Source organism: Curtobacterium sp. MMLR14_010 (genome assembly GCF_001865015.1).
In the GTDB taxonomy this organism is placed as follows: Bacteria; Actinomycetota; Actinomycetes; order Actinomycetales; family Microbacteriaceae; genus Curtobacterium.
In genome coordinates this window covers 190,494-245,591 of record NZ_MJGV01000002.1, presented here as the reverse complement: position 1 = coordinate 245,591, position 55,098 = coordinate 190,494, and the positions used below count along the sequence as shown (strand labels likewise).

Annotated in this window: 53 protein-coding genes, 1 tRNA gene, 2 pseudogenes and 1 riboswitch (1 of these 57 cut by a window edge); of the genes and pseudogenes, 18 read left to right on the top strand and 38 right to left on the bottom strand. The window is 72.0% G+C overall.

Features of this window, described 5'->3' with window-relative positions:
- From BIU98_RS19935 to BIU98_RS01285, 3 genes are all read right to left on the bottom strand, one after another.
- Nucleotides 1-764 carry the 5' portion of a M23 family metallopeptidase gene (locus BIU98_RS19935; protein ID WP_083392858.1) on the bottom strand. 424 nt of this gene lie to the left of the window's left edge, so the window shows 764 of its 1,188 coding nt (coding positions 1-764); the start codon lies at nucleotides 762-764; its stop codon lies off the left edge, out of view.
- 169 nt (nucleotides 765-933) lie between these two features.
- Nucleotides 934-1,755 carry an inositol monophosphatase family protein gene (locus BIU98_RS01290; protein WP_071270160.1) on the bottom strand — a complete coding sequence of 274 codons (822 nt, stop codon included), beginning with the start codon at nucleotides 1,753-1,755 and terminating at the stop codon, nucleotides 934-936.
- A 265-nt stretch (nucleotides 1,756-2,020) separates the two neighbouring features.
- Nucleotides 2,021-2,102 (bottom strand) — tRNA-Tyr (locus tag BIU98_RS01285).
- A gap of 113 nt (nucleotides 2,103-2,215) precedes the next feature.
- On the opposite strand from BIU98_RS01285, the gene BIU98_RS01280 reads away from it, so the two are divergent.
- Together BIU98_RS01280 and cls are read left to right on the top strand one after the other, a co-directional pair.
- Entirely contained in the window at nucleotides 2,216-2,704 is a 489-nt protein-coding gene (locus tag BIU98_RS01280; protein ID WP_071270556.1) for a YajQ family cyclic di-GMP-binding protein, read from the top strand.
- 41 nt (nucleotides 2,705-2,745) lie between these two features.
- Nucleotides 2,746-4,206: a cardiolipin synthase gene (gene cls, locus BIU98_RS01275; RefSeq protein WP_071270157.1), complete on the top strand. Its 1,461-nt coding sequence runs from the start codon at nucleotides 2,746-2,748 to the stop codon at nucleotides 4,204-4,206.
- A 152-nt stretch (nucleotides 4,207-4,358) separates the two neighbouring features.
- Here cls and BIU98_RS01270 read toward each other — a convergent pair whose 3' ends face one another.
- The 4 genes from BIU98_RS01270 to BIU98_RS01255 form a co-directional block, all read right to left on the bottom strand.
- Complete coding sequence (locus BIU98_RS01270; protein ID WP_071270154.1) at nucleotides 4,359-5,516, bottom strand: heparan-alpha-glucosaminide N-acetyltransferase domain-containing protein; 1,158 nt, start codon at nucleotides 5,514-5,516, stop codon at nucleotides 4,359-4,361.
- A 3-nt stretch (nucleotides 5,517-5,519) separates the two neighbouring features.
- Complete coding sequence (locus tag BIU98_RS01265) at nucleotides 5,520-6,905, bottom strand: FAD-dependent oxidoreductase (RefSeq protein ID WP_071270151.1); 1,386 nt, start codon at nucleotides 6,903-6,905, stop codon at nucleotides 5,520-5,522.
- 79 nt (nucleotides 6,906-6,984) lie between these two features.
- Nucleotides 6,985-8,061, bottom strand: coding sequence for a polyprenyl synthetase family protein (locus tag BIU98_RS01260; RefSeq protein WP_071270148.1), 1,077 nt, complete (start codon nucleotides 8,059-8,061; stop codon nucleotides 6,985-6,987).
- A gap of 47 nt (nucleotides 8,062-8,108) precedes the next feature.
- Complete coding sequence (locus BIU98_RS01255) at nucleotides 8,109-9,005, bottom strand: demethylmenaquinone methyltransferase (protein ID WP_083392857.1); 897 nt, start codon at nucleotides 9,003-9,005, stop codon at nucleotides 8,109-8,111.
- Nucleotides 9,006-9,091: 86 nt separating this feature from the next.
- On the opposite strand from BIU98_RS01255, the gene BIU98_RS01250 reads away from it, so the two are divergent.
- Complete coding sequence (locus BIU98_RS01250) at nucleotides 9,092-10,351, top strand: isochorismate synthase MenF (protein ID WP_071270145.1); 1,260 nt, start codon at nucleotides 9,092-9,094, stop codon at nucleotides 10,349-10,351.
- 309 nt (nucleotides 10,352-10,660) lie between these two features.
- Here the strand turns inward: BIU98_RS01250 and menD are convergent, their stop codons facing one another.
- On the bottom strand, nucleotides 10,661-12,331 hold the full coding sequence (menD, locus tag BIU98_RS01245) for a 2-succinyl-5-enolpyruvyl-6-hydroxy-3-cyclohexene-1-carboxylic-acid synthase (protein ID WP_083392856.1): 1,671 nt from the start codon (nucleotides 12,329-12,331) through the stop codon (nucleotides 10,661-10,663).
- Between the two features lie 61 nt (nucleotides 12,332-12,392).
- Nucleotides 12,393-12,746 (bottom strand): PLD nuclease N-terminal domain-containing protein, encoded by a 354-nt coding sequence (locus tag BIU98_RS01240; protein WP_071270142.1) that lies wholly within the window; start codon nucleotides 12,744-12,746, stop codon nucleotides 12,393-12,395.
- A gap of 63 nt (nucleotides 12,747-12,809) precedes the next feature.
- Between BIU98_RS01240 and BIU98_RS01235 the strand changes: the two genes are divergently transcribed.
- Nucleotides 12,810-13,136: a DUF4229 domain-containing protein gene (locus tag BIU98_RS01235; protein WP_071270139.1), complete on the top strand. Its 327-nt coding sequence runs from the start codon at nucleotides 12,810-12,812 to the stop codon at nucleotides 13,134-13,136.
- Nucleotides 13,137-13,152: 16 nt separating this feature from the next.
- Here the strand turns inward: BIU98_RS01235 and BIU98_RS01230 are convergent, their stop codons facing one another.
- From BIU98_RS01230 to BIU98_RS01215, 4 genes are read right to left on the bottom strand one after another with little or no spacing between them, the layout of a single operon-like run.
- Nucleotides 13,153-14,148: a 1,4-dihydroxy-2-naphthoate polyprenyltransferase gene (locus BIU98_RS01230; protein WP_254787752.1), complete on the bottom strand. Its 996-nt coding sequence runs from the start codon at nucleotides 14,146-14,148 to the stop codon at nucleotides 13,153-13,155.
- Between the two features lie 20 nt (nucleotides 14,149-14,168).
- Nucleotides 14,169-15,305 carry an AMP-binding protein gene (locus BIU98_RS01225; protein WP_071270133.1) on the bottom strand — a complete coding sequence of 379 codons (1,137 nt, stop codon included), beginning with the start codon at nucleotides 15,303-15,305 and terminating at the stop codon, nucleotides 14,169-14,171.
- Complete coding sequence (locus tag BIU98_RS01220; protein WP_071270130.1) at nucleotides 15,305-16,234, bottom strand: 1,4-dihydroxy-2-naphthoyl-CoA synthase; 930 nt, start codon at nucleotides 16,232-16,234, stop codon at nucleotides 15,305-15,307. Before BIU98_RS01220 ends, BIU98_RS01225 begins: the two co-directional genes overlap by 1 nt.
- Nucleotides 16,235-16,265: 31 nt before the next feature.
- The gene (locus tag BIU98_RS01215) at nucleotides 16,266-16,772 is read right to left on the bottom strand and encodes a hypothetical protein (RefSeq protein WP_139200501.1); all 507 of its coding nucleotides are present in this window, start codon (nucleotides 16,770-16,772) and stop codon (nucleotides 16,266-16,268) included.
- Nucleotides 16,773-16,959: 187 nt separating this feature from the next.
- On the opposite strand from BIU98_RS01215, the gene BIU98_RS01210 reads away from it, so the two are divergent.
- Nucleotides 16,960-17,949: an o-succinylbenzoate synthase gene (locus tag BIU98_RS01210; RefSeq protein ID WP_254787751.1), complete on the top strand. Its 990-nt coding sequence runs from the start codon at nucleotides 16,960-16,962 to the stop codon at nucleotides 17,947-17,949.
- 327 nt (nucleotides 17,950-18,276) lie between these two features.
- Here BIU98_RS01210 and ccsB read toward each other — a convergent pair whose 3' ends face one another.
- The 6 genes from ccsB to BIU98_RS01180 all read right to left on the bottom strand — a co-directional run bounded on the left by ccsB (nucleotide 18,277) and on the right by BIU98_RS01180 (nucleotide 24,586).
- Nucleotides 18,277-19,290, bottom strand: coding sequence for a c-type cytochrome biogenesis protein CcsB (gene ccsB / locus BIU98_RS01205; RefSeq protein ID WP_071270124.1), 1,014 nt, complete (start codon nucleotides 19,288-19,290; stop codon nucleotides 18,277-18,279).
- Between the two features lie 5 nt (nucleotides 19,291-19,295).
- Nucleotides 19,296-21,038, bottom strand: coding sequence for a cytochrome c biogenesis protein ResB (locus BIU98_RS01200; RefSeq protein ID WP_083392855.1), 1,743 nt, complete (start codon nucleotides 21,036-21,038; stop codon nucleotides 19,296-19,298).
- Nucleotides 21,022-21,765: a cytochrome c biogenesis CcdA family protein gene (locus BIU98_RS01195; RefSeq protein ID WP_071270121.1), complete on the bottom strand. Its 744-nt coding sequence runs from the start codon at nucleotides 21,763-21,765 to the stop codon at nucleotides 21,022-21,024. Before BIU98_RS01195 ends, BIU98_RS01200 begins: the two co-directional genes overlap by 17 nt.
- A 4-nt stretch (nucleotides 21,766-21,769) precedes the next feature.
- Complete coding sequence (locus tag BIU98_RS01190) at nucleotides 21,770-22,384, bottom strand: TlpA disulfide reductase family protein (protein WP_254787750.1); 615 nt, start codon at nucleotides 22,382-22,384, stop codon at nucleotides 21,770-21,772.
- Nucleotides 22,381-23,037, bottom strand: a complete 657-nt coding sequence (locus BIU98_RS01185; protein ID WP_071270118.1) for a histidine phosphatase family protein — start codon at nucleotides 23,035-23,037, stop codon at nucleotides 22,381-22,383. The genes BIU98_RS01190 and BIU98_RS01185 overlap by 4 nt, the downstream gene beginning before the upstream one ends.
- A 67-nt stretch (nucleotides 23,038-23,104) precedes the next feature.
- Nucleotides 23,105-24,586, bottom strand: coding sequence for a SulP family inorganic anion transporter (locus tag BIU98_RS01180; protein WP_071270115.1), 1,482 nt, complete (start codon nucleotides 24,584-24,586; stop codon nucleotides 23,105-23,107).
- Nucleotides 24,587-24,671: 85 nt separating this feature from the next.
- Here BIU98_RS01180 and BIU98_RS01175 point away from each other — a divergent pair, with 85 nt between their 5' ends.
- Nucleotides 24,672-25,067 carry a MerR family transcriptional regulator gene (locus BIU98_RS01175; protein WP_071270112.1) on the top strand — a complete coding sequence of 132 codons (396 nt, stop codon included), beginning with the start codon at nucleotides 24,672-24,674 and terminating at the stop codon, nucleotides 25,065-25,067.
- 179 nt (nucleotides 25,068-25,246) lie between these two features.
- Here BIU98_RS01175 and BIU98_RS01170 read toward each other — a convergent pair whose 3' ends face one another.
- Nucleotides 25,247-25,579, bottom strand: a complete 333-nt coding sequence (locus BIU98_RS01170) for a hypothetical protein (protein ID WP_175481254.1) — start codon at nucleotides 25,577-25,579, stop codon at nucleotides 25,247-25,249.
- 190 nt (nucleotides 25,580-25,769) lie between these two features.
- On the opposite strand from BIU98_RS01170, the gene aspS reads away from it, so the two are divergent.
- The gene (aspS, locus tag BIU98_RS01165; RefSeq protein WP_071270106.1) at nucleotides 25,770-27,110 is read left to right on the top strand and encodes an aspartate--tRNA(Asn) ligase; all 1,341 of its coding nucleotides are present in this window, start codon (nucleotides 25,770-25,772) and stop codon (nucleotides 27,108-27,110) included.
- 125 nt (nucleotides 27,111-27,235) lie between these two features.
- Here aspS and BIU98_RS01160 read toward each other — a convergent pair whose 3' ends face one another.
- The 4 genes from BIU98_RS01160 to BIU98_RS01150 all read right to left on the bottom strand — a co-directional run bounded on the left by BIU98_RS01160 (nucleotide 27,236) and on the right by BIU98_RS01150 (nucleotide 28,612).
- Nucleotides 27,236-27,490, bottom strand: coding sequence for a glutaredoxin family protein (locus BIU98_RS01160; RefSeq protein WP_071270104.1), 255 nt, complete (start codon nucleotides 27,488-27,490; stop codon nucleotides 27,236-27,238).
- A gap of 72 nt (nucleotides 27,491-27,562) precedes the next feature.
- Nucleotides 27,563-27,661 carry an AURKAIP1/COX24 domain-containing protein gene (locus tag BIU98_RS18325; RefSeq protein WP_003792170.1) on the bottom strand — a complete coding sequence of 33 codons (99 nt, stop codon included), beginning with the start codon at nucleotides 27,659-27,661 and terminating at the stop codon, nucleotides 27,563-27,565.
- A gap of 130 nt (nucleotides 27,662-27,791) precedes the next feature.
- Nucleotides 27,792-27,986 carry a helix-turn-helix domain-containing protein gene (locus BIU98_RS01155; RefSeq protein ID WP_071270101.1) on the bottom strand — a complete coding sequence of 65 codons (195 nt, stop codon included), beginning with the start codon at nucleotides 27,984-27,986 and terminating at the stop codon, nucleotides 27,792-27,794.
- Between the two features lie 110 nt (nucleotides 27,987-28,096).
- Nucleotides 28,097-28,612, bottom strand: a complete 516-nt coding sequence (locus BIU98_RS01150; RefSeq protein WP_071270098.1) for a helix-turn-helix transcriptional regulator — start codon at nucleotides 28,610-28,612, stop codon at nucleotides 28,097-28,099.
- Nucleotides 28,613-28,683: 71 nt separating this feature from the next.
- On the opposite strand from BIU98_RS01150, the gene BIU98_RS01145 reads away from it, so the two are divergent.
- Together BIU98_RS01145 and BIU98_RS01140 are read left to right on the top strand one after the other, a co-directional pair.
- A complete protein-coding gene (locus BIU98_RS01145) occupies nucleotides 28,684-30,117 on the top strand; it encodes a TrkH family potassium uptake protein (RefSeq protein WP_071270095.1) in 1,434 nt (477 codons plus the stop codon).
- Nucleotides 30,110-30,805 carry a TrkA family potassium uptake protein gene (locus BIU98_RS01140; RefSeq protein WP_071270072.1) on the top strand — a complete coding sequence of 232 codons (696 nt, stop codon included), beginning with the start codon at nucleotides 30,110-30,112 and terminating at the stop codon, nucleotides 30,803-30,805. Before BIU98_RS01145 ends, BIU98_RS01140 begins: the two co-directional genes overlap by 8 nt.
- A gap of 126 nt (nucleotides 30,806-30,931) precedes the next feature.
- Here the strand turns inward: BIU98_RS01140 and proC are convergent, their stop codons facing one another.
- Nucleotides 30,932-31,762 (bottom strand): pyrroline-5-carboxylate reductase, encoded by an 831-nt coding sequence (gene proC / locus BIU98_RS01135; protein WP_071270069.1) that lies wholly within the window; start codon nucleotides 31,760-31,762, stop codon nucleotides 30,932-30,934.
- Between the two features lie 63 nt (nucleotides 31,763-31,825).
- On the opposite strand from proC, the gene BIU98_RS01130 reads away from it, so the two are divergent.
- On the top strand, nucleotides 31,826-32,782 hold the full coding sequence (locus BIU98_RS01130) for a cation diffusion facilitator family transporter (RefSeq protein ID WP_071270066.1): 957 nt from the start codon (nucleotides 31,826-31,828) through the stop codon (nucleotides 32,780-32,782).
- Nucleotides 32,783-32,794: 12 nt separating this feature from the next.
- Here the strand turns inward: BIU98_RS01130 and BIU98_RS01125 are convergent, their stop codons facing one another.
- Nucleotides 32,795-33,226 carry a nucleoside deaminase gene (locus BIU98_RS01125; RefSeq protein ID WP_071270541.1) on the bottom strand — a complete coding sequence of 144 codons (432 nt, stop codon included), beginning with the start codon at nucleotides 33,224-33,226 and terminating at the stop codon, nucleotides 32,795-32,797.
- A 106-nt stretch (nucleotides 33,227-33,332) separates the two neighbouring features.
- Here BIU98_RS01125 and upp point away from each other — a divergent pair, with 106 nt between their 5' ends.
- The 5 genes from upp (at nucleotide 33,333) to BIU98_RS01100 (ending at nucleotide 38,932) form a co-directional block, all read left to right on the top strand.
- Complete coding sequence (gene upp, locus BIU98_RS01120; protein WP_071270063.1) at nucleotides 33,333-33,968, top strand: uracil phosphoribosyltransferase; 636 nt, start codon at nucleotides 33,333-33,335, stop codon at nucleotides 33,966-33,968.
- Nucleotides 33,969-34,409: 441 nt separating this feature from the next.
- On the top strand, nucleotides 34,410-35,177 hold the full coding sequence (locus BIU98_RS01115) for a winged helix-turn-helix domain-containing protein (protein WP_071270060.1): 768 nt from the start codon (nucleotides 34,410-34,412) through the stop codon (nucleotides 35,175-35,177).
- Nucleotides 35,178-35,490: 313 nt separating this feature from the next.
- A complete protein-coding gene (locus BIU98_RS01110) occupies nucleotides 35,491-36,063 on the top strand; it encodes a MarR family winged helix-turn-helix transcriptional regulator (RefSeq protein ID WP_368073032.1) in 573 nt (190 codons plus the stop codon).
- Complete coding sequence (locus tag BIU98_RS01105; RefSeq protein WP_071270013.1) at nucleotides 36,060-37,409, top strand: deoxyribodipyrimidine photo-lyase; 1,350 nt, start codon at nucleotides 36,060-36,062, stop codon at nucleotides 37,407-37,409. The genes BIU98_RS01110 and BIU98_RS01105 overlap by 4 nt, the downstream gene beginning before the upstream one ends.
- Nucleotides 37,406-38,932, top strand: a complete 1,527-nt coding sequence (locus tag BIU98_RS01100; protein ID WP_071270010.1) for a serine hydrolase — start codon at nucleotides 37,406-37,408, stop codon at nucleotides 38,930-38,932. Before BIU98_RS01105 ends, BIU98_RS01100 begins: the two co-directional genes overlap by 4 nt.
- A 26-nt stretch (nucleotides 38,933-38,958) precedes the next feature.
- Here BIU98_RS01100 and BIU98_RS01095 read toward each other — a convergent pair whose 3' ends face one another.
- The gene (locus BIU98_RS01095) at nucleotides 38,959-39,933 is read right to left on the bottom strand and encodes a carbohydrate kinase family protein (RefSeq protein ID WP_175481253.1); all 975 of its coding nucleotides are present in this window, start codon (nucleotides 39,931-39,933) and stop codon (nucleotides 38,959-38,961) included.
- Nucleotides 39,934-40,114: 181 nt separating this feature from the next.
- Here BIU98_RS01095 and BIU98_RS01090 point away from each other — a divergent pair, with 181 nt between their 5' ends.
- Nucleotides 40,115-40,690 (top strand): TetR/AcrR family transcriptional regulator, encoded by a 576-nt coding sequence (locus BIU98_RS01090; RefSeq protein ID WP_139200500.1) that lies wholly within the window; start codon nucleotides 40,115-40,117, stop codon nucleotides 40,688-40,690.
- Between the two features lie 104 nt (nucleotides 40,691-40,794).
- Here the strand turns inward: BIU98_RS01090 and BIU98_RS01085 are convergent, their stop codons facing one another.
- The 5 genes from BIU98_RS01085 to BIU98_RS01065 all read right to left on the bottom strand — a co-directional run bounded on the left by BIU98_RS01085 (nucleotide 40,795) and on the right by BIU98_RS01065 (nucleotide 47,047).
- The gene (locus tag BIU98_RS01085) at nucleotides 40,795-41,409 is read right to left on the bottom strand and encodes a superoxide dismutase (RefSeq protein WP_071270004.1); all 615 of its coding nucleotides are present in this window, start codon (nucleotides 41,407-41,409) and stop codon (nucleotides 40,795-40,797) included.
- Nucleotides 41,410-41,453: 44 nt separating this feature from the next.
- A complete protein-coding gene (locus tag BIU98_RS01080; RefSeq protein WP_071270001.1) occupies nucleotides 41,454-41,978 on the bottom strand; it encodes a flavin reductase family protein in 525 nt (174 codons plus the stop codon).
- A 286-nt stretch (nucleotides 41,979-42,264) separates the two neighbouring features.
- Nucleotides 42,265-43,788 carry an MFS transporter gene (locus BIU98_RS01075; RefSeq protein WP_071269998.1) on the bottom strand — a complete coding sequence of 508 codons (1,524 nt, stop codon included), beginning with the start codon at nucleotides 43,786-43,788 and terminating at the stop codon, nucleotides 42,265-42,267.
- 194 nt (nucleotides 43,789-43,982) lie between these two features.
- Complete coding sequence (locus BIU98_RS01070) at nucleotides 43,983-45,014, bottom strand: LacI family DNA-binding transcriptional regulator (RefSeq protein WP_071269995.1); 1,032 nt, start codon at nucleotides 45,012-45,014, stop codon at nucleotides 43,983-43,985.
- Nucleotides 44,993-47,047 carry an aldo/keto reductase gene (locus BIU98_RS01065; RefSeq protein WP_071269992.1) on the bottom strand — a complete coding sequence of 685 codons (2,055 nt, stop codon included), beginning with the start codon at nucleotides 47,045-47,047 and terminating at the stop codon, nucleotides 44,993-44,995. The genes BIU98_RS01070 and BIU98_RS01065 overlap by 22 nt, the downstream gene beginning before the upstream one ends.
- A gap of 136 nt (nucleotides 47,048-47,183) precedes the next feature.
- Here BIU98_RS01065 and BIU98_RS01060 point away from each other — a divergent pair, with 136 nt between their 5' ends.
- Together BIU98_RS01060 and BIU98_RS19220 are read left to right on the top strand one after the other, a co-directional pair.
- Nucleotides 47,184-47,732 carry a TetR/AcrR family transcriptional regulator gene (locus BIU98_RS01060; RefSeq protein WP_071269989.1) on the top strand — a complete coding sequence of 183 codons (549 nt, stop codon included), beginning with the start codon at nucleotides 47,184-47,186 and terminating at the stop codon, nucleotides 47,730-47,732.
- Between the two features lie 66 nt (nucleotides 47,733-47,798).
- Nucleotides 47,799-47,969 (top strand): hypothetical protein, encoded by a 171-nt coding sequence (locus BIU98_RS19220; protein WP_175481252.1) that lies wholly within the window; start codon nucleotides 47,799-47,801, stop codon nucleotides 47,967-47,969.
- Between the two features lie 206 nt (nucleotides 47,970-48,175).
- Here the strand turns inward: BIU98_RS19220 and ribH are convergent, their stop codons facing one another.
- From ribH to BIU98_RS01030, 6 genes and pseudogenes are all read right to left on the bottom strand, one after another.
- Nucleotides 48,176-48,655, bottom strand: coding sequence for a 6,7-dimethyl-8-ribityllumazine synthase (gene ribH, locus BIU98_RS01055; RefSeq protein WP_071269986.1), 480 nt, complete (start codon nucleotides 48,653-48,655; stop codon nucleotides 48,176-48,178).
- A 50-nt stretch (nucleotides 48,656-48,705) separates the two neighbouring features.
- A pseudogene (gene ribB / locus BIU98_RS01050) lies at nucleotides 48,706-49,308 on the bottom strand (3,4-dihydroxy-2-butanone-4-phosphate synthase); the annotation flags it as partial.
- Between the two features lie 83 nt (nucleotides 49,309-49,391).
- On the bottom strand, nucleotides 49,392-50,075 hold the full coding sequence (locus tag BIU98_RS01045; RefSeq protein ID WP_071269983.1) for a riboflavin synthase: 684 nt from the start codon (nucleotides 50,073-50,075) through the stop codon (nucleotides 49,392-49,394).
- A gap of 93 nt (nucleotides 50,076-50,168) precedes the next feature.
- Nucleotides 50,169-50,303: riboswitch (FMN riboswitch) on the bottom strand.
- A 58-nt stretch (nucleotides 50,304-50,361) separates the two neighbouring features.
- Nucleotides 50,362-52,857 (bottom strand): bifunctional lysylphosphatidylglycerol flippase/synthetase MprF, encoded by a 2,496-nt coding sequence (locus BIU98_RS01040; RefSeq protein ID WP_139200499.1) that lies wholly within the window; start codon nucleotides 52,855-52,857, stop codon nucleotides 50,362-50,364.
- Between the two features lie 83 nt (nucleotides 52,858-52,940).
- Nucleotides 52,941-54,299, bottom strand: a complete 1,359-nt coding sequence (locus tag BIU98_RS01035) for an esterase family protein (protein ID WP_139200498.1) — start codon at nucleotides 54,297-54,299, stop codon at nucleotides 52,941-52,943.
- 156 nt (nucleotides 54,300-54,455) lie between these two features.
- A pseudogene (locus BIU98_RS01030) lies at nucleotides 54,456-55,098 on the bottom strand (hypothetical protein); the annotation flags it as partial.

Here is a 55,098-nt window from a genome sequence, read left to right as displayed (position 1 = left end):
GCGGGGTCGTTCGTGAAGGACGAGGGGTCCGTGACCTTCGGCTGCGCAGCGGCGGCCGTCACCGTGTAGGCGTCGCGGTCGATCGAGCCCGTGGTGGTGTCACCGGAGCGGAAGTCCTGGGCGTCACCGGCGGCGGCGGCCTGGGCGACGGGAGAACCGGGCTCCGCGGTGTACAGCGCCTGCGCGGGCAGGGAGGTCGACACGACCAGGCCGGCGGCGAAGAGCAGGGCGCCGACGGCGGTGACGCGGGAGGCGTTGCGGCGGAAGGCCGCTTCCCCGCGCTGGGTCGTCGCCGCGGGCCGGGCGACGGCTCCGAGGTGGCGGGTCGCACGGTCGACGCGGACGGCCGGTGCCTTCGCCGCAGACGCGGTGGACGCGGGCTTGGCAGCGGAGGGCGCAGTACGACGACGCGTGCCGGCACGCTTCGTGGTCGGTGCGACGACGGGCGAGCTCGGTGCGGGCGGCGTCACGGGACCGAAGGCGGAGTCCGGCAGGACCGGGGACGCGGGAGCCGGCGGCGTCACGGGCATCGCGGCGGCGGACCCGGCAGCGACGGGCGTGACCGGGGCGGCGGCGACCGGGGCGGGCAGCACGGGGGTGTCCGACGACGACATGCGCTGGACGCCCTGCTTCACTGCCGCGCGTTCCGCCTCGATGCGGGCTCGGCGGGTCAGGTGCGCGACCGGGGCCGGTTGCGGGGACTGCGCCGTTGCGTCGGTGGTGGTTCGTCCGGGGACGACGGGCGAGAGCGGAGTCTGGGGCATACGTGCGGTGATGATCCTGATCGAGGCAGATGCGCTCGTTGGTAACGAGCAGATAACGGGACTCGACGACGCTACCAGGGGTCTCGGCTTCCCGCCAGTCGTGGGCATGCCCACAGCCGAGCCCAGAGCGAGGGCCACAACGACTCGCGCACCGCGGGCAGACGGACGTTCAGTCGGCGAGGACGTCGGCTTCGGCGCGGCGCACCAGGGCCTCGAGCTGGTCGGCGACCGAGGGCGCTGCGAACAGGAAGGACCGGGTGCCGCCGGCCTCCCACGTGCGGGAGACGGCGCCGGCGCACACGGCGACGATCGACCCGGCGGCCATGTCCCACGGGTTGATGCCCCGTTCGTAGTAGGCGTCGACCGTGCCGGCCCCGACGGCGCAGCAGTCGAGCGCGGCGGATCCTCCGCGGCGGATGTCCCGGACGTCGCCGAGGAGTCCGGCGAGCACCGCCACCTGCTCCCGGCGCCGTTCGACGGTGTAGCCGAAGCCGGTGGCCACGAGGGTCTCGGCGAGCGACGTCGGCTCCGACACGCTCAGGCGTGAGCCGTTGAGCGTCGCCGGCTCCCCCGCGACGGCTCGGAAGACGTCCCCGGTCGCCGGTGCGATGACGACGCCGGCGACGGGTTCCCACCGGGCGGGGTCGGGTTCGCCGCGGACGACGCCGATGCTCACGGCGTAGGCGGGGCTGCCGTAGAGGTAGTTGACGGTGCCGTCGATCGGGTCGACCACCCAGGTGATGCCGGTGCTGCCGGTGCTCGCGCCGGTCTCCTCGCCGAAGAACGCGTCGTCGGGGCGCGCGGCGGCGATGCGGGAGCGGATGAGGTCCTCGACCTCCTGGTCCGCGGCGGTGACCACGTCGGCGATGCTCGACTTCCGGTCGGCGACCTCGACGCCTTCGGCTCGACGTCGGGCGGCGAGGGCCGCGGCTTCGGTCGCGATGGACTCGGCGAGGTCGGCGAGTTCGGTCGGGTTCGGCGCAGCACTCATGGGCTGATCCTCCCAGGAGGCCGGCGCCCGGTGCTCAGGTCAGGACCACCGGACGGGAGGCTCGGTGCCAGCCGCCACCGAGCCTCCCGTCCGGAATGCGAACGCCCGGTACCAACCGCACCAACGAGAACGGGCCCCGTCGGAACGGGGCCCAACGAGAAAGGGCCCCGTACGAGACGGGGCCAATGAGAAAGGGCCCCGTCTGGAACGGGGCCCTGCTCGTTGTCGTCACCATGCGCAGAGAGTTCTTCAGCACATGGGCACGTGGCGAGTGAGGGATTCGAACCCCCGAAGGCTACGCCGGCTGATTTACAGTCAGATCCCTTTGGCCGCTTGGGTAACTCGCCATGTGCGCACCCAGCCCGTGTGATCACCAACCGGAGGCGCCAGAACAGCATACCGGACAGCCGAGCGTGGTCGTGACCAACCGAGGTCGGCGTCGCCGGATAGGGTGGTCGGCATGGCAGACAGCTCCTTCGACGTGGTCAGCAAGGTCGACAAGATGGAGGCGGACAACGCCCTCAACCAGGCCGCGAAGGAGATCGAGCAGCGCTACGACTTCAAGGGTGTCGGTGCCTCGATCGCGTTCAGCGGTGAGGACGTCCTCATCAAGGCGAACACCGCGGAGCGCGCCACGGCCGTCCTCGACGTGTTCGAGTCGAAGGCGATCAAGCGCGGCATCAGCCTGAAGAGCATCGACGCCGGCGAGCCCTACGCCTCGGGCAAGGAGTTCCGCATCGAGGTCAAGTTCAAGAACGGCATCGAGCAGGACGTGGCGAAGAAGATCGGCGCGTTCCTCCGGGCGCAGGCCCCGAAGACCGTGAAGAGCCAGATCCAGGGCGACGAGCTCCGGGTGTCCTCGAAGAGCCGCGACGACCTGCAGAACACGATCCAGCTGCTCAAGGGCGAAGAGTTCGACGTCCCGCTCCAGTTCATCAACTTCCGCTGACGCGCCCGCCCGCGCCGACCCGCTGACGACACGACGCCCCCGTGGAGCACTGGCTCACCGTCACCCTGACCGTCCTGCTCGTCCTGTTGGACCTGGCGATCCGTGTGTTCGCGATCATCTACGTGCCGATCAACCGGAAGCCGCAGACGGCGACCGGGTGGCTGTTGGCGATCTTCCTCATCCCCTACATCGGGTTCATCGTCTTCCTCATCATCGGGTCGACGAAGCTGCCGAAGGCGCGGCGTGAGAAGCAGACCGAGATCAACGCGTACATCCTCGAGCAGACCGAGGGCATCGAGCGCGTGCGGCGTGACCACCCGTGGCCGCCGTGGTTCGAGAGCATCACGGAGCTGAACCGGAAGCTCGGCGCGATGCCGTTGGTGGGTGGCAACTCGGCGGAGCTCTACCCCGACTCCGAGGACGCGATCCTCGAGATGGCCCGTGCGATCGACGGTTCGCGGCGCTTCGTGCACGTCGAGTTCTACATCGCGACGCTCGACGACACCACGCGGCCGTTCTTCGACGCCCTCGCCCGGGCGCAGGCGCGCGGTGTCCGGGTCCGTTTCCTCATGGACCACTGGGCGAGCCGCGGGTACCCGGCGTTCAAGGACACCCTCGCGTTCCTCGACGACGCCGGCATCGAGTGGCACCTGATGCTCCCGCTGCAGCCGCTGCAGGGGAAGTTCCAGCGCCCGGACCTGCGGAACCACCGGAAGATCATGGTGATCGACGGCTCCATCGCCTTCACGGGGTCGCAGAACCTCATCGACAAGTCGTACGACCTCAAGGGCAACATCGCGCGGGGCCTGGCCTACAAGGACCTGTTCGCCCGCTTCGAGGGGCCGGTCGTCGCGGGGATCAACGCCCTGTTCGTCACCGACTGGTACAGCGAGACCGACGAGCTCCTGCTCCGCGAGAGCGACCCCGTGCACCGTGCCGACCGCGGCGACGCGCTGGACTGCCAGGTCGTCCCCTCGGGGCCGGGCTTCGACGGTGAGAACAACCTGCGCCTGTTCAACGCGCTGCTGTACTCGGCGCAGAAGCGGGTGTCGATCACCTCGCCGTACTTCGTCCCCGACGACTCGATGCTCTACGCGATCACGACGACGGCGCAGCGCGGGGTCGAGGTCGAGCTCTTCGTGGGCGAGATCGGCGACCACGCGATGACGTGGCACGCGCAGCGGTCGTACTACGAGGGGCTGCTCCGCGCGGGCGTGAAGATCTGGCTGTACAAGGCCCCGACGGTCCTGCACGCCAAGCACTTCACGATCGACGACGACGTCGCGGTCATCGGGTCGAGCAACATGGACATGCGCTCGTTCAGCCTGAACCTCGAGATCTCGGTGCTCGTGCGCGGTGAGCGGTTCGTCGACGCCCTCCGCGGCGTGCAGGACGCCTACCGCTCGCAGAGCCGTGAGCTCGACCTGGACGAGTGGCTCGGTCGGACGCGTCGGTCGCAGGTGCTCGACAACGTCGCGCGGCTCACCGCGGCCCTGCAGTAGCCGCCGGCCGGGAGGCTCCCCCCGGCTGGCGTGCGCCGGCTGCGGCCTTCCTCCGCGCCGTGCGAGGTTGCGCACGTGGTGCGGCGCTCCGAGTTCGCACGGGGTGTGCAGCCTCGCACCGGACGGAGGGACTCGCACCGTGCGCGTGCCGGTCAGCGGCGGACGGTGTCCGCGATGTGGGCGACCAGGCGTTCGAGCGGCCCCCGCCCGAGGAACCGCTGCCAGAGCATCGCGAACAGGGCCGCACCGACGGCGAACCACCACCACGTGGCCAGGCCGTCCGGCAGCTCGGGCACGGCGGCGATCACGATGAGGTGCAGCGCGTAGATCGACAGCGGCATCGACCCGATCGCGACGAGCGGGAACGCGATGCGCTGGACGGTGCGCCCGCGGCCGTCCACCACGAGCGAGCACAACCCTATGACGGCGATCGCCACCCCGGCCGTGCCCAGGACGTCGACGATCGAGGACGAGTGGTCACGCGGCGAGAGGAACACCTGCGCCATGGCCTGTCCGGCCGTCGACCCCTCGGACACGAACGGCACCCCGGGGAACGCCTTCCCTGCATCGGCCGGGATCGGCGCGAGCAGGGTCCCGACGACGTAGGCGGTGGTGGCGGCCACGACGCCGGACGCGAGGAGCGCGACCTGGGTGCCCCGACCCTCTCCCCACCAGCACGGCCCGGACGCCGCTGGCGCGTCGCCCGGGAACCGGTGGCGTGGGCCCAGACCGCTCCGGGCGACCCCGAGCCCGACCAGGACGTACGCCAGGAAGGTGACCACGGGGTAGACCAGGCCGAGCTGCTGCTCGAAGGACCCGGTGTCGGCGTACAGGGGGACGATCGCGATCGCGAACGGCGCGGACAGCAGCGCGCAGGCGCCCGCCGCGGTGAACACCGCCCACCGGCGCCAGCGGAGCGCGGGCAGGACGAGCAGGAAGAGGGCGCCGTAGGTCGGCAGGATGACGTAGACCGGCGTGCCGAGCAGCATCAACCCCACCCCGATCACGACGATCAGGACGGCGCGGACCGCGAGCCGTGCGCGGACGCGACCGATCTCCGGCGGACCGGGCGGGGTGGTGCGCCCGCTGACCAGGCCGACCGAGACGCCCGCGAGGACGGCGAAGAGCGACGACGACCGGCCGTTGACGACGGCGGACCACGACGACGGGTCGGACCAGTCGAGCTGATCGGCGACGCCACCGACGTGGGCGGCCATCATGCCGAGCAACGCGACCGCGCGGGACACGTCGACCCCGGACAGGCGAGCACCCCGCACCCGGGTGACCGGGGCGGGGCGCACGGTGGTCATGCGTCAGACCTGGTCGGCGGGACGCGCGGCGTCGATGCGACCGAGTGACGCGTCGATCATCTCGTCGCGCGGGACGACCTTGACGCGGGCACGGCCGTGGGGCGCACCGAGGGCAATCTCGTGCTCGTCCAGGCGGTGCCAGCCGTCGAGGTCGGTGTACTCCACCCCGCGCTCGCGGAGCAGGGCCGGGACGGCCTCGTCGGAGGGGTCCTCCGGCGTCCACCACTGGGCCTGGTCGTTGACGATGTGCTGAACGGTCTCCATCGCGTCGGACTTCGTGTGGCCGATGAGGCCCACCGGCCCGCGCTTGATCCACCCCGTCGCGTAGACGCCCGGCATCTGCTGGTTGTCGTCGTCGAGGACCTGGCCCTCGTGGTTCGGGATGACGCCGCGACGCTCGTCGAAGGGCAGCCCGGGCAGTGGCGACCCGAAGTAGCCGACGGCGCGGTAGGCCGCCTGGATCGGGATCTCGCGGACCTCACCGGTGCCCTCGACGCCGCCCTGCCCGTTCGGACGCGTGCGCTCGTACCGGATCGCGGCGACGCGGCCCTGGTCGTCGCCGACGAACTCGAGCGGCTTCGCGTAGAAGTGCAGGTGCAGGCGGCGACTGGCGGTGCCGACCTCGCGATTGCGCCACTGCTGCAGCACGCGGTCGATGACCATGACCTGCTTGTTCGTCTGGATCGCCGTGAGCGACGCCTCGTCGTGGTCGAAGTCCTCGTCGTACACGACGACGTCGACGTCCGGGACCTCGCCGAGCTCGCGGAGCTCGAGCGGGGTGAACTTCACCTGCGCCGGACCGCGGCGGCCGAAGACGTGGACGTCCGTGACCGGGGAGGCCTTGAGCCCCTGGTAGACGTTGTCCGGCACCTCGGTCGGGAGCAGGTCGTCGGCGTGCTTGGCGAGGATGCGGGAGACGTCCAGCGCCACGTTGCCGTTGCCGATGACCGCGACGCTCTCGGCGGTGAGCGGCCAGGTGCGCGGGACGTCGGGGTGCCCGTCGAACCAGCTGACGAACTCCGCGGCGCCGTACGAGCCCTCGAGCTCGACCCCCGGCACGTCGAGGTCGGCGTCCTTCACCGCACCGGTCGAGAAGACGACCGCGTTGTAGTGCTTCTTGAGGTCGTCGAGGGTGATGTCCTTGCCGTACTCGACGTTGCCGAAGATCCGGATGTGCCCGCGGTCGAGCACGTCGCGGAGGGCGTTGATGATGCCCTTGATGCGGGGGTGGTCCGGGGCGACGCCGTAGCGGACCAGGCCGTACGGCGCCGGGAGCTGCTCGAAGAGGTCGATGGACACGTCGTACGCGTGTGCTTCCCGCAGGAGGATGTCCGCGGCGTAGATGCCGGCGGGACCGGCGCCGACGATGGCGAGGCGGAGGGTGGGCACGTGGGTCTCCAGTTCGTTCGAGCGGTGTGCTCCGGGGACGGGCGGTGTCGCCGTCGTCCGTGTGGCAGTGGTGCCGACGTCAGCGGCTGCGCTCCACGACGGACTCCGCGAAGCGGGTGAGGGCGCGCTTGACCACGCCGTCGGGCAGGGGTTCGAGTGCGACGACGGCGTCGCCGGCCCACTGCGCCGCGAGCGCACGGGTGGCCGCGGTGGCCTCGTGGTCACGCAGGGCAGCGACGGCGGACAGGTACACGTCGGTGGTGACGGCGTCGTCGGGGGCGCCGGTGACGTCGCGCTCGATGCGCTCCACCAGTGCTGCTGCGCCGGACTCGGTCGCCGCACGACGACGGAGCTGGAGCAGCGGCAGGGTGTCGACGCCCGCGCGCAGGTCGTTGCCGGCGATCTTGCCGGTCTTGTCCTTCGCCGGGGCGAGGTCGATGACGTCGTCGACGAGCTGGAAGGCGACGCCGACCTTCTCGCCGAACGTGCCGACGGCCTCGAGGTAGGCGCGGTCCGCCCCGGAGAACAGCACCCCGGCGCGGGCCGCGGTCGCGATGAGGGAACCGGTCTTGTCGCTGAGCACCTGGATGTAGTGCTCGACGGGGTCGTCCTCGGGCTGCGGGCCCGTCGTCTCGTGCAGCTGCCCCATGCAGAGGCGCTGGAAGGTCTCGGCCTGCATCCGGATGCCCTCGGGCCCAAGGTCGGCGGTGATGAGGCTCGCGCGCGCGAAGAGCAGGTCCCCGGTGAGGATCGCGACGTTGTTGCCGTAGGTCACGTGCGCTGCCGGAACCCCACGGCGCACGGGCGCCTCGTCCATGACGTCGTCGTGGTAGAGCGACGCCAAGTGGGTCGTCTCGACGCTGACCGCGGCCTTGACGACGTGGTCGGTCACGCCGTTGCCGAGCTGCGCGATGAGCAGAGTCAGGGTCGGACGGATCCGCTTGCCACCCGCGGAGAGCAGGTAGCGGCTGGTGGTGTCGGCCAGGGTGTCAGCGGAGCGCATGGCGTCCTCGAGCCCCTGCTCGACGAGTTCGAGTCCGTCGTCCACGGCGCTGATGAACCGGCGCTCAGCGGGGCTGGCGAACAACCGCTCGCCGATGCCGAGCGACGCTCGGAGACTCGGTGCGCGGCGTGCGACCGGGACGCTCGGGTTCAAGTGGTGCTCCGTGTTCGGGGGAAGTCCGTGTGCGGGGGAGGGACCGGTCAGCTGCCGGCCGACTCGGCACCAGGCCGGTCGGCACCGTGCTGGTCGGCGCTGGGCTGCTCGGCACCGTGCTGGTCGGCGCTGGGCTGACCCGTACCGTGCTGCTCGGCACTGGCGTGGTCGACCGTCGGCTGCTCGCCGGTGGCGTGGTGGTCGCGGCGCGCCTTGGCCCGGCGGGCCGCGGACTCGCGCACCGTGCCGGCGACGGGCTTGCGGCCGCGGTGCAGCGCGACGATCCCAGCCGTCAGGTTGCGGTGGGCGACCATCGTGAAGCCGACGCCGCGCAGCCACTGGCTGAGCACCTGCTGCTCGGGCCAGGCCTCGATGGACTCGGCCAGGTAGCGGTAGGCGGCGGGGTTGCTGCTCGACAGGCGGGCGATGCCCGGCAGGACGCGCTTGAGGTACGAGAAGTACCCGAACCGCAGTGCGGCGAGCGGGGGCGTGGAGAACTCGCAGATGACGACACGGCCACCGGGCTTGAGGACCCGGAGCATCTCGCCGAGGGCCTGCATCGGGTCGTTCACGTTGCGCAGCCCGAAGGAGATCGTGACGGCGTCGAAGGTGTCGTCCTCGAAGGGCAGGTGTTCGGCGTCGCCCTCGACGAAGATGATCTCGGGGTGGCGCTGCCGTCCGACCGCGATCATGCCGGCGGAGAGGTCGAGCGCCGTGACCTCGGCGCCCTTCTTGGCGAGCACCGCGGCACTCGTGCCGGTGCCCGCGGCGATGTCGAGGACGCGTTCGCCCGGCTGGGGGTCGACGGCGCGTACGGTCGCGACCCGCCACAGCGGGGCGTTGCCGGCGGAGAGGATGTCGTTCGTCAGGTCGTACTTCTCCGCGACGTCGTCGAACATGGCCGCCACCTCGTCCGGCCGCTTCTGCATGTCCGCTCTGCTCACGGGACCAATCCTAGAGGGCCGTGCCGTGCGTTCCCGGGACGTGCGGCGAGTCGGCCCAGGGCCTGCCCGGCGCGTACGATCAGAGCGTGTCCCGATCCGCCACGGCGGCCCCGCCGCTCACGGTCTCGACCCGGATCCTCGACGACCCGGGCGCCGTGCTCCGCCACACGCTCCCCGACCAGCCGCTCGCGTTCGTGCGCAACGGGGACGGCATCGTCGGCATCGGCGAAGCAGCGCGGTACGAGTTCTCCGGTCCCGAGCGGATGCGCGACGCCGCCCGCGTCTGGCGCTCGATCGTCGCGACCGCGGTGGTCGACGACCCCGTGCAGCTCCGCGGCTCCGGGCTCGTCGCGTTCGGCTCGTTCGCCTTCGCCGACGACTCCGCCGCAACGAGCGTGCTCATCGTCCCGCGGGTCGTCGTCGGACGTCGGCGCGGCAAGGCCTGGCTGACCGCGGTCGACACCACCGTCGACCCGGAGCCGCTCGCCTTCACCAGGACGTCCGTCCCGGTCCCCCAGGTCGGCGGTCACCTCTCCGTCGCGCTCGGCCCCGGCCGCATCGACGAGGACGCCTACGCCGCCTCGGTCGCCGAGGCCGTCCGACGCATCACCGCCGGCGACGCCCGCAAGGTCGTCCTGGCCCGCGACCTCGTGGGGACGCTGCCCGCCGGAGCCGATCGCCGCGCCCTCCTGCTCGACCTCGCCGCGACGTACCCGCAGTGCGTGACGTTCGCCGTCGACGGACTCGTCGGCGCGACCCCGGAGACCCTCGCCCGCACCGACGGCACCCGGCTGACCGCACGGGTGCTCGCCGGCAGTGCCGCACGGGGCAGCGACCCGGTGTCCGACCGTGCGGCGGCCGAGGCCCTGGCCGCCAGCGCGAAGGACGTCCAGGAGCACGCCTTCGCCATCGCGAGCCTCGTCGACGCCCTGCGGCCCCTCGCCGCCGACCTCCGCGTGGACCCCGAGCCCTTCCGCCTGCAGCTGCCGAACCTCTGGCACCTCGCCAGCGACGTCCAGGCGACGCTGCCGGTCGGCACCACCTCGCTCGACGTCGCCGACGCGCTGCACCCGACAGCCGCCGTGGCCGGCACCCCGACGGACGTCGCCGTCCGGCTCGTCGCCGAGCTCGAGGGCGGAGACCGCGGTCGCTACGCCGGTCCGGTCGGCTGGTTCGGCGCGTCCGGGGACGGCGAGTGGATGCTCGCGCTCCGCAGTGCCCAAATCGACGAGGACGGCACCGTCACCGCGTGGGCGGGCGCCGGCATCGTCGCGGGGTCCGACCCGGAGCGCGAGGTCGCCGAGACGGCGCTGAAGTTCCGCCCCATCCGCGACGCGCTCGCGTAGCGGCGGGGCGCGCCAGCCGCCTCGCACCGTGCCCGGTTCCTCGGCTCGTGCGAGCTCGGTCACCCCGTGCGGGCCGACAGGCGCGCACGGGGTGGGCACCCTCGCACCACGCGCGGACGCACGCACCACCGGACGGGAGGCTCGGTTCCGGACCGGCACCGAGCCTCCCGTCCGCAGCGGCGCAAGCCGCGCCGCACCGTGCGCGGTCCGCCGGTCGGTGCGAGGTCCCGCACCCCGTGCGAGCACACGGGCGCGCACCGAGTGGCCAACCTCGCACCACGAGCCCCGCCACGAGCGTCAGCCCGCGCGTCAGTCGGCCAGCGGCACCTCGATGACCACGCGCTCGGCGGGGTCGGTGAGGACGCGCTCGAGGTCGCCCCACGTCGCGGCCCGGCGGTACTCCCACCCGAGTCCCGTGACGACACGCTCGACGTCGACGTGCTGCGGCGTCGTCATCATGCGGGCCATGTCCTCGGGCGGGGTCGTCTCGGCGACCTCGAGCCCGCGGAAGATCGCGCCGCCGTCGTCGTTGCCGACGATCACCTGGACGCGGTGGGTGGGCTCGTGGGTGCCGGTGACGAACGCGCCCACGTCGTGTAGCAGGGTCAGGTCGCCGAGCAGGACACGCGTCGTGCCGACCGCCGCGGACGTGCTCTCGAGCGCCGCAGCGATGCCGAGCGCCGTCGAGACGGTGCCGTCGATGCCGGCGAGCCCACGGTTGGCGTGCACGCTGATCTTCTTGCCCAGCACCTGGGCGTCGGCGACCCGGATGATCTGCGAGGCGCCGAGGACGAGCCGGTCGTGCGGCCACGTCACACCCCAGACGGCCTCGGCGAGCATGTCGCGGTCGACGGGCCGGCGGCGCAGCGCGACCTCGTCCTTGAGGAACCGGTTGCGCTCGGCGCGGTCCTCGGACCGCTTGGCGTCGAGGTCGGGACCGGCGTCGCCGTCCCCGAGCACGGTCCGGCTGGCGGCGACCCAGCGACCGACCCACGCGCGGTGCGTCGGCGCGGTCCGGCCCGTCACGCGGACGTCGGCGACCAGCCGGGAGGCTCGGCTCGGGTCGAACGGGTCGGCTCCCGCCCCGCGGACCGTCACCACCTCGACGTCGGCGCGCTGCAGGAGCGCAGGCACTTCCCTGGAGAGCGTCGGGTGGCCGAGCACGACGGCGCGGCGGACGCGTCCGCCGAAGTCGGGGTCGCGGAGGAGCTCGCGGTAGGCGACGACGAGGTTCCGCCCGAAGCGCGCCCCGCTCGACACCTCGGCGAGCAGCGGCGCACCGAGCTCCCACGCGATCCGTTCGGCGTCCTCGCCGGCGTCGTGCCCGGCGATCACCACGGTGGCGGGGTCGTCGTCCGGCGTGAGCTCCGCGACGGGCAGCCCGGTGTGGACACGGCGTCGGGCGAAGTCGAGGTCGATCTCCTCGTCCGGCACGCCCTCGACGTCGGTCAGCGTCGCCGACAGCGGTTCGCGGAAGGCGACGTCGAGCTGCGCCGGACCCGGCTGCCCGGTGTGTCCGGCAGCGGCGGCCACGGTCTGGCGGACGAGTTCGCGCAGGGTCTGGCGGGTGGAGGCGTCGACGCCGTGGGCGGTGGGGGCCTCGACCTCGCGCACGAAGGACACTGCCGACGCGAAGATCCCCGGCTGCACGGTGGTCTGGTTGCTGCCGATGCCGCGGAGCTCCCCGGGCCGGTCGGCGGACAGGACGATCATCGGCACACCGGAGTGGTGGGCCTCGAGGACGGCGGGGTGCAGGTTCGCGACCGCCGTGCCCGAGGTCGTCACGATGGCCGCGGGACGACCGCTCTCGACGGCGAGCCCGAGCGCGAAGAACCCGGCCGTCCGCTCGTCGAGCCGCACGTGCACGGTGATGCCGCCGGCGCGCTCGAGGGCGACCGCGGCGAGGGCGAGGGCCTGCGACCGGGACCCGGGGCTGACCACCACGTCGGTGACCCCGGCGCGTGCGAACTCCTGCAGCATCGCGAGGGCGAAGTCCGACGCCGGACTGCCCGAGCCCGTGCCCGTTGCGGGCCCGGGACCGTCAGCGATCGGAGCGGCCGTCGTCGTCGGTGTCGTGGAACTGGTCTTCGAGATCTCGGAGGGTGACGTCGTCCTGGTCCTTGTCCATGCGGGGCCGCTCGGGAGCCTGCTCGCCGAGGAAGTCCGGGTCGTCTTCGGGACCACGGTACCGGGCGACGCGCTCGGGGGCGGCGGGCGCACGACCGAGCAGGAACCAGAGGACCGCGCCGAGCACCGGCAGGATGACGATCAGCAGGATCCACAGTCCGCGTCGCAGGGACCGGATGCGCGGCCGCGGCATGGTCGCGCAGTCGATGACCGCGTAGACCGTGAACGCCACGGCGGCGACGACGACGACGAGCCAGAGACGGACCATGCGGGGAGTCTAGGTCGGGATTCTGTGACCCGACTCATGGTCGGGCGTCCGTAGACTTGCCGCGTGAAAGCGTGGCTCGTGTACACCCTCGCCCGGCTCGGCATCTTCGCGGCGGCGCTCGTCGTCCTGTTCGTGGTGGGGCTGCCCTGGTACTGGGCGACCATCGGCGCGGCCCTCATCGGACTGCTCGTGTCCTACATCGCGCTGCCCCGGCTCCGACACCAGGTGACCACGAGCCTGGCCACACGTCGGGTGCGCCCGGAGCACGATGCCGACGCGGACTTCGAGGACGACTTCGTCGACGCCGAGGACACCGACGCCCCCGTGGTGCGGCCCGTGTCGGACGCCGAACGGCACGCCGAGCGCCGGGACCACCCCGCGGCCGACTGAGCGCCGGCCCGGGTCGCTACGGCTGAACGGCCAGGGTGATCGCGAGCACGACGCCGTACGCCAGCGCCGAGAACGACGACAGCTGCAGCGCGGTGATGAGCTCGCGCGGCTTCCTCGACGTCACGCCGATGAGCAGCGCCGGCAGCGCGAGCAGCAGCGTGAAGTACGTGAACCCGGACCGGAAGTACAGCAGCACGAACCAGAGCAGCACGACGTACGGCAGCAGCAGGAAGACGCCGTACAGCGTGCGGGCGATGGGGCGTCCGAGCAGGACGGCCAGGGTGCGCTTGCCGGCGAGCCGGTCCTCGTCGATGTCGCGGATGTTGTTTACCATGAGCACCGCGCAGGCGAAGAAGCCCGCTGCGACGGCAGCTGCCCAGCCGCTGGTCGTGACCTCGCGGATCAGGACGTACTCCGTGCCGAGCACCGCGACCAGGCCGAAGAAGACGAACACGAAGACCTCGCCGAGGGCGTTGTACCCGTACGGCTTCTTGCCGCCCGTGTAGAACCACGCGGCGACGATCGCGGCCGCGCCGACGATCAGGAGCCACCACAGCTGCGTGATCACCACGATGACGATGCCGGCGACCGCTGCCAGCCCGAAGAACGTCAGCGCGACGGTGAGCACCGTCCGCGGGGCGGCGAGTCCGGCTCCGGTGAGACGAGCGGGTCCGACACGGAACTCGTCGGTGCCCCGGACGCCGTCCGAGTAGTCGTTGCTGTAGTTCACGCCGATCTGCAGGAACAGCGCGACGAGCAGCGCCAGGATCGCCAGCGTGAGGTGGCCGTCCCGCTGCAGCCAGGAGCCGAAGTCCCCGGTCGTGCCGCTGTCCACGAAGCCGACGGCGGTGCCGAGGACCACCGGGACGACGCCGAGCGTCAGGGTGCGGAGGCGGGCACCCCCGATCCAGTCGCTCGCGGTCGCGCGTCGCTTCGTCCGTGCCGGTCCCGCGGCCTTCGCCGGGTTGCCGGAGCGGCCCTTCTTCTGGGTCGTGTTCTTCGCTCGTGCCACGACCGTCAATCGTACCGGCGTCAGACGTCCGGATCGGCGACGGCGCGGACGGCCCGACGGTCGGGTTTGCCGGACGCGAGCATCGGCACCGCGTCGACGAGCACCACGGCCGCGGGTCGTGCGGCTCGACCGAGGGCGTTCCCGACGTGTTCGCGGACCAGCTCGAGGTCGATCGGCTCAGCCGTCACGACGACGGGGACCTCGCCCCACTCCCCCGACGATCGTCGTGTCACGACCGCGCCGTCCTGGCCCGGGAGCTCCCGGACGAGTCGTTCGACGGCCCCGAGCGGGACCTTCTCCCCGCCGGTGATCACGACGTCGTCGAGCCGACCGAGCACCCGGACGCGGTTGTCCTCGACCTCGGCCGCGTCCCCCGTGCGGTACCACCGCAGGCCGTCGCGTACGACGAAGGTCGACGCGGTCCGGTCGTCGTCCCCGAGGTAGCCCTCGGCGAGCATCGGGCCGGCGAGCTGCAGTTCGCCGTCGACCACCTCGGCCCGGACGGTCCCGAACGGCACGCCGTCGTAGACGCAGCCACCGCTCGTCTCGCTGGCGCCGTACGTGGTGACGATCCGGACGCCGGCCGCGACCGCTCGGGCCCGGAGCGGCGCCGGGGTCGACTGCCCACCGACGAGGACCGCGTCGAAGCCGGCGAGTGCGCGTGCGGCCCGCGGGTCGTCGAGCACCCGGGCGAGCTGCACCGGGACGAGCGACGTGTACCGCCGCGGTGCCGCCGGCCCGGTGACGAGCCGCTCGGCCGCGTCCACGAACGCTGCCGCCGCGAAGTGCCCCGGCGCCACGACGCTGGGGGCCGTGCCCGCCGTGATCGACCGCGTCAGGACGTTGAGGCCCGCGATGTAGTGCGTCGGCAGCGCGAGCACCCACCCGCCCGGTCCGCCGAGCGCCGCGTCGGCGGCGGCGGCTCCGGCGAGGAGCGCCTCCGAGGAGAGCGCCACCCGCTTGCCGGTGCCGGTGGACCCGCTCGTGGTGACGACGAGGGCGACCCGCTGCTGCACGTCGGCCGGTGGCGGTGTCGGCAGCGCCGGGGCCTCCTGGTCGACGGGGAGCAGGGCGGGGCCGCCGGCGAGTGCAGCCTCCAGGCCGCGCAGCACGGCCAGCGGGTCGGACGCGTCCAGCGCGACCAGCGGACGGGGCATCAGTAATGCCAGGGGAAGGACGTCCACTCGGGGGCGCGCTTCTCGAGGAAGGAGTCGCGGCCCTCGACGGCCTCGTCCGTGCCGTACGCCAGGCGGGTGGCCTCACCGGCGAAGACCTGCTGGCCGACCAGCCCGTCGTCGACCGCGTTGAAGGCGTACTTGAGCATCCGGATCGCGGTCGGGGACTTGCCGAGGATGGTCTCGCCCCAGCGGATCGCCTCGCGCTCGAGGTCGGCGTGCGGCACCACCTTGTTCACGGCGCCCATCTCGTACGCGCGCCGGGCCGAGTACTCCTCGGCGAGGAAGAAGACCTCGCGCGCGAGCTTCTGGCCGATCTGCTTGGCGTAGTAGGCGCTGCCGTACCCGCCGTCGAACGAGCCCACGTCGGCGTCGGTCTGCTTGAACCTCCCGTGCTCGGCGCTCGCGATCGTGAGGTCGCAGATCGCGTGCAGGGAGTGCCCGCCACCGGCTGCCCAGCCCGGCACCACGGCGACGACGACCTTCGGCATCATCCGGATGAGGCGCTGGACCTCGAGGATGTGCAGGCGGCCCATCGAGGCCTGGGCGGCCGCGGGGTCGACGCCCTCCGGCGGTGCGCCCTCGTCGCCGACGTACTGGTAGCCGCTCCGGCCACGGATGCGCTGGTCGCCGCCGGAGCAGAACGCCCAGCCGCCGTCCTTCGGGCTCGGGCCGTTGCCGGTGAGCAGGACGACGCCGACGCGGGGGTCCTGGCGCGCGTCGTCGAGGGCCCGGTACAGCTCGTCCACGGTGCGCGGACGGAAGGCGTTGCGGACTTCGGGCCGGTCGAAGGCCACTCGGACGATGCCGCGGTCGACGTGCTTGTGGTAGGTGATGTCCGTGAACGAGGCGGCCACGGGGGCCTCGGTCCAGACGTCGGGGTCGAACAGGTCGGAGACGGGAGCGGGCATGCTCCCAACGTACTGCTGCGGTGCTGCGGCGCTACGCGCTCATGTCGGTCAGGAGCTCCGGGGCGACCATGACGACGAGCACGATGAGGATCACCGGGTTGGCGAAGAACGCCAGGACGACACCGATCGCGCCGTACCAGCGGCCGAGTCCCCCGACGGCGGCGATGAACCCGAGGATCGCGGCGATCAGCGTCAGGAACACGACGACGAAGCAGATGCCGAACGCGAACGTGGTGTCGCCGCCCATGTAGACCGCGAACGCGCTGGCGTCCACCGCCGCTGAGACGACCGCGAGCCCGAGGGCGAGCTTGCCGGCCAGGGGGCTCCTGCGCCGCTGCCGGGCTGACGCCTGCTGCTGGCGGACGTCGACCGTGTTGTTCCGCATCAGCCGCGCGAACTCATCGCTGCCCGAGGAGGGCCGGGTCCTCGCCGCTGCGGCCCGCGCTGCCGCCTGCGTCTTCGCAGCGGACGTCGGGGCCTTCGCTGCCCGGGACGACGACGGGCTTCGTGACGACCGCTGGTGCGGATCTGGCGTCACGGAGCCTCCTTCTGTCGTCATGGCCGCGGCCGACCGAGGCCGACCGATGCATGCTAATGCCCTGCGCTGGCGGTCCCCTCCGAGGAACCAGGAGGTCCGCTGGGCAGCAGTGGAGGGGCGACGGACAGCGTCCGGACCTGCTCGTCCGCACCACACCCGGACGGTTCGACGCTGGGAGGATGGGCGCGTGCTCCCGTCCCTTCCTGCTCTCACCGACCTGCTCGCCGATGCGCACGTGGTCGCCCTCCCGATGCGCGTCCGGTTCCGCGGGATCACCGTCCGCGAGGCCCTCGTCCTCCGCGGCCCGGCCGGCTGGACCGAGTTCTCGCCGTTCGTCGAGTACGACGACCACGAGTCCACTGCCTGGCTGCGCGCCGCGATCGACTTCGGTTGGACGACGCACGAGCCCGCCGCTGACTCCGTGCCGGTCAACGCCACCGTGCCCGCGATCGCACCGTCGGCAGTGGCGGACCTGCTCGCTCGGTACCCCGGGTGCACGACCGCGAAGGTCAAGGTCGCCGAACCCGGCACCACCGTCGAGGACGACGTCGCGCGGGTCGCCGAGGTCCGGCGCGTGATGGGCCCGGACGCCGCGGTCCGCGTGGACGCCAACGGGCTGTGGAGCGTGGACGAGGCCGTCGTCGCGCTGGAACGTCTCGCGCCCCTCGACCTGCAGTACGCCGAGCAGCCGTGTCGCACGGTCCCTGAACTCGCAGCGCTGCGACGCCGCATCGAGGGCCTCGGCGTGCGGATCGCCGCGGACGAGAGCGTTCGCAGAGCCTCGGACCCGCTCGCCGTCGCCCGGGCCGGCGCCGCCGACGTCCTCGTCGTCAAGGCGCAGCCCCTCGGCGGCATCACCGCCGCGCAGGCCGTCATCGCCGAGGCGGGACTGCCCTGCGTGGTGTCCAGTGCGCTCGACACGTCGGTCGGGCTCGGCATGGGGGCGTTCCTCGCCGCGTCGGCGATGTCCCCGGGCTACGCCGCAGGGCTCGGGACCGCCGTGATGTTCGAGGGGGACGTCACCTCGGCGCCGCTCCTGCCCACGGCCGGGAGGATCGCCGTCCGTCGCGTCGACGTCTCGCCCGAGCTCGTGGCCCGGTTCAGTGCCCCGCCCGAGCGCGCTGCGTGGTGGCGTGCCCGGCTGGAGCGCGTGCACGCGCTGCTCGCCGGCGCGTAGCGCGCGGCGCGCTCGCGCGGCGCGACGGCGTGCGCGCTCCGCGCGCTGGCTCCCGCCCCGCCCCGCGGACCGCGCGAGCGGTCACGACACCCCGCTCAGGTCCGCCGAGCGGTCGCGGACCGTCGGTCCAGCGCCCGCGGACCGACGGTCTACGACCGGTCGGCCAACGACCGACGGGGTGTCGTGACCGCTCGGCGCGGGGTCTCCGGGCGCCAGGCGCCGGACCCGAGACGCCGGACCCCGCGGGCCCGAGACCCCGGACGCACCGGAGGCCCGGTGCGAGGCGGACCTGCACCGGGCCTCCTGGGAGGACGCGTCAGCGGCGAATCACAGCCCGGAGTAGCTGTGCAGCCCCTTGAAGAACACGTTGACGACCGAGAAGTTGAACATCACGGCGCCGAAGCCGATGAGCGCCAGCCAGGACGACCGAGCCCCACGCCAGCCGCGGGTCGCACGGGCGTGGATGTAGCCCGCGTAGATGACCCAGATGATGAACGTCCAGACTTCCTTCGTGTCCCAGCCCCAGTAGCGACCCCAGGCACGCTCGGCCCAGATGGCACCGGCGATGAGGGTGAAGGTCCAGAGCACGAAGCCGACGAGCAGGACGCGGTAGGTCAGGACCTCGAGCCGGTCGGCGTCGGGCAGCGTCTCCATGAAGCGGAGCTTCTTCGCCGCGCCGCTGTGCCCGAGCCGGTAGGTCTGGACGAGCTGGGACACCGCGAGTCCCGCGCCCAGCGCGAAGAACCCGGTGCCGGAGATGGCGACGAACACGTGCAGGACGAGCCAGTACGACTGCAGGGCAGGCTGCAGCGGGACGACGGGGACGTAGTAGTTCACCGTCGCGATGCCGAGCAGGATGATCGTCAGGCCGGTGATGAAGACGCCGAGGAACTTCAGGTTCTGCCAGAGCTGCACGAGCAGGAAGATCGCGATGATCAGCGCCGTGCCCGTGAGGGAGAACTCGAACATGTTGCCCCACGGCACACGGTCCGCCGCGATGCCCCGGAGGACGACCGCCCCGACGTGCAGCACGAGCGCGAGGATCGTCATCGCCATGCCGACGCGTTCGAACCGCGAGCCACCGCCGCGACCGGAGCCGGACTTGACGGGGGCTTCGACGCGCTCGAGCACGACGGTGCCGCCCTGCACGGTGGCGACGCTCTTGGCCTGACGCTTTGCGCCCGCTGCGGCGGTGTCGACCCCGGCGCCGGCGCCCTCGGCGACGCGGACGTCACCGGAGCGTTTGGCCATGTCCAGCGCGAACGAGATGAACGCGATCACGTACACGGCCATCGCCGAGTACGTGAGGACGACCGAGTAGGTCGCGAGGTTCGCAGTCATGTCATTCACGAGGGCATCCTAACTCCGAGGTCCGACAAGTGTCGGTTGGCGATCTCAGCGACGGCGCGCTCGAGGTTGGGGTCCTCGCCGCGGGCCAGACCCGCGTACTCGAGGTCGTACTCGCCCTGGTCGGCACCCGTCCTGGGCACCGCCTTGACCCACACGCGTCGGCGCGGGACGAACAGCGACGTCAGCAGCCCGAGGACGCTGAGGATCGCGAACCCGCCGACCCACAGCTGGGACGGGTCGTGGTGGACGTCGAGCGACACGTACCGCTTGACGCCGTCGAACGTGATCGACCCGGCACCGTCCGGCAGCGTCTTGGTCTGCCCCGGCTTCAGCTCGAGGCTCGCCGTGTCGGCGTCCGTCCCCGCGATCTGCTTCAGGCCGGTGGTGTCGAGCGAGTACACGCTGCGGGGCACGCCGTCGTCCAGCCCGAGGTCGCCCGTGTACACCTGCAGCGTCAGCAGCGGGTTCTCGGTGTCGGGGTAGTTCGAGGTGAACGCACCCCGCGCGTTCTTCACCGCGGTCGGGTAGAAGAAGCCGCGGATGCCGAGCTGGTCGGGCTTCGCGTCGGGGACCTTGATGACGCCGAGCGAGGTGTAGTTGGCGTCCTGCGGCAGGAACGGCACGGTGTCCGTCAGTGCCTCGTTGCCCTCGCCGTCGCGGATGGTCACCTGCATCGCGTAGCCGTTGCCGAGGAGGTAGACGTTCGTCCCGCCGATCGACAGCGGGTCGTTCACGCCGAGCCGCGACGTCTTCGGGGTGCCGCCCTTCTCCTGACTGGTCACCGTCGCGGAGTAGTCGAGCGCCTGCCCGAGGGCGTTGAGGTTCCGCTCCTCGTACTTCGTGACGAACTTGTCGAGCGTGAGGTTGTAGCCCTTGAGGTCGGTCTGCTGGAACCAGCGACCCGGGTTGACCGAGTCGTAGGACCCGAGGACGTTGGAGAACGTCTGGCCCTCCACCAGCAGCCGCTGCCCGGTGAACCCGAACCCGCCGCCGATGCCGACGGCCACCAGGACCCCGACCAACGCGGCGTGGAACACGAGGTTGCCGGTCTCGCGGAGGTACCCGCGCTCCGCGCTGACCGAGTCGCCGAAGCGCTCGACCCGGTACCCGGAACGCTTCAGGATCGCCGTCGCGCGCGTGATCGCGTGGTCCACCGACGGGAGGCTCGTGGCCGCGTCCGTCCCGCTGCCGCCGTCCGTCAGGGTGTCCCGCTGCACGGCCGCGCTGCGGAAGCCGGCCAGTCGCGTCAGTCGGGCAGGGGTCTTCGGCGGACGGGTGCGGAGTGCCTGCCAGTGGTGCCGAGTGCGGGGCACGATGCAGCCGATGAGGGAGACGAAGAGGAGCAGGTAGATCGCCGAGAACCACACCGACGTGTAGGTGTCGAAGACCTGGAGCTTGTCGAGGATCGGGTAGAGCGTGGCGTGGTCGACCTTGTACTGCACGACGCCGTTCGGGTCGGCCGTGCGCTGTGGGACGAGCGACCCCGGGATCGCCGCGAGGGCGAGCATCATCAGCAGGAACAGTGCCGTGCGCATGCTCGTGAGCTGGCGCCAGAAGAACCGGACGTAGCCCAGCAGGCCGAGCTTCGGCTGGTTCACGCCGTCCGACGGTGCCTGTGCGGTGCCGTCGACGTGGTCGGACGGTCGCTGCGGGTCGGAGGCGACGTCGGCGCCGGACTCGTCCGTGCCGACGGTGTCGGTGTTCGTGGTGTCGTTCGTGGGGTCAGACCGCGGGGACAAAGCTCTGGATCACCGCCCCGGCGCTCGACATGACGGCCGACCAGATGCCGGTGACCATGAGCAGACCGATGACGATCAGGATCGCTCCTCCGATGATGTTGACGGTGCGCATGTGGCGCTTCACGACGCGGATCGCTCCGGCCGCCCACCCGGCGCCCAGGGCGACGAGCAGGAACGGGATGCCGAGCCCGAGGCAGTAGGCGACGCCGAGCCACATGCCCTGCCAGGCGCTGCCGGACTGCACGCTGAGCAGGTTGATGGCGGCGAGCGTCGGGCCGAGGCAGGGGGTCCAGCCGAGGCCGAACACGACGCCGAGCAGCGGTGCGCCGACGAGCCCGGTCGCGGGGGTCCACGCGGGCTTCAGCGAGCGCTGCAGGAAGGTGAACCGGCCGATGAACACCAGGCCCATCAGGATCACCACGACGCCGAGGACCTGCGTGATGACGTCGCGCCAGCGCACCAGCCAGAAGCCGAGTGCGCCGAAGACGGTCGTGTAGGCCACGAACACCGCGGTGAACCCGAGGACGAAGAGCAGCACCCCGAGGACGACGCGTCCGCGACCCCGACGACCGGCGTCGGCGATGCCGCTGACGTACCCGAGGTACCCCGGGACGAGCGGCAGGACGCACGGCGACAGGAACGACACGAGCCCGGCGAGCAGCGCCACCGGGAGGGCGACGAGCATCTGCCCGCTGAGGATCGCGTCGGAGAAGGGGTTGCCGCTCATGGGGTCAGGACGCCTTGAGCTCGTCGCTGACCAGGGTGTCGAGGATGCTCGTGCCGTCGATCGCGCCGAGGACGCGCGCGGCGACACGGCCCTTCGTGTCGAGGACGATCGTGGCGGGGACGGCGTTCGGCGCGATCTGTCCGGACAGGGCGAGCTGCATCGTGCCCGTGTCCGCGTCGAGCACCGTCGGGTAGTCCACCTTGAAGGTGCGCTCGAACGCGGCGGCGGTGGCGGCCTGGTCGCGGACGTTGACGCCGATGAACTGGACGTCCTGGTCGGCGTACTTCGCCTGGACCTTGCTGAGGGACTTCGCCTCGGCACGGCAGGGCGGGCAGCTGGCGTACCAGAAGTTCAACACCACGACCTTGCCGCGCAGGGCCTTCGACGAGACGCGCTCGCCGTCCGAGTCCTTGGTGGAGAAGTCGACGGTGTCCTTGCGGTCCTGCGCCGAGACCTCGGTCACCGCGCCGTCACCCGAGATGTAGTTCTGCGTGGTGCCGTTGCCGTACTGCTTCGACAGTGCGTCGTTGCCGCCGGAGCAGCCGGTGAGGGCGATGGCGGTGACGAGGGCGGTCGCACCGACCATGACGAGACGGCTCCTGATGCTGCGGACGTTCACACTGCTCCTTCGTCGATCGCGGACGCGCGCAGTTCCAGCGCGGGGTCCGCGTACCCGACCTCGGTGAACCGACCGCTCGAGGTGCCGGGCACACGCTCGAGGGTGGTGATGCTCGACAGGTCGCAGCGACGCTTGCGCGGGTCGTGCCACAGGGGCTCCCCCGCGAGGCGCCGGTGCACCATCCAGATCGGCAGCTGGTGGCTGACGAGGACGACGTCGCCCTCGTCGATGCTCTCCCACGCGGTCGTGACCGCGGCCAGCATGCGGTTCGCGATCGACTCGTAGGCCTCCCCCCAGCTGGGACGCCAGGGGTTCGCGATCCAGGGCCACTCGGCCGGGCGGCGGACCGAGCGCTTCGTGAACCCGGGCGGCTGGCCCTCGTACCGGTTCGTCGGCTCGATCAGGCGCTCGTCGAGGGCGACGTCGAGCCCGTACAGCTCGGACCACGGGGCCGCGGACTCCTGCGTTCGCTGGAGCGGCGAGGCCACGATGCGGCGGACGTCGACGCCCGCGGTCTTCCATGCCGTCGCGGAGGCAGCAGCCATGCGGGTACCGAGCTCGCTCAGTCCGAAGCCCGGCAGCCGTCCGTAGAGCACACGGTCCGGGTTGTGTACCTCGCCGTGTCGCACGAGGTGGATTCGGGTCGCGGGCATGGGTTCCAGTGTAGGTCGATCCACCGACCCCACTGCCCGCCGGGCGGATCCACGGCTTCGGGACCGTTCAGCCGAGGTGCCCGGAGAGCCTGCCGTGCAGGGCGATTGATCCGGTGTTCAGGTTGACCACCTCGACGGTCGAGCCGTGCTTGGCGAACCGCTGCTCGATGCCGTCGAGGGCGGCCACCGTGCTGGCGTCGAACACGTGGGCCTCGGACATGTCGATCACGACGTGCTCCGGGTCGTCGGCGTAGGAGAAGCGCGTCACGAGGTCGTTCGACGACGCGAAGAACAGCGCCCCGCGCACCCGGTAGCGGACGGTCCGCTCGTCGACGGGCTCCCGCACGACCTCGACCACGTGCGCGACCCGACGGGCGAACACGAGCGCTGCGACGACCACGCCCACCAGCACCCCGGTCGCGAGGTTGTCCGTCGCGACGACCACGAGCACGGTGATCACCATCACGGCGGTCTCGCCGAGGGGCATCCGACCGAGCGTCCGCGGACGGATGCTGTGCCAGTCGAACGTCGCCACGCACACCATGAGCATCACCGCGGTCAGCGCGGCCATCGGGATCCGCGCGACGACGTCGTGGAGCACGATCGTGAGCACCAGCACCGAGGCTCCGGCCGCGAAGGTGGAGATCCGTGTCCTGGCGCCGGCGGTCTTCACGTTGATGACGGTCTGCCCGATCATCGCGCAGCCACCCGTGCCGCCGAAGAACGCGGAGGCGATGTTCGCGACGCCCTGCCCCCACGACTCCCGCCACTTGCTCGAACCGGTGTCGGTGATCGCGTCGACGAGCTGCGCGGTGAGGAGGGTCTCGATGAGCCCGACGATGGCCATGCCGAAGGCGTACGGCGCGATGGTCGTGAGGGTCGCGAAGGTGAACGGCACGGTTATGCCGTTGAACCCGGGCAACGCAGTGGGCAGCGCGCCCTCGTCCCCGACGGTCGGCACCGCGACGCTGAACACGACCGTGATGAGGGTGATGACGACCACGGCGATGAGCGGTGCCGGGACCGCCTTGGTCAGGAACGGGAAGGCGATGATGATGCCGACGCCGAGCGCGGTGAGCGGCCAGACGACGAACGGGACGTCCGGCCCGAGCAGGTTCGGCAGCTGCGCGGTGAAGATCAGGATCGCCAGAGCGTTCACGAAGGCGACGTTGACGCTCCGCGGGATGAAGCGCATCAGCCGGGCGACCCCGAGGAACCCGAGCACGAGCTGCATCAGACCGCCGAGCACGATCGTGGGGACGAGGTAGTCGATGCCGTGGTCGCGGACGAGCGGGGCGATCACGAGCGCCACCGAGCCGGCAGCGGCCGAGACCATCGCCGGACGGCCGCCGACGATCGAGATCACCACGGCGATGACGACGCTGGAGAACAGCCCGACGGCCGGGTCGACACCGGCGACGACGGAGAACGAGATCGCCTCGGGGATGAGCGCGAGCGCGGTGACGATCCCCGCGAGGACCTCCCGCGAGAGCAACCGGGGCGAGCGGAGGGCAGAGAGGACGCTCGGAGCGTGCACGGTGGTCGACATCACCGGTGACTCTACCGTCACGTGAGGGTAGAGTTCCACCAGTACGAACTCAGGCACCAGCACCCGTCCGAGGAGGTCTGCCACCATGGCCGACGTGACCCAGACCATGCACATCGGCGAACTCGCCGAGCGCGCCGAGATGTCGCTCCGCACGATCCGGCACTACGACGAGGTCGGCCTGCTGGTGCCGAGCGGCCGCACCACCGGCGGCTTCCGCGTGTACACGGACGGCGACCTGGAGCGTCTGCTGGTGATCCGGCGGATGAAGCCCCTCGGGTTCTCACTCGAGGAGATGGGCGACCTGCTCAGCATCGTCGACGGACTGCCCGGCGCCGATGCGAATGACACGGCCGCACGGGCAGCGCGCCTCGACGCCTTCCTCGAGGACGCCCGCGCCCGACACGCGAAGCTCGTCGAGCGGGCGGGCATGGCCGAGGAGTTCATCGGCACGCTCGGCACCCTCCGCGCCGCCCTCCCGTGACCAGCGCCCCCGCTCCCACTCCGCGCGCTCGGCCCGCTCCTCGAGCAGGATGGCGCGGTACACACGGAGCCGTTCCTCCTGCTCGGCGATGACGGCGCGTGCCTTCCCAGGACGCAAGCGGTGCCGCCGCCGGACGTTCACCTTCCACTGCTCCCACATCCGGGCGTTCCACTCGTCATTCACCGCTCCCATGGTCGATCCCTCCTCTGTTTCTCCGTGATGATCAACTCCCGGACGATCGTGACGAACACCACGTCCTCGTCGCGAGCAATCTGCATGTCGTACACCGCCTGGAACGCGCGGCGTCCGATCTCGTTCCGCCCGACGTCCTCGGCGCAGACCAGGTCGACGGCCCACACGATCCGCGTCCATGCCCGGTCGCGTTCTTCCCGCTGCACGTCGCGGCGCCACCGCACGGCGGCCCACACACCACCGACCACCGCCCCGGTCATCGTGAGCGCCGCCGCTCCGAGCGCCGCGACCACCGCCGCAGGCGGCCAGGCCGCGAGCACCTCGGTCCCCGCCGTCATGAGGACCTCCTCCCCTGCTCGCGACCCGGCCACGTCGAGAACGCTACGGAGCGCCCGAGGCGAGCCGAGCCTCCCGTCCGCACCCGTGGAGAACGACGGACGTGAGCCGACCTGTGGAGGAACGAGATCCCGCACCGCGACCGGCGCGCCCGGCCCGGTAGACTCGACGACCGTGATCGAACGCACCCGCATCAGCGACCTCGCAGCACTCCCCGACGGTCCCGTCTCCGTGGCCGGATGGGTCGAGACCGTCCGCGACCAGAAGAAGGTGCAGTTCGTCGTGCTCCGCGACGAGACCGGCGCCGTCCAGCTCGTGAACCCCGCCACGCGCGAGGCCGTGGAGGGCGACGACGCCTCGGCGACCGCGCTCGCCACGACGGAGTCGATCTCCGGCCTGGCGCACGGCTCCTTCATCCACGTGACCGGCACGCTCAAGCACGACGAGCGCGTGAAGCTCGGTGGCCTCGAGGTCAAGGTCGGAGAACTGACCGTCGTCAGCGCCGCCATCCCCGAGACGCCGATCGCGGACGACTCCTCGCTCGACAAGCGCCTCGACTGGCGCTTCCTCGACCTGCGCAACCGCAAGCAGAACCTCATCTTCCGCATCCAGACCACGCTGGAGCACGCCTTCCGCACCTACTGGGTCGAGCGCGACTACATCGAGATCCACACCCCGAAGCTGATGGCGTCGGCATCCGAGTCGCGCGCGGAGCTCTTCCAGCTCGAGTACTTCGAGACGACCGCGTACCTGGCGCAGTCGCCGCAGAACTTCAAGCAGATGGCCCAGCCCGCTGGCTTCGGTGCCGTGTTCGAGATCGCCGACGCCTTCCGCGCCGACCCCTCGTTCACCTCGCGCCACGCGACCGAGTTCACGAGCGTCGACGCCGAGTTCTCGTGGATCGAGTCGCACGAGGACGTCATGGCGATGCACGAGGAGGTCCTCGTCGCCGGCATCACCGCCGTCAAGGAGAAGTACGGCGACGCGATCCAGGAGGTCTTCGGCTTCGAACTGCAGGTCCCGACGACGCCGTTCCCGCGCGTGACCCTGGCCGAGGCCCGGACGATCGTCGCCGAGAGCGGCCACGACGTCGTGCGCGCCGACGGTGACCTGGACCCCGAGGGCGAGCGCCGCGTGTCCGCCTGGGCCAAGGAGCACCACGGCTCCGAGTTCGTCTTCGTCACCGACTACGACGCCTCGATCCGGCCGTACTACCACATGCGCCACGCCGACGACCCGACGCTCACGAACAGCTACGACCTGCTGTTCAACGGCGCCGAGATCTCCACGGGCGCCCAGCGTGAGCACCGCGTCGACGTCCTCACCGCGCAGGCGGAGGAGAAAGGCCTCGACCCCGCCGAGCTCGGCTGGTACCTCGACTTCTTCCGCTACGGCGTCCCGCCGCACGGTGGGTTCGGCATGGGCCTGGCGCGCGTGCTGATGCTCATGCTCGGCGAGCCGTCCATCCGCGAGGTCACGTACCTGTTCCGCGGCCCGACGCGCCTGACCCCGTAGGCACCGCGATCGAATGAGCAGAAGACGTCGCCCCCGGCATCGGGAGGCGACGTTTTCTGCTCCATGGACGGAACCGACGCATCCGGACGACCGCCCGCCGCCCGGACCGCCGCCGCCCGGGCGGCTCAGGCGCGCGCGGCCGCCCGCTCGAGCGCTGCCGACAGCCGAGCGGCGTCGACGCGCCAGTTGCTGTGCACCCGGCCGTCGATGAGCACGACGGGGATGTCCTCCGCGTACTCGAGCCGGAGTGCCTCGTCGTCGAGGATCGACCGCTCGGTCAGCGTCACCCCCGCGTGGGCGGCGACGACGGACTCGACGACCGGTCGGGCGTCGTCGCAGAGGTGGCATCCGGGCTTGGTGAGGAGCGTCACGGCTGGCATGGAACCAGGGTAGACCGCCCGGGAAATGCGAAAGCCCCGGCGAACCGGGGCTTCTGCGGCAAGTCCTTCGACTTACTTCTTGTTGCGACGCTGGTGGCGCGTCTTGCGAAGGAGCTTGCGGTGCTTCTTCTTCGCCATGCGCTTGCGACGCTTCTTGATGACAGAACCCATGTGGACCTCGCTCGGACTGATGGTGATGTACGGACACCGGGCCGATGAAGCCGCGGAAAATCAACCTGGTCGATGTTACCGGAGCGCGCCTGTGATGTCGAACGCGCCGGGTGACCGGGGTGGGGTGGAGCTAGCCGACGTCGGCGATCCCGCCGCGCAGGACCTCGGCCACGGCGGACTCCGGCACGCGGAACGACCGGCCGAACCGGATCGCGGGGAGCTCCCCGGCGTGGACCATGCGGTACACGGTCATCTTCGAGACGCGCATCATCTCGGCGACCTCAGCGACGGTGAGGAAGCGCACGTCGTCGAAACTGCCGGCCATGGTCCGCCTTCGGTCGCTCGCGTTCTGATCCGACCGCGAGAGATTGGTGTGACCTGAGTGGTCACTGGCAACTGTAGGGGCGCGTGCGGCCCCGTGTCCAGACTCGCGCGTCAGTCCTGGTCGGGCCGCTTGGTGAAGCGTCGGCGCGAGGTCTCGACGACCTTCCCCCAGCCCTGCTGCGCGCCCGAGAACGCCGCGGTCGCGCGGTGCGAGGCCTCGGCCATGACCCGTCCGAGCTCGATGCCGACCTCGACCGTGGCCTTGCCCGCGACGCCGTTCCGCCGCACCGACACGGGCTGCCCGTCGGGCGTCCAGGCGGTGGTCGCCGGCGTGCCGTCGGCGTCGACCGCGCCGGTGAACGGCATGACCCACTCCTCGAGGTGCAGCAGCGGCTCCGGGTCGAGCCGGTAGTAGCGGTGCTGCCCTTCCTCACGGGAGGTGACGAGGCCGATGTCCCGGAGCACCCGCAGGTGTTTGGAGACCGTGGGCTGGCTGACCCCGAGCTTCTCGACGAGCTGCCCCACGCTGAGCTCCCCAGCGGTGGCGTCGGAGCCGTACGCGGTGAGCAGCGTCCCGAGGAGCTCCCGCCGCGTCGGGTCCGCGACCACGCTGAAGATGTCGGCCATGGGGAGAGGCTAACCGGCCGACCTCGGATGTACCATGCGTTGCGTCCCGCCCATGTCCTCGGAGGCATACGATGCTCGATCGCACGGAGCCCCCGAAGGCCCTCCCGACCCCGAGTCGGAAGCGCCCCTCGCGTATCGGCACGGTCCTCCGCTCGTCGCCGTCACGCCTGGCGATCGTGGTCTTCGTCGCGCTGATCTTCGTCTTCACGGCGCTGTTCATGACCCCGCTCGCTGCGGCCGACGGGCAGTCGACGCACTTCGCGGACGCGCTGTTCACCGCCGCGTCCGTCGTCTGCGTCACCGGGCTCGCGACGGTCGACATGGCGACGCACTGGTCGGTCTTCGGCAAGACGCTCGTGGTCATCGGGACGCAGATCGGTGCGGTCGGCGTGCTGACCTTCGCGTCGATCCTGGGTCTCTTCGTCACGCGGAAGCTCGGGCTGCGCGCCAAGCTCATGGCCGCCGGGGACTCGAACCCGCTCCGGACCCACCACGGCGCCGTGCCGGAGGGCCAGGCCGTCCGGCTCGGCGAGGTCGGCACCCTGCTCGCCACGGTGGCGGTGAGCACCCTGTCGATCGAGATCGTGCTCGGGCTGCTGCTCCTGCCGTCGGTCCTCCTCGCCGGGATGCCGTTCTGGACCGCGGTCGGCGACTCCTTCTACTACGCGGCGATGGCGTTCACGAACACCGGCTTCGCGCCGAACGCCAGCGGGCTCGACCCGTTCGCACACGACTACTGGTTCCTGACCCTGCTGATGATCGGCGTCGTCGCGGGCTCGATCGGCTTCCCGGTCATCCGCGCCCTGACGAAGCAGCTCCGCACGCCCCGCCGGTGGCCGATCCACGTCAAGCTCACGCTCGCCACGAGTGCGGTCCTGCTCGTCGGCGGCGCGGTCGTCTACATCGCGCTCGAGGCCTCGAACCCGTCGACCTTCGGCCGCGAGGGCGCCGGTCGCACCGCGTTCCAGGCCCTGTTCCTGTCGACGATGACCCGCTCCGGCGGCTTCTCCCTCGTCGACTTCGACCAGCTGAACGGGTCGAGCCTGCTCGTCACGGACATGCTCATGTTCATCGGCGGCGGCTCCGCGTCCACCGCCGGCGGCATCAAGGTCACGACCCTGGCGGTGCTCTTCCTGGCGGCGGTGGCCGAGGCCCGGGGCCGCCAGAGCATGGAGGCCTTCGGCCGCCGGATCCCGAGCGACGTGCTCCGCGTCGCGGTCGCCGTCGTGCTGTGGGGAGCGACCATCGTCGCCGTCGCCACGGTCGTGCTGCTGCAGATCACCCACGAGTCGCTCGACCGCGTGCTGTTCGAGGTCATCTCGGCCTTCGCCACGTGCGGCCTGTCGTCCGGCGTCTCCGCAGACCTCCCCGAATCCGGCAAGTACGTGCTCGCCGCCACGATGTTCCTGGGCCGTGTCGGTACAGTGACCATCGCCGCAGCACTGGCCGCCAGCCAGAGCCGGCAACTGTTCCGCCGTCCCGAGGAGAGGCCGATCGTTGGCTGACCGAACCCGCCCGCCGCACCCGCTCGGCGCCGTCAGCCACGACGCACCCGTCCTGGTGATCGGTCTCGGCCGCTTCGGCGCCGCGACCGCCGGCCAGCTCGAGCGACAGGACCGCGAGGTCCTGGTCGTCGACACCGACGCCGGCCTGGTCCAGAAGTGGTCGGACCGCGTCACCCACGCCGTCCAGGCCGACGCCACCGACATCGACGCCCTCCGCCAGATCGGCGCCGGTGACTTCCCGATCGCCGTCGTCGGCACGGGCAGCGACCTCGAGTCGAGCGTGCTCATCACCGCGAACCTCGTCGACCTCGGCATCCCACAGATCTGGGCGAAGGCCATCAGCCGCTCGCACGGCACGATCCTGTCGCGCATCGGCGCCAACCACGTCGTCTACCCCGAACGCGAAGCCGGCGAGCGCACGGCGCACCTGGTCTCCGGCCGGATGCTCGACTTCATCGAGTTCGACGACGACTTCGCCGTGGTCAAGATGTTCCCGCCGCGCACGGTGCGCGGGAAGGACCTCGCCACGACCGTCATCCGCACCCGCTTCGGGCTCACGGTCCTCGGCATCAAGCCCCCGGGCGAGCCGTTCGTGCCGGCGACACCGGAGAGCGTGATCGGCGAGCACGACGTCATCATCGTCTCCGGGTCCACCACCGCGCTGGAGCGCTTCGCCGCCCTGGAGTGAGCAAAGGACGGACTGGGCCCACGCCGCCGGTCCCTGGCTGACGCGCCAGCGGCAGACAGGCCGTGCCGGTGGGGGGAGGCTCGTGGCGGCGCCGCCACGAGCCTCCCGTCCGTCCTGTGGGGGCGTCTAGAGCTTCGACAGCTCCTCGGCACGCGCGATCGCCGCATCCGCGGCGCGGCGGAGCGTCGTGGCGAGGTCGGCGTCCTGCAGGACCGCGACTGCTCGCTCGGTCGTGCCCTTCGGGCTCGTGACCGCGCGGCGGAGGTCAGCTGGCTCGCGACCGGACCGCTCGAGCAGCTCGACCGCGCCGCGCATCGTGCCCTGCACCATCGTCTCGGCCTGCTCCGGGGTGAAGCCGAGCGACTCAGCGGCCTGCTGCCACTGCTCGATGAGCAGGAAGACGTAGGCGGGACCGGAGCCGGACACCGCGGACAGGGCGTCGAGCCGGTCCTCGGGCACCTCGATCACCGAGCCGGAGACGTCGAACAGGCTCGATGCCAGGGCGACGGCCTCGGCGTCGGCGGACGCGCCGCCGCTGATGCCCGTGACGCCGTGACCGACGCCGATCGGCGTGTTCGGGAGCGCGCGGACGACGCGGACGGAGTCGGGCACGCGGGCCTCCATCGCGGCCGTCGTGACGCCGACCGCGACGGACACCACGACGGCGCCGGGCTCGAGGTCACCCGCGACCTCGTCGAGGAGGTCGCCGATCACGAAGGGCTTCACGCCGAGCACGACGACGCCCGCCCCGCGCACGGCGGCACGGTTCGCGTCCGGGTCGGTGTCGCTCGCGTGGGCGTCGAGCCCGCGCTCGCGGTGCGCCGCCGCGGACGCCTCGGACTTCGTCGTGAGGACCACCGTCTCCGGGGCGAGTCCCGCGGCGAGGAGGCCGTCGAGGACCGCGCCGGACATGGAACCGACGCCGAGGAGGGCGGTGCGGGGCAGTTCGATCGTCATGGCCCGACCCTACCGAGCGGGCTGCCCGTAGGATCGAGCAGCAGGTTCGAGACAGGGGTCACAGTGAGCGCTTCCGGAGGCAACCGGGCCATCTTCGCCGCACTCGGTGCGAACGTCGGCATCGCGATCGTGAAGTTCATCGCCGCCGCGATCAGCGGGTCCGCGTCGATGCTCGCGGAGGGCGTGCACTCGCTCGCCGACTCCGCCAACCAGCTCCTGCTGCTGCTCGGCGGCCGACGCGCCCGACGGGCCGCGGACGAGGAGCACCCGTTCGGCTACGGCCGGGAGCGCTACGTCTACGCCTTCGTCGTGTCGATCGTGCTGTTCTCGGTCGGTGGCGTGTTCTCGCTCTACGAGGGCATCGAGAAGTTCGCCGACCCGCACCCGCTCGACAACTGGTGGCTGCCGATGGCGGTGCTCCTCATCGCCATCGGGCTCGAGGGCTTCTCGCTCCGCACCGCACTGAAGGAGGCGAAGCCGAACAAGGGCTCGCTCTCGTGGGTGCAGTACGTGCGCCGGGCGAAGGCGCCGGAGCTGCCCGTCGTGATGCTCGAGGACACCGCTGCACTGATCGGGCTCGTCTTCGCGTTCTTCGGCGTCGGGCTCACCGCGCTGACCGGCAACAGCGTCTTCGACGCGATCGGCACCGTGCTCATCGCCGTGCTGCTCATCGCCGTGGCGCTCGTCCTCGGCGTCGAGACGAAGAGCCTGCTCGTGGGCGAGGGCGCCAGCGCCGCCGACGTGACCGCGATCAAGGCGGCCGTGCTCGACGGTCCCGAGGTCGAGTCGATCATCCACATCAAGACCCTGTACCTCGGCCCGGACGAGCTCATGGTGGGCGTGAAGGTCGCCGTCGACGGGGACCGGCGCCTCGGCGACGTCGCCGCGGGCATCGACACCGTCGAGCAGCGCGTGCGCGCGGCCGTCCCCGTCGCCCGGGTCATCTACGTCGAACCCGACGTGCTCCGGACCGGGCCGCGTCCGCCGACCGAGGCGATCGTCATCCGCGCAGCAGACTGAGCGGTCGCCGCGTCAGCGGCGCTCGCGGAAGAAGTCGTCGAGGAGCGCGGCGCACTGCTCCTCCAGCACCCCGGCGACGACCTCGGTCCGGTGGGGCAGTCGACGGTCGCGGGCGATGTCGTAGACGCTGCCGGACGCACCGGCCTTCGGGTCCCACGCCCCGAACACGACCCGTGGCACCCGGGCGGCGAGGACCGCGCCGGCGCACATCGGGCAGGGCTCGAGCGTGACGACGAGCGTGTGCCGGTCGAGGTGCCAGTCCCCCGTCGCCGCGGCTGCTGCCCGGAGCGCGAGGACCTCGGCGTGCGCGGTCGGGTCCTGCGTCGCCTCGCGTTCGTTCCGTCCGGTCGCCACCACGACTCCGTGGTCGTCGAGCACCACGGCACCGACGGGGACGTCCCCGGTCGCGAGGCACGCCCGGGCCTCCTCGAGCGCCCGTTCCATCGCCGCCACGTACGGACGGCCGGCGGGCTGCTCCACGGGTCCTCCTGGGGTTCCTCGGTGACGGCCGCGACCGCTGGTCGGCACGGGGCACGGTACGCTCGACCCTATGCGAGTCCACGTCGCCGACCACCCGCTCATCACGCACAAGCTCTCGGTGCTCCGCGACCGGACCACGCCTTCGCCCACCTTCCGGGCGCTGACCGAGGAGCTCGTCACGCTCCTCGCGTACGAGGCCACCCGGAACGTCCGCGTCACCGCCACGCCGATCTCGACCCCGGTCGCGCAGACCATGGGCGTCGCCATCGCGAAGCCGCGCCCGCTCGTCGTGCCGATCCTCCGCGCCGGCCTCGGCATGCTCGAGGGCATGGTCAAGCTCGTCCCGACCGCAGAGGTCGGCTTCCTCGGCATGGCGCGCAACGAGGAGACCCTCGAGCCGCAGACCTACGCCGAACGTCTGCCGGATGACCTGTCGGGCCGCCAGTGCTTCGTGCTCGACCCGATGCTGGCCACGGGTGGCACCCTCGCGGCGGCGATCGACTTCCTGTTCGCCCGCGGAGCCGAGGACGTCACGTGCGTCTGCATCCTCGGTGCCCCCGAGGGGCTCAAGGCCGTCGAGGAAGCGGTCGGCGACCGTGACGTCACGATCGTGCTCGGTGCGCTCGACGAGCGCCTCGACGAGAACGGGTACATCGTCCCCGGCCTCGGCGACGCTGGCGACCGCCTCTACGGCCTGGCCGAGTAACCGGTCGCACCACGCCACACCGTCCGGTCGGACGGTTGACAGCGGCTTGGTATACCGCTGATACTCGTGTCCATGACTGCACTCGTGTCCACCCGCGTCCTCTCCGAGGCGTGCTCCTCCGCAGGGGCAGTGGGGACGACCGGCATGATGATGCCGGCGACGGTCATGCGTTGTCGAATGTGTGCCTGACCGGTACCCGTTCCAGCCGGATCCCCCGCGACACCACCCCCGTCGCGAGCGCGTGATCCCCGGGTGACGACCACCGACGACGCGACACGTCCCGTCTCGAGGTCGTTGCCCCGCATCCCCGGCCAGCCCCGGTCCGCAGCAGGACCGCTGGGCAAGTCCGCGTCCCGCTCCGGCGGACGCCACCCGGGACGACGCATTCGACACCGGCCGCACTGCGGGAGCAGTCCCGGCCACATCGCACGGAGAACCACCATGTCGCTCACCATCCCCCAGCCCAGGACCACCCTCCGCGCCGCAGCTCCGGCCCCGATCGACCTCGGCACGGTGACGCCGATCCGTCCCCGTCGCGCCGCGGTCCAGCCGGAGCGCACGACCGTCCCGACGAGTCCGGTGGTCGCCCCGCCGCGGAACCGCGCCCTGCCCGAGGGCACCGAGGCTCGTGGCTTCGCGCTCTACGTCGGCATCGACGAGGAGAAGGCCGCCGCAGCCGGCACCACGCTCGCCGCCGTCGTCGAGCAGCTCAAGGCCCTCACCGCGCAGCTGGTCCCCACCGCGGAGACCTACGCCGCGGTGGCCGTCGCCGCCGAGCACTCCGGTGGGCGCGACGTCGACGTCGTCCGACTCGCCCTGCAGGACCGGTCGGCCGTCGCCGCGCGGAAGCAGGCCGAGAAGCCCGAGCCCGAGGAGACCGGCGTCGTCATCGACATCTCCCGGAAGCGCGTCACGCTCGACGGCGAGGCCGCTCCGCTGACGTTCAAGGAGTTCGAGCTGCTGCAGTTCCTCGTGCTCCGCGAAGGGCGCACCGTGGACCGCTCCGCGATCATCGAGGGCCTGTGGTCCGACGGCGAGGACGAGACCCCGAACGAGCGCACCATCGACGTGCACGTCCGTCGCCTCCGCTCCAAGCTCGGCGCGTTCGAGGAGATCGTCCGCACCGTCCGCGGTGTCGGCTACCGCTTCGACCGCCACGCCGACGTCGCCGTCCGCTACGCCTCCACCCCGTCGCCCGACCTGTTCTGAGCACCGGGCAGTCCGTCTGCCCCTCGCTCGCGCGGCTCCAAGGGAACTCGCAGGCAACGAACCAGATTGCCGCTGGCGCCCGTTACCCCGTCGTTATACAGTCGGTCCTGCAGTCGTTGTTTGCTGTGGCAGCGGCTGTGGAATGTGATTGCAGGACACTCTTGGTGCAAGGGAGAGGGCCGGTCGTCCCCAGGACGACCGGCCCTCGTGCGTTCCCGCGCCCGCGCCGCTGACGGACCAGCGGCGACGTGGCCGGCCAGTGTCCGACGCCGTCGGTAGTGTGGTGAGCCACCCGACCGAGAGGACCGCGACCGTGGACGACAAGGCGCTCGTGGACGAGCCGACACTCCTGGACGCCAGGACGCTCGGGCACGACAGGACCGTCGTCCCGGACCCGACCCGCAGCGAGAAGGCCGTCGCCGTCTCGGCGTGGGAAGCCCTCTTCCGGGCGCAGGTGTCCGTCATGCGGAACCTCAACAGCGAGTTCCCGGGGGACGAGATCTCGTTCAACGAGTACGACGTGTGCTTCAACCTCTCCACGCAGCCGGGCCGTCGGTGCCGGATGCGTGACCTCACCGGGCACCTCCTCCTCACGCAGCCGAGCGTCAGCCGCCTGGTCGACCGACTCGCCTCGCGTGGGATCGTCGAGAAGCAGCCGGACCCGACCGATGCCCGCGGGGTCATCGTCGCCCTGACGCCGCACGGGTTCGACGTCTACCGCGCCGTCGCGGTCCAGCACGCCACCAGCATCGCCGAGCAGCTCAGCGCTGGCCTCGACGACGCCGAGCTCCGCACGCTCACCGACCTCTGCACCAAGCTCCGCGTGGCCACCGGGGAGCTCCCGACCGCACGGCGCGGCGCCACGACCGACACGGCCTCCGCATGACGGGCGCAGTGGTCTGGCTGCGGGACGACCTGCGGCTCGCCGACAACCCGGCGCTCCGCGCGGGGATGGACCACGGTGGCGACCTGACCGTCATCTACGTGCTCGACGACGAGAGCGCCGGCATCCGCCCGCTCGGCGCCGCCGCACGCTGGTGGCTGCACCACTCGCTCGCCTCGCTCGACGCCGACCTGCGCGGGCACGGGTCGCGGCTCGTCCTGCGCCGTGGTGCCGCGGCCGAGGTCATCGACCAGCTCGTCGCGGACACCGGCGCCGACGGGGTGTTCTGGAACCGCCGCTACGGCCCGGTCGAGCGCGACATCGACGCCGGGATCAAGGCGTCCCTGACCGACCGCGGCGTCGAGGCCCACAGCTTCGCGGCCGCCCTGCTGTGGGAACCGTGGACGGTCCGCACCGGGCAGGGCGAGCCGTACAAGGTCTTCACGCCGTTCTGGCGGGCGGCCCAGGCCATGCCGGAACCGCGGCACCCGCTCCCGAAGCCGCGCGAGCTGCCGTCCCCGTCCGACGCCGCCGGCGACGACCTCGACGACTGGGCGCTGCTGCCGACCGCACCGGACTGGGCCGGCGGACTCCGCGACGCCTGGAACCCGGGTGAGCGCGGCGCGGCGAAGCTCCTCGAGGACTTCGTCGACAACGCGCTCGAGGACTACGACCAGCGCGACGAACCCGCGATGGCGGCCACGAGCGACCTCTCCCCGCACCTGCGTTGGGGCGAGATCAGCCCGTACCAGGTGTGGCACCGCCTGCACGGTCGACTCGAGCCGCACCAGCGCCAGCAGGCCCCGGCGTTCCTCCGGCAGCTCGCGTGGCGTGAGTTCAACTGGAACGAGTACTTCCACTGCGAGCAGCTCGCCACCGTCAACGTCCGCCGGGAGTTCGACGCGTTCCCGTGGCGCGACGCGTCGGAGGACGAACTGCAGCGCTGGTACCAGGGCCACACGGGCTTCGACCTGGTCGACGCCGGAATGCGGGAGCTCTGGAGCTCCGGCGCGATGCACAACCGGGTCCGCCTGGCCACGGCGAGCTTCCTCGTGAAGAACCTGCTCGTGGACTGGCGCATCGGCGAGCAGTGGTTCTGGGACACCCTCGTGGACGCCGACCCGGCGAACAACGCCGGCAACTGGCAGTGGGTCGCCGGGTCCGGGTTCGACGCGGCGCCGTACTTCCGCGTGTTCAACCCCGATCGGCAGCTCGAGCGCTTCGACAAGCACCGCGAGTACGTCCGACGGTGGGTGCCGGCCGACGAGGAACGCCCGGAACCGATGGTCGACCTCAAGGAGACCCGGCAGCGCGCCCTCGACGCCTACGACCAGATGCGGCGGTCATGACGCCGACCCACCGGGCGGGGTCGGACGCGCCCGCCGGCGACCGTGCCGCGATCGACCCCGCCGTGCTCGGTCAGGTCGACGACCTGTTCCGTGAGCGGGTCGAGCGCGGCATCGCCCCGAGCTCGGTGTGGGGCGTGTTCGGCGCCGACGGACTCGTTGCCTCGGGCGGGCACGGCGACCGCGGTGACGGTCGGGTGCCCGACGCCGACACGGTGTACCGGATCGCGTCCTGCACGAAGAGCGTCACCGCGGCCACGCTGCTCTCCCTCGTCGCCGACGGCCTGGTGTCGCTGGACGCCCCGGTCACCGCGTTCGTCCCGGCGTTCGCCGGGGTGACGCTCCCGACACCGGACTCCCCCGTGCCGACGCTGCGGATGCTCCTGACGATGTCGGCCGGGTTCCCGACCGACGACCCCTGGGGTGACCGCCAGGAGTCCATCTCCGACGACGAACTCGACGACGTCCTGCGCGCCGGGCTCCTCTTCGACTCGGTCCCGGGAACCGCCTTCGCCTACTCGAACCTCGGCTACGCCCTGCTCGGGCGCGTGGTGTCCGTCGTCGCCGGTCGTCCGTTCACCGAGGTCGCCAGCGACGTCGTGCTCCGACCGCTCGGACTCGACGACACCGTGTTCAGCGAGCACGACGCCCACGGGTACGTCGTGACCGGGGTCCGCCCGCACCACGGCGACTTCGAACCGCTCCCGCTGACCGGACCAGGAGCGTTCTCCGCGATCGGCGGCCTGTACTCCACCGTGACGGACCTGTCGCGGTGGGCGCGGCACCTCTCGTCGGCCTTCGCGCCGATCCGGCGACCGGGCACGGTGGCCGAGGACGGTCCGGTCTCCGCCGCCGACCGACGGCTCATGCAGCAGGCCATGCGGCACATCCCGCGCAGGGCCGAGCCGGGGGCGGGACGTCCGGTCGGCTACGGCTTCGGGGTGTTCGTCGAGCAGGACGACCACCACGGCGCGATCGTGTCGCACTCGGGCGGCTACCCGGGCTTCTCGGCGCACATGCGGTGGTCGGTGCGGGACGGCCTCGGTGTCGTCGCGTTCGAGAACGCCACGCAGGCCAAGGTCGCCGTCGCGGCAGAGACCGCGCACGACCTGCTCCTCGCCACGACGACCGGCGAGTCGAACCGCGCGACGACCGGCACGTCGAACCGCTCGACGACCGGCGTGACGACCACGGTCCTCCCCGAGACCCGTGACGCGCAGGCAGCCGTGTCCCGACTCCTCGTGGCCTGGGACGACGACCTCGCGGACACGATCTGCACGCCGAACGTCGCGATGGACGTGCCGTACGACCGCCGCCGCCAGGCGCTCGAGGCCGCGGTCGCCCAGGTGGGTGCCGACCGCTCCGCTGCCCCGGTCCAGGAGGTCTCGAGTACACCGACGCACCTGCGCTGGTGGCTGCCGGGCACCTCGGGGCGGCTGCGCGTGGAGATCCGCCTGGCACCGCTGGCCGCGGGACTCGTCCAGACCCTCACCGTCACCGCGGAACCGGCCGAGCGCACGGCCTGAGCACGAGGACGGCCAGCACCACCGCCTCAGACCGGCGGTCGCCCGCCCACGAACCCGAGCGCGCGGGCCGCGACCCGGGTCCCCTCACGGGTGGCAGCCCCGACCCGCACGGCGTCGGTGGCCCAGGCGCGGAGGAACCCGGCCGCGAAGGCGTCCCCCGCCCCGAGCGTGTCGACCACGGTGGCTGGCGTCGCGGGGACCGGCTGCGGCGTCCGCCCGGGGCGGGCGATGACCACGCCCTCGGACCCGCGCGTGACGAGGACGAGCGGCACGTGGCGCGTGAGTTCAGCAGCCGCGTCGACCACGTCGGACGCCCCGGTGAGCGCAAGGGCCTCGTCGTGTCCGGGCATCAGCACGTCAACGCCGGCGATCGCCGCGAGGAAGGCCGCGCCCCCGATCGACCGCACGACGGCGACCGAGGACGGGTCGAGCGCGACCCGGGCCCCGCCGGACCGGGCCAGGGTGACGAGCGCAGCGATGCGCTCCGGACCGCCGGACCCGAGCATCGCGGCACCGGTGAGGTGGACGACGTCCGCACGCTGCACGAGGTCGAGCGGGACGTCGTCGGCGCCGAGGAGCGCGCTGGCTCCGCCGTCCGACATCGACGTCCGGCCGACACTGCTCCGCACGGACACCACGGCACCCGTCGAGGTCCGGGAGTCGTACCCGATCCTCGGCCGGACGCCCGCGTCCTCGAGGGCGCGTTCGTGCCGGTACACGTCGTCGACGCCGACCCGACCGACCAGGTCGACCTCGGCGCCGAGCCACCCGAGCCACGTCGCAGCGGCACCCGCCGCTCCGGCCGGACGGTGTCGGATGACCGCGGCCGGGTCGTGGTCGCCGGTCGTCCGGGCGCTCGTCTGCACGAGCACGCCGTCGAGGACGTCCCCGACGACCAGGAAGCGTTTCCCGGCTCCGCGACGTCGGCCCCCGACCGACCGTCCGTGACCGGGTGCTGCGGCGCTGAGGGGCGGCACGGGGCGTTCGGGAGGCGGGGTCATCATCTCCACGATACGTGAAGCCGAGAATTTCTCCACTTCTGTTCGTACAGACTCAAGTCCGGATGCCCAGCCAGGACCCAGCCCGCCGCCTCGTTCGGAGCATCATCTGGAACATCACCGCTACCATGGATGATGGTCGTACACCGGCGACCCGCCATCCACTGCTCCCGCGGAGACGCCCATGCCTCGCAAACCAGATCCGACCCTGAAGCCGATGATCGTCAGCAAGGTCGCGCAGCACCTGCAGGACACCAAGCTCGAGGACGTCTCGGTCCGCAGCCTCGGCCGGGTGCTCGGCACCAGCGCCTACCCGATCGTCTACCACTTCGGCACCAGGGACGCGCTCGTCGACGCCGTCGTCGAACACCTGGCCGAGTCCACCGCGAGCCGCACGCTCGACCCCGACACGGACACTGCCGGACTGGCCGACTGGCTGGTCGCGGTCTTCGGCGGTCTCGACGACCCCGAACGGGCCCTCGCCGCACGGCTGACGTTCGAGCTCGGCTCGGTGGAGTCGCTCTGCGGCCGCGATCGTGAACACACGGTGCACCGCGCCCAGATCGACGCCGTCGCCGCGTGGTGCCGGGCGCACGGGCAGTGCGCCGCCGAGGCCGCGCGGACCGCGCAGAACGTGGTCCTCGTGGCACGGGGCATCCAGTGGGGTGCGGTCATCGACCCGGCGCAGACCGACACGGACAGTGCGCTGCGGACCCTCGCCGCCGACATGGCGGCCGGCGCGCCCTTCGTGACGACCTGACGGTCGCCCTGGGGCCGACCCCGGACGGACGGGAGGCCCGGTGCCAGCTGGCACCGGGCCTCCCGTCCGTCGTCAGGTCACCATGGTGACCCGCCGTCGGTGTGTCAGAGCGTGACGAAGCTCTGCGACTTCGCGTTCGCGAAGCGCGCGGCGACGTTCTCCCAGTCGACGATGTTCCACACGGCCTTGACGTAGTCCGCCTTGACGTTGAGGTAGTCGAGGTAGAAGGCGTGCTCCCACATGTCGAGCATGAAGATCGGGACGAGACCGAACGGGATGTTGCCCTGCTGGTCGAAGAGCTGGAACGTGGTCAGCTTCTGACCGACGGTGTCCCAGGCCAGGACAGACCAGCCGGAGCCCTGGATGCCGTTCGCGACGGCGGCGAACTGCGCCTTGAACGTCTCGAAGGAACCGAAGAACTCGTCGATCGCCGCGGCGAGCTCGCCCTCGGGGACCTTGGTGTCCGGGCCGAGGTTGGTCCAGAAGATCGAGTGGTTGACGTGCCCACCGAGGTGGAACGCCAGGTCCTTCTCGAGCTTGTTGATGGCGCCGAAGTTCCCGGACTCGCGGGCTTCGCCGAGCTGCTGGAGCGCGGTGTTCGCGCCCGTGACGTAGGCCTGGTGGTGCTTGTCGTGGTGCAGCTGCATGATCTTGCCGCTGATGTGCGGCTCGAGCGCGGCGTAGTCGTACGGCAGCTCCGGCAGGGTGTACTCAGCCATGTGAGTTCCTTTCGATCAGTGGTTGGCGGATGGTGCTCCGCAGCTCACGAGAGCCGGGAACGATCGGTGAGGGAGTGGAATTCCCGGTTGTGGTAGACCAGCGGCTCGCCGCGCTCGGAGCCGAGCACGATGTCGAGCACCTCGGCGACGACGACGGTCGAACTGCCGATGGGTGTGGTCGAGAGCGGGCGGCACCGGAGCGCCGAGGCCGCAGAGGGCAGGTAGCGGTCACCCGAGGGAAGCGTGCCCCAGATCGGGTCGTCGGCCGCGGGGCTGCCGGTGGACGCGAACCGTCGGGCGAGGGCCACGCCGTGCGAGTCCATGAGGTGCACGACGAACAGCGGGGCGCCGAGGATCGTGCCGGCGGACCCGGAGTTCGTGGAGAGGGAGAACACCAGGACGGGCGGGTCGATCGCGACGCTCGCCACGCTGGAGGCGGTCAGACCGGTCGGGCCGTCCGGTCCCTCGGCGGTGATCACGGCGACGCCGGCGGGGTGCCCACGGAACGCGGACTTGTAGGCGTCGGCGATGGTGGTCGGGACGGCGTCCGCGGGGGTGGCTTCGGGCATGGGAGTCGTCGTTCGTTCCTCGTTCGGGTGCGGTGTGGCCGTGGTCCTCGTGGCCAGGTCCCAACGTATGACCTGAAGCCTGGTTGCGGTCAGCGATTCACAGGTTCGGGGCATCCCGGGCGCGGCGGCGGCGGCGGCGCGGGCGCGGGTGGGGCTCGGTGCGAGGTTGACCACCCCGTGCGGCGCAACAGGCTCGCACGGGGTGGTCGAGCTCGCACGGGCTGAGGGAGCCCGCACGGTGCGAGGGGGCGGAACCGTGCCGCGCGGCAGCGGCGACGGTAGCGGCTCAGCGACGACGCAGCATCACGACCGCGCCCGCGGCAGCGACGACCATGAGCACCGCGGCGACGCCGGCCGTGATCGTCACGCCCGAGTCGAACGCCGCCCGCGCCGACTCGAGGAGCACCTGCCCCGCGGTGCCGCCGAGCTCGTTCGCGGCCGACACCGCGCCGCCGAGGGTCTCCTGCGCCGCGGTGTGCGACGTCGAGGAGAGCCCGCCCGGCACCACGACGTGCGCGCGGTAGGCCGTGGCCAGGATCGTCCCGAGGATCGCGGTCCCCAGCACGGCACCGATCTCGTAGGCGGTCTCGGACACCGCGGACGCCGCTCCGGACTTGTCCGCCGGTGCCGTGGAGATGATGAGGTCGTTCGTGACGGTCTCGGAGGCGCCGATCCCGATGCCGAGCAGCACGAACGCGAACGCCAGCGCGGCGATCGACGCGTGGTGCCCGAGCACCGCGACCAGGCCGTACGCGGCGGCGGAGAACAGCAGGGCGATGCTGACGACCCACCGGGGCGCGACCCGGGCGACGATCGGCACGGCGACGATGCCCGCGACGATGGTCAACACGGAGCCGGGGATCAGGACGATGCCGGACGCGAAGGGGTCGAGCCCGGCCACGAGCTGCAGGTGCTGGGCGATGAAGAACAGGAACCCGGTGAGGGAGAACATCGCCGCCATGTTCATCAGCACGCTGCCCGTGAACGCCGTGCTGCGGAACAGCCGGAGGTCGAGCATCGGGGTGCGCGTGCGGAGCTGCCGACGGACGAAGGTGATCCCGCAGAGGACACCGACGGCGACCATGGCGATGGCGAGGCCGCGCTCCTCGGGGTGCACGATCGACTTGATCGCCCATGCGACCGGCGCCAGCGTGCCGAGCGAGAGCAGCATGCTCACGACGTCGACCGGGCCGGGGTTGCGGTCACGGGACTCCGGCACGCAGAACGGCACGGCCGCGAGCATCACGACGAGGATCGGCACGGCGACGAGGAACACGCTGCCCCAGTGGAAGTGCGCCAGGAGCGCGCCGCCGACGAGCGGGCCGAGGGCGTTCCCCGCGGCGAACATCGTGGACCAGACGGCGAGGGCCATGCGCCGCTCCCCCGCGTCCGGGAAGACGTTGCGGATGATCGAGAGCGTCGCCGGCATGAGCATCGCGCCGAACACGCCCATCGCCACGCGGGCCGCGACGAGCATCCAGGCGTCGGTGGCGAACGCCGCGGCGACGGACATCGCGGCGAACCCGGTGGCGCCGATCACCAGGATGCGGCGGCGTCCGATCCGGTCGCCGATGCTGCCCATCACGACGAGCAGCCCGGCCAGCACGAGCGGGTAGGCGTCGACGATCCAGAGCTGCGTGGTGGCGTCGGGGTGCAGGGCGCGGGCGATGGACGGCAGCGCGAAGCTCAGGATCGTGTTGTCGACCGAGATGAGCAGCACGGGCAGCATCAGGACCGCGAGCGCCAGGAACCGTCGTGCGCGGCTCGCGGTGACACGCGTGGCGACGGGACTGGTGAGGAGTGCGGACATGGTGGTGCTCCGAGGACTTCGAGGGAGGTGCCACGGGCGCGGAAGTCGTCACGCGGCCCGGCAGGACTCCGGCTACTGTACCGTCTGGACGGTTGTGGTTGCAAATGCAACCAATGGCGGACGGGAGGCTCGTCACTGGCTGGTGCCGAGCCTCCCGTCCGACAGTGGTCCTGACCACCGCCCCGGCCGAGCGGTCAGGCCGACTCGCGCACCAGGAGGCGGTGGCGCACGGTGCGCTGCACCGCGTCGCCCTGCCGGGGCAGGTCCCCCGCGAGCATGCCGAGGGCGAGGTCGAGCGCCTGCTGCGCGACCGTGTCGAGGTCGACGGCGAGCGTGGTGAGGGTCGGCGCGACGAGACCGCCGAGCGGCAGGCCGTCCACGCCGACCACGCGGACGTCGCCCGGCACGTCGACACCCGCACGGCGGCAGGCCGACAGCACCCCCAGGGCGGTCACGTCGTTGAAGGCGAGCACGGCGTCGAGCCGGCGTCGCCCCGCGAGCAGGCGTTCGGTGGCTGCTGCACCCGCGGCCGCGGTCGGGGCCCCGCCGTGGACGAGTTCGGGCAGGTACCCGCGTCGGCGCAGCGCGTCGGCCATCAGCGTGCCGCGGTGGCTGGTGGCTCCGTCGGTCGACGCGTCGAGGACCACCGGGTGCTTGACGCCCGTGGTGACGAGGTGGTCGGCGAGGTCCTCGATGGCCTGGGTCGGGTCGATGCGGACGGCGGCCCGTGTGACCGTGCCGGCGGGGTCGAGCTCGACGACCGGCACCGAGCCGAGCTGCTCGATCCACTCCGGTGCACGCAGCCCGAGGTACCCGATGACGACGTCGGTCTGGACGCCGAGGGCCTGCACCATGCGGGACGGGTCGCTCGCGAGGCCGACGTCGGCGAGCATCACGTTCCACCCGCGGTCGGCGGCCAGCCCGAGCACCGCGGCGGCGAGCTCCGGCGAGTACGGGTTCCGCAGGTCGTCGACGACGAGGCCGAGCTGGTGGTCCCCGCCGGTGACGAGCCCGCGGCCGAAGCGTGACGGTCGGTAGTCGAGGGCCTCGGCGGCCAGGAGGACCCGCTCCTTGGTGGCCGCGCTGATGCCCGTCATGCCGTTCATCGCCCGGGTGACCGTCTGCCGGGACACCCCGGCGGCCGCGGCGACGTCGATGATCGTCGCGCGGCCGGCGGGGGTCGAGTCGCCCGGGGTCGACCCGCTCAGGCGCGGAGGTCCAGCCACGCCACCTGCTCCGGGGTGAGCTCGACGGAGAGGCCGGTCATCGAGGAGCGGGCCTCGGCGATGGTGCGCGGTCCGAAGAGCGGGAAGGTCGGGAACGGCTGGTTGAGGACGTACGCCAGGGCGATCGCCGTCGCCGGGACGCCGAACTGCTCGCCGAGCTCCGTCGCGCGTCGGAGCCGCTCGAAGTTGGCGTCGCTGTAGTAGCAGCGGACGAGCTCGGCGTCGCTGGTGTCCTCCGGGGTCGCACGACCGGTGAAGAACCCGCGCGCCTGGGACGACCAGGGCAGCAGCGGGACCTGGCGCTCCTCGAGCCACGCCTTCGACGCGGCGTCGGTCACGTGGCGGCACCCCTCCCACGGCACGTCGTACGCCTCGGCGAGCCCGAAGTGGTTGCTGAGGACCTCGAACCCGTGCCGGCCGTTCGCCGCCGCGTAGGCGTTCGCCTCGTCGAAGCGCGCCAGGCTCCAGTTCGACCCGCCGTACACGCGGATGCGGCCGGCCCGACGGTGCTCGTCGAGCACGTCGACGAACTCCCCCACCGGGACGTCCTCGTTGTCGCGGTGCATCATGTAGATGTCCGCGTGGTCGGTGCCCTGGCGCTCCAGGCTCTCGAGCAGCTGACGGCTGAGGGACTCCGGGTCGCAGTACGGGGTGTGGGCGCCCTTGGTGATCACGACGACGTCGTCGCGGATGCCGCGGTTCTGGATCCACTTGCCCAGGCGGCCCTCGAGCACGCCGCCGCCGTAGATGTACCCGGTGTCGAAGACGTTGCCGCCGCGCTCGACGAACAGGTCGAAGATCGCGCTGGCGTGCGCCAGGTCGGGCTGGTTGTCGACGCCCATCACCAGGCGGGACATCCGCTTGCCGACGCCGGGCACCTCGCCGTACAGCATCGTGGTGTCGGACGCGACGGTGAGCGGTCGGCCGCTGACGGTCGGGATGTCGGCGGTCTCGGCCTCGAACGGGTAGCGCAGCTCGATCGCGGCGCGCCAGCGGTCCAGCGTGCGGGCGGTGGCGAGCGACTCGTCGAGGGTCATCTGCGCGGCCTCGCCCTGACCGGCGGCGAGTGCGGCGGTGGTGGCGTCGGCTTCGTGGGCGTAGGGGTGCTCACCGGCGAAGGACAGTGTGCGGGGCTCGTCGTCGACCGTGCTGACGACGATGGTGGGGTCGTCGCCGAGGGTCCACGGGTCGGCGAGGGTGATCCGGCCGAGGGTGCCGTGCACGGTGACGGCGTTGTCGTCCTGCACGCGGACACCGGTGCGGACGTTCGCGGTGATCGTGCGGCCGGCGCGGCCGCGGTAGGTCAGGTCGGCGGTGGTCCACTCGTCGACGCCGGTCGGGCCGAGGGTGCCGGTGGCGGTCAGCTCGGTCGGCTCGGCGACGGCGGTGCCCGTGGCGGCCTGCACGATCGCCGCGGTCATCGTCACGGGGTACCCGCCGACGTCGAGGATGCCGCCCCCGGCGGTGTCGACGTCGAACAGGCGGCCGGTGCGCTCCCCCACCCGGAACGCGAAGGAGGCGTCCACGTGGGTGACGTCGCCGATCGCGCCCTGGCGGACGAGGTCGAGCAGCGCCGCGGTCTGCGGGTGGAAGCGGTACATGTAGGCCTCGACCAGGGGCAGGCCGGCGACCCGGGCGGCGTCGACGAGGGCCATCGCGGTGCCGTGGTTCGGCGCGAGGGGCTTCTCGCAGAGGACGGCCTTGCCCGCCTGCAGCGCCGCCAGCACCAGGTGGGCGTGGCCGGTGTGCACGGTGGAGACGTAGACCGCGTCGACGCGCGGGTCGGCGAGCACCGCGTCGTAGGTCGTCGCCGTGACGTCGGTGAACCCGTGGGCGACGGCGTCCTGGGCGAAGGCCTGCGCCCGCTCGACGGACGAGCTGCCCGCGGCGACGAGCGTGGCGCCCGCCGCGCTGGCCGGGAGCTGGGAGAGGAACCGGCGGGCGATGCTGCCGGGGCCGAGGACGGCCCAGCCGGGGGTGTCGCCGGACGGGGTCTGGGTGGTGCCGGTGGTGGTCGCGGTCTGCGCTGACATGCGGATCCTGTTCGTCTCGTGAACCTTCACGGTCAGGACGACCCTAGGACAGTTCCTCCCTGTGGAACAAGGGCCGTGAGCGTTCACGAACTGGTCATGGGAGCAGCACGAGCCCGCGGTTCCCTAGACTTCCCCCATGGCCAGTGCCCGCGACCGCGTCCTCGACAGCTTCGTCGCCATCGTGTGCGAGGAGGGTGAGCGTCCCGCCACGCTCGACGCCGTCGCCGCTCGCGCCGGGGTATCCAAGGGCGGACTGCTCTACCACTTCGGCTCGAAGGCGGCCCTGGTCGAGGGACTCTGCGACCGCCTGGTCGACCTGTCCACGGCCGACGTCGAACGGATGCGCGACGCCGAGGACGGCCCCGCCCGCTACTTCGTCCGCAACTGCCAGTTCGTCGGCAGCGAGCTCGACCTGGCGCTCCTCGCCGCGAGCCGCCTGCAGCAGGCCGGGTACGCGGAAGCCGGTCGCACGCTCGACGAGACCGAGAACGCCTGGCTCGCCACCCTGGTCGAGGCCCTCGGCGACGCGCCCACCGCGCAGGCGATCAAGCTCATGGGCGACGGGCTGTACCACGCCGCCTCACTCGGTGCCGCGAGTGACGTCCGGCCCGACCGCGCCACGGTCGACATGGAGCCGCTGCTCGGCGTCGTCGACCGACTGGTGTCCACCAAGCCCGCTGCGTGAACCAGCGCGGGCGCCCCTGGGGATAGACTTGGGGTGATCCACCCGTCTGACCTCCGGAGGTACCCTGTGGGCCGCGTCATCGCCGCTTTCTTCTCGATCCTGCTGCTGCTTGTGTCGATGTACCTGTTCGGCGTCGCGTTCCAGGCGGACTCGGGTCAGGCCTTCGTCTTCATGGCCGGCATCCTCCTGATGTCGCTCTCCTTCTTCCTGCCGATCCACGTCTTCGGCAAGAAGTAGCCCAACGTCGAGAACGGCCCCGCACCTCACCGGTGCGGGGCCGTTCTGCGTTGCGGGCCGTTCTGCGTTCCCGGGCCGTTGGGCGGGGCGGGTTCGGCGTTGCCGGTTCGGCCAGGTGTCGCGCCCTCGGTCGGACATCGCGCCCAGTCGCACCGGGGCGCGATGTCCGTGTCGGGGCGCGATGCTGTCGGAGACCGATGTGCGGGTCAGGCGGGGACGCGCAGGCTCCGCAGGGCGACGGCCGTCGCGATGGCGGCGTGCGCGGCCTCGGCGCCCTTGTCCTCCTTCGACCCGGGCAGGCCCGCCCGGTCGATGCCCTGCTGCTCGTCGTCGAGGGTGAGCACACCGAAGCCGACGGGCTTGCCGGTGTCGATCGCCACGCGGGTGAGGCCGCTCGTGGCGGCGTCGGACACGTACTCGAAGTGCGGGGTGCCGCCGCGGATGATCACGCCGAGCGCGACCGCCGCGTCGAAGCCGGACTCGAGTGCGACCTTCGCCACGACCGGCAGCTCGAAGCTGCCCGGGACGGGGATGACGGTGGCCTCGGCGCCGAGCCGCTCGACCTCACGCTGTGCCCCGGCGAGGAGGCCGGCCGCGATGGTGTCGTGCCACTGCCCGGCGACGATGGCCACCCGGATCCCGCTGCCGTCGACCTGGTCGCGGTCTGCCGCGCCTGCTCCGCTCATCGTGTGGTTCCTTCCGTGGGCGCGACGGAGGTCGTCGCCCGGTCGGCTGCGTCGAGCCACTCGGCCAGCGCAGCGATGGTGATGACGGGCACGCCCTCGCGCGCCCCCAGTTCGACGAGTCGCGGCAGCCGCATCATGCTGCCGTCCTCGTCGACGATCTCGCAGATCGCCGCCGCCGGACGCAGCCCGGCTGCGGTGACGAGGTCGATCGCGGCTTCGGTGTGCCCGGAGCGCTCGCGGACCCCGCCGGGTCGTGCGCGCAGAGGCACGACGTGTCCGGGGCGGTGCAGGTCGTCGCGCACCGAGGTCGGGTCGGCGAGGACCCGCAGCGTCCGGGCACGGTCGTGGGCGCTGATGCCGGTCGTGACCCCGACCGCGGCGTCCACGGTCACGGTGTACGCGGTGCCGCGGACGTCCTCGTTGTGCTCGACCATCGGCGGGAGGTCGAGCGCGTCGGCGATCTCGGTGCTGACCGGCGCGCAGATGAACCCCGACGAGTGCGCCACGGTCCACGCGATCCACTCCGGTGTCGCGAGCTCGGCGGACAGGATGACGTCGCCCTCGTTCTCGCGGGACTCGTCGTCGGCGACGATCACCGGCCGGCCGGCCGCGATGGCGGCGACTGCCTGCTCGACGGTGGACAGGCCGGGCACCCGGGCGGCCGCGACCACGGGGACGGAGCCGGTCACGTGCCCTGGTGTCACCACGTTGGGGTGGTGCGATGCGTCGACGACCATCACCGGGCCTCCAGGCTGGAGAAGTCGGGGGCGAGCTCCAACGGGTCGGCGGGGGTCTGCGCGTGCGCCGCCGCGTCGAGCCGGAGCATCCGGCGGACGTGGCGCGCGAGGACGTCCGTCTCGACGTTGACGCGATCGCCGGGGACGCGGTCGCCGAGGGTGGTGACGCTGAGGGTCTCGGGGATGAGGCTGACCTCGAACCAGGCGGCGGCGGGGTCGATGGACTCCGGCGACACGGCGCTGACGGTGAGCGAGACGCCGTCGAGCGCGACCGAGCCCTTGTCGACGACGAGCGGGCTGAGCTCCGGCGTCAGGGCGAAGCGGACGCGGCGCCAGCCGTCGCTGTCGGCGGTCTCGAGGACGGTGGCGGTGCCGTCGACGTGGCCCTGGACGATGTGCCCGCCCAGGCGGTCGCCGACGGACGCCGCGCGCTCGAGGTTCACCGGGTCGCCGACGCGGAGCGAGCCGTGCGCGCTCATGTCGAGCGTCTGCTTCATGACGAAGGTGGTGAAGGTGTCGGACGTCTGCTCGACGACGGTCAGGCAGACGCCGCTCGTCGCGATCGAGTCGCCGTGCCGGGCGTCCGAGACCACGAGCGGGCCGCGGATCGTGAGCGCGACGGAGTCGCCGTGGGGTTCGACGGCGGTGACGGTGCCGAGTTCCTCGATGATGCCGGTGAACACTGGTGTCCTCTCAACGGGACTCCGGGTGTGCACGACGGTCGTCGGCAGAGCGGAGAACGCGTCCGCGCCGCGTGGGCATGGTCGTGTCCTCCGCCAGCGCGCCTACCATCCGGACTCTCACCGTCGGTCCCGGAATCCCACCGGGTCAGCATCGGTCGGGAGTTCACCCGTCGTCAGCTCGTGGACTGTCACCACCGGTTCGGACTTGCACCGACCCCGGAGCGCTTGCGTACCCCGAACGATACCCCAGCCCCCCTGACGCGCGCGGCGGGCGGGTCACACGCAGTCATCCACGCCCCCGCGCCAGCGCCACCGCCTGGCGGAGCGACAGGTCCGGCAGGTACGCCCGGACGACGGCGATCCCGATCGACGGCAGCGCCACCGGGTCCGGGTACGCCAGGACCAGCGGGTGCAGCTCCGGCCCGAACTTCAGCTTGAACTTGAGCAGCGACCGGAACCCGTAGACCGGTTCGAGCACCCCGCCGACGAGCTCGAGGAGGTTCTGCACGCCCTCGCCCGAGGACGACGACGCCGTCGCCGCCGGCCCCGACCCTGGCCCCGACGCCGACGCCGACCCTGACGCCGACCCCGACGCGGCTCCCGGTGCCTGGGCGAGCGGGGCGGCCGACAGGCTCAGGCGGGTGATGCCGTCCTCGCGCATCCGGTCAGCAGCGCTCGCGACGAGGAACTCCATCACGCCGTTCGGTGCCGCGCTCGTCCGGCGCATCACGTCGAGCGTCCACCCGACGACGCGGCCCTGGTCGTACGAGGGCAGCCAGCTCGTCACGGCGAGCACGGTGCCCTCGGCGTCCTGCGCGACGAGCGTGCGGACGGCCGGGTCGCGCATCTCGTCGACGCCACCGAGCGTGAAGCCCATCTCCGGGAGCTCGCGCTCCGAGACCCACTCCTCGGAGATCGCCTCGATCTGCCGCACCGTGGCGGTGGGCAGGTCCTGCCAGCTGGACCACGTCGCCGTGATGCCCTCACGCGCGGCCTTGTTCACGGACGTGCGGACGTCCTGCTTCTTCTTGCCGCTCGTCGTCCAGTCACGCGGGTCGAAGTCCGCGTCCTCGGCGACCGGCAGCGTGCCCCAGCCGAGCGCGCGGAGCGGGGCCGCGACGGTCTCGTCGACGCCGTAGAGCACGGGGGTCCAGCCGTTGTCGTCGCAGAACCGGGCGAAGGCGGTGAGTGCGTCCCCGCGGGCGTCCGGGTGTCCGAACGGGCCGCCGAGCGTCACCGCGACGCCGCCGTTCCGTCGGTAGGCGATGCCGGCCCGGCCGTCCGCCGCGAACCAGTAGGCGTTGCCCTGCCAGGTCGTCATCCAGCCGAAGGTGTCCCCACCGCCGGCGACGAGCAGCGCCCGCGCCTGTTCCCGCGCGGCACGGCTGCCGTCGAGGTCGGTGTCGGTCGGCGCGGCCCCGGTCGGGCGGATGGCGGCGACGGCCACCACGAGCCACAGGATCGGGCCGGCGAGACCGAGGGTCAGCCGGAGGCCGGGGTCGAGCCGGGGCAGGTGCTCCCAGAACGTCGTCGGGGCGAGCGGGCCGAGGGCGGAGACGACGATGCGCCAGGGCTCGGCGATGCGGACCGGTGAGGCGTCGGCGACGACGAGCATCACGACGACGAGCACGACGGCGGTGCCGAGCACGGCGATGCCGAACCCGGCGAGGCGTCGGCGGGTGGGCAGCACGGTGAACGAGCGGCGCAGGAGCACCAGGACGACGGCCGTGGCGAGCGGGACCGCGATCGACGCGACGATGGACAGCGTCACGATGAGCCGGTCCTCGGTGCCGTGCAGCCGTTCGACCCGGCCAGGCACCAGTCCGTAGGTGACCGCGGCCGCGATCGCCGTCACCAGGTCCACGACGACGACCAGCCACACCGCGAACCGGCTGCCACGGAACAGCCCGAGGCCGCCGACGACCAGGACGAGCAGCGGCGGGACTGCGAGGAACAGCGTCCACGGGTCCGTCGCCCGGTACGCCAGGAGTCCGCGGAGACACTCCCCCGCCACCCCGTCCGCCCGGCAGCCGGCGACCGGAGTGACGGGGCCGGCGCCGACGACCGCGGCGATGGGCGCGAGGATCCCGACCCGGGCGCGGGACACGAGCGCGATGACCGGGCCCACGGCCGACACCAGCACCGCGGTGCCGAGCAGCACGCGGGTCTCCCGGTGCGAGCTGCGGGTCCAGCCGACGCGCTTCGGGGCGTTGCGCAGCGTCTCACCGAGCACCCATCCGGCCGCGGCGGCGAGCACCGCGTAGAGGTCGGACGCGTGCCCGGCGTAGAGGAACAGCGCGGCGACCACGGCCAGCGTGCCCACCCGGATCCGCCGCCGCCAGAGCGGACCGGCGAAGGCGCTCGCGGTGGCGATCGTGCCGACGATGGCCGTCCACGGGTCGAAGGCCGTCGCTCGTCCGGCGATCAGCGCCCCGGCGTTCCGCCCGTCGAGGTCGACGAACGCGCTGAGCGCACCGATCCCCGTGCCGACGACGGTCGTCACGACGAAGGCGACCGCGGTGCGCCAGGAGCCCATCAGGCGCTCCGCTGTGCCGACCAGCACGACGACCCCGGCGAGGGTCAGCAGGAGTGCGACGACGCCGGTCGAGACGACGAACACGCGGAGCGGGCCGAAGGACGCCGGCCCGAGCGCGTCGCCGAGCGCAGCGGCGTGGCCGACCGCGGCGGCGCGGCCGTGGCCGGCCGCGATTCCGTGGGTCAGGCGCATCACGACCCCGATGACCGAGGTCGCGAGGACGAGCACGACGATGGCGGTCGTCACCGGGGACCGACGAGCGGCGCGGAGCGGGGACCTGCCCACGGCGTGGAAGGACCGACGTCGGGACGGGGCGGAGTTCGCGGTGCTCACAGCGCACCGGCCTGTGCCGGGAGCCCGAAGTGCGCGACGACCTGCCGCAGCCCGTGGGTCAGCACGTACCGCACGGTGTTCCAGTCGTGGGCGGACCCCGGCGAGACGACCAGGGACGTCTGCATCCCCGCGTGCTCGGCCGCGGTGCGGAGCGCGGTGGTGGAGGCCCGGTAGGGCGCGTCGTCCTGCCCGAAGCCGAAGACCGTCAGGTGCTGCCGGTACGGCGCGTGTCGGCGCATCGTCGCGACCGGGGCAGCGTCCTCGTAGGCCGCCCGCGAGCCGTCGAACCCGACCTTGACGGTGTGCGCCTCCGACCCGTTCTTCACCGTGAGCTCGCTGGAGATCGCGAGCGCCGACCCGAACACCTCGGGGTGCGCGGTGGAGAACTGCATCGCGCAGGTCGCCCCCTGCGAGAACCCGGTGATCCCCCAGCCGCTCGGGGCCGCGGCCACGTCGAGGTGCTGTCGGATCCAGTCGACGGTGTCGGTCATGACGTAGGTCGCGCTCCGCCCGAGCCGCTGGGAGTCCACGCACATCGGGTTCCGGTTCGGTGCCCCGAGCTGGTCGGGGCTGACGACGATCGGGGCCAGACCGTGATGGGTCCGGGCGTAGGCCTCGAGGTCCGTGCCGATCTCACCCGCCTGGAACATGTCGGACGGCTGCCCGGGCTGCCCGGACAGCGCGACGAGGACCGGCAGCGTCGGTGGGTGCGCGGTGAGCGCGGCCGGCGGCAGCCACACGACCGCGCTGCGCGCGTCGAAGTGGGACACCGTGCCCGGGATCCGCACCGAGATCGTGCGTCCGTGGTCCGGCATCGAGGCCGGCGCCGTCCAGGTGGCGGCGTCCACCACCCGTGCGTCCGCCGCAGCCGCGTGCTGGTGCCCGAGCGACCCCATCGGGTACGGGTCGGTCGTGATCGCCTGTTCGATGGTCCGGTAGGCACCGAAGTCGACGTTGATGCCCAGTCCGGTGGCCAGGGCCACGCCGGCGAGCGCTGCGAGCGCCACTCCCCTGCGGCCCCAACCGCCCTGCACGAGGACGGCGATGCACAGCGCCACCGCCGCGCCGAGGAGCGCGATCCACATCCGCGTGACCGCGGTGAAGGCCACCCCGAAGTCGTCCTGCACGTCGCCGAACCACCAGACGGCCAGGAGGCCCATCCCGGCTCCGGCGAGCATCGCGCCTCCGCGCACGGCGAGTCGCCCCCGACCGCTCACGATGGTCCTGCCGCCGCCTCGCGCGGAGCGGCGGAGGGGGCCGACGAGGGCCCAGAGGGCCAGGAGCGCGGCGACGACGTCGACGGGGACCAGGACCTCGGGGGTCACGATCGGCAGGCGGAGCAGTTCGGTGAACACGGGTCCATCGTCCAGCCCGCCGGCTCCTGAGCGGCTGCTGCACCGCTTCCACTGTTCACAGCATCGACATCACCACCGTGCAGACCGCGGTCAGCGGGTTCCCAGGCACGCCACCGAGGGACACCGGCGTACCGGTGCCCCTCGGTCCTGGTCCTGCTAGTGCTGGCGACGGAGGACGAGTGTCCCCGCACCGAGCAGCATCAGCAGCAGTGCGAGCACCGCGGGCACGACGGGCGAGGACGCCCCCGTGTACGCGAGCGCGGACGGGGTGGTGCCGGAGCCCGTGCTCGCCGCGGTGGAGGCGGCGGAGACCTGGGTCCCCGTCGTTGTCGTCGTCGCCGTCGTTCCCGTCACGACCGGGATGGTCGTGACGGTGGCGGACGTCGCGGGGGTGGTCGCGGTCGGCGTGGTGCCGACCGGGGTCACGACGCCCGCGGGGACCGTCGTGCCGGCACCGGGGGTGGTGCCGTCACCGTCGTCGCCGGCCGGGGCGGTCGTCCCGCCCGGGGTGGTGGTGCCGCCGTCACCGGGGGTCGTCCCGTCTCCGGGCGTCGTCCCGTCACCGGGCGTCGTTCCGTCACCGGGGGTGGTGACCGGGGCGGTGCCGTCGCTCGGGGTCGTCCCGGTGCTCGTGCCGTCACCGACGATGCCGATGCCGTTCCCACCGACCGTGACCGGCAGGCTGATCACCGGCACGACCTGCGTGCCCGAACCGGTGCCACCGTCACCGGAGGTCGTGCTCCCGGTACCCGTGCCGACCGGCGTGGTCGACCCCGTACCCGTGTTCGTGCTCGTGCCG

What these genes read in the sequence shown, in the direction of transcription:
- BIU98_RS01290 (WP_071270160.1), bottom strand. Translation starts at nt 1,755, where the DNA reads ATGAGTGCTGCGCCGAACCCGACCGAACTCGCCGACCTCGCCGAGTCC.
- BIU98_RS01280 (WP_071270556.1), top strand. Translation starts at nt 2,216, where the DNA reads ATGGCAGACAGCTCCTTCGACGTGGTCAGCAAGGTCGACAAGATGGAG.
- BIU98_RS01270 (WP_071270154.1), bottom strand. Translation starts at nt 5,516, where the DNA reads ATGACCACCGTGCGCCCCGCCCCGGTCACCCGGGTGCGGGGTGCTCGC.
- menD (WP_083392856.1), bottom strand. Translation starts at nt 12,331, where the DNA reads ATGCTGCAGGAGTTCGCACGCGCCGGGGTCACCGACGTGGTGGTCAGC.
- BIU98_RS01240 (WP_071270142.1), bottom strand. Translation starts at nt 12,746, where the DNA reads ATGGTCCGTCTCTGGCTCGTCGTCGTCGTCGCCGCCGTGGCGTTCACG.
- BIU98_RS01225 (WP_071270133.1), bottom strand. Translation starts at nt 15,305, where the DNA reads ATGCCCCGTCCGCTGGTCGCGCTGGACGCGTCCGACCCGCTGGCCGTG.
- BIU98_RS01220 (WP_071270130.1), bottom strand. Translation starts at nt 16,234, where the DNA reads ATGCCCGCTCCCGTCTCCGACCTGTTCGACCCCGACGTCTGGACCGAG.
- ccsB (WP_071270124.1), bottom strand. Translation starts at nt 19,290, where the DNA reads ATGACTGCGAACCTCGCGACCTACTCGGTCGTCCTCACGTACTCGGCG.
- BIU98_RS01195 (WP_071270121.1), bottom strand. Translation starts at nt 21,765, where the DNA reads ATGAGCGGCAACCCCTTCTCCGACGCGATCCTCAGCGGGCAGATGCTC.
- BIU98_RS01185 (WP_071270118.1), bottom strand. Translation starts at nt 23,037, where the DNA reads ATGCCCGCGACCCGAATCCACCTCGTGCGACACGGCGAGGTACACAAC.
- BIU98_RS01180 (WP_071270115.1), bottom strand. Translation starts at nt 24,586, where the DNA reads ATGTCGACCACCGTGCACGCTCCGAGCGTCCTCTCTGCCCTCCGCTCG.
- BIU98_RS01175 (WP_071270112.1), top strand. Translation starts at nt 24,672, where the DNA reads ATGGCCGACGTGACCCAGACCATGCACATCGGCGAACTCGCCGAGCGC.
- BIU98_RS01160 (WP_071270104.1), bottom strand. Translation starts at nt 27,490, where the DNA reads ATGCCAGCCGTGACGCTCCTCACCAAGCCCGGATGCCACCTCTGCGAC.
- BIU98_RS18325 (WP_003792170.1), bottom strand. Translation starts at nt 27,661, where the DNA reads ATGGGTTCTGTCATCAAGAAGCGTCGCAAGCGCATGGCGAAGAAGAAG.
- BIU98_RS01155 (WP_071270101.1), bottom strand. Translation starts at nt 27,986, where the DNA reads ATGGCCGGCAGTTTCGACGACGTGCGCTTCCTCACCGTCGCTGAGGTC.
- BIU98_RS01150 (WP_071270098.1), bottom strand. Translation starts at nt 28,612, where the DNA reads ATGGCCGACATCTTCAGCGTGGTCGCGGACCCGACGCGGCGGGAGCTC.
- BIU98_RS01145 (WP_071270095.1), top strand. Translation starts at nt 28,684, where the DNA reads ATGCTCGATCGCACGGAGCCCCCGAAGGCCCTCCCGACCCCGAGTCGG.
- proC (WP_071270069.1), bottom strand. Translation starts at nt 31,762, where the DNA reads ATGACGATCGAACTGCCCCGCACCGCCCTCCTCGGCGTCGGTTCCATG.
- BIU98_RS01125 (WP_071270541.1), bottom strand. Translation starts at nt 33,226, where the DNA reads ATGGAACGGGCGCTCGAGGAGGCCCGGGCGTGCCTCGCGACCGGGGAC.
- upp (WP_071270063.1), top strand. Translation starts at nt 33,333, where the DNA reads ATGCGAGTCCACGTCGCCGACCACCCGCTCATCACGCACAAGCTCTCG.
- BIU98_RS01115 (WP_071270060.1), top strand. Translation starts at nt 34,410, where the DNA reads ATGTCGCTCACCATCCCCCAGCCCAGGACCACCCTCCGCGCCGCAGCT.
- BIU98_RS01105 (WP_071270013.1), top strand. Translation starts at nt 36,060, where the DNA reads ATGACGGGCGCAGTGGTCTGGCTGCGGGACGACCTGCGGCTCGCCGAC.
- BIU98_RS01100 (WP_071270010.1), top strand. Translation starts at nt 37,406, where the DNA reads ATGACGCCGACCCACCGGGCGGGGTCGGACGCGCCCGCCGGCGACCGT.
- BIU98_RS01095 (WP_175481253.1), bottom strand. Translation starts at nt 39,933, where the DNA reads ATGACCCCGCCTCCCGAACGCCCCGTGCCGCCCCTCAGCGCCGCAGCA.
- BIU98_RS01090 (WP_139200500.1), top strand. Translation starts at nt 40,115, where the DNA reads ATGCCTCGCAAACCAGATCCGACCCTGAAGCCGATGATCGTCAGCAAG.
- BIU98_RS01085 (WP_071270004.1), bottom strand. Translation starts at nt 41,409, where the DNA reads ATGGCTGAGTACACCCTGCCGGAGCTGCCGTACGACTACGCCGCGCTC.
- BIU98_RS01080 (WP_071270001.1), bottom strand. Translation starts at nt 41,978, where the DNA reads ATGCCCGAAGCCACCCCCGCGGACGCCGTCCCGACCACCATCGCCGAC.
- BIU98_RS01075 (WP_071269998.1), bottom strand. Translation starts at nt 43,788, where the DNA reads ATGTCCGCACTCCTCACCAGTCCCGTCGCCACGCGTGTCACCGCGAGC.
- BIU98_RS01065 (WP_071269992.1), bottom strand. Translation starts at nt 47,047, where the DNA reads ATGTCAGCGCAGACCGCGACCACCACCGGCACCACCCAGACCCCGTCC.
- BIU98_RS01060 (WP_071269989.1), top strand. Translation starts at nt 47,184, where the DNA reads ATGGCCAGTGCCCGCGACCGCGTCCTCGACAGCTTCGTCGCCATCGTG.
- ribH (WP_071269986.1), bottom strand. Translation starts at nt 48,655, where the DNA reads ATGAGCGGAGCAGGCGCGGCAGACCGCGACCAGGTCGACGGCAGCGGG.